This window comes from Brevibacterium luteolum, from assembly GCF_025147615.1.
GTDB classification, from domain to species: Bacteria; Actinomycetota; Actinomycetes; order Actinomycetales; family Brevibacteriaceae; genus Brevibacterium; species Brevibacterium luteolum.
Genome location: NZ_JALXPM010000021.1, coordinates 1 through 47,715 on the forward strand (window position 1 = coordinate 1; position 47,715 = coordinate 47,715).

Genomic DNA, 47,715 nt, shown 5'->3' on the forward strand with positions numbered 1-47,715 from the left:
CTGCTGTCTGGGCGCCTCAGCCGGCCACCGCCTCGGGCCCGGTGAGCACCGCCTCGGGATCGGTGAGCAGCGCCTCGGGCCCGGAACTCAGGCCGCGGGACGCTGCCGGCCGAGCCGGATGAGCATGAACGCGTAGTGGATGCCGGCGGCGAGGTGGAGGACGACGCCAGTGCTCAGCAGCACGAGCGCGATCGGCTCAATCGGGGTGTCAGCCAGCCTCGGGGCGCTGCCGAGCAGCAGCAGCGGCAGCCCGGTCATGATGAGTGCGGTGCGGATCTTGCCCAGCCAGGTGACATGGGAGTCCTGGGTGGCGTGCATGCGGGTCGCGCCGACGAGGCCGAGGCCGAAGTCCGTGAGCACGATGACGAGCAGCATCCACACCGGCAGGATCCCGAAGACCGTCATCGCCGCGCAGATGAACGCGATGCCCAGCCGGTCGGCGACCGGGTCGATGACCGCGCCGACCCGGGAGGCCATGTTCCAGCGGCGGGCGATGAACCCGTCGATCCAGTCCGTCGCCCCGAACACCGCCAGCGCGATGGTTGCAAGGATCCGGTCATCGGGTTCGCGCATGAGCCAGATGACGATCGGGACGAGCACCACCAGCCGGATGACCGAGATCATGTTGGGCAGCGTGAGCACCTCGTGGCGCGTCGGTCTCATGAGGCCAGGTCCTTTTCTGCCAGCCAATCGCGGGCGATCGGCGCGGTCTCGCGGGTTCCGTAGTGGCTGTGCCGGTTGAGCTGCTGGAGTTCGGTGACATCGAGGCGCAGCGTCGCCCGGGCCAGCGCCTCGGTGAAGTGCGGGTGCAGGCTGGGCACCACCAGCGGGGTGACGAGCTGGGCGAGGACAAGCTTGCGCGGATCGGCCAGCACCTGCAGCTCGTCGCTTTCAAGCGCGGGGTCGGCTGCCGGAATGAGCGCCGCCAGCACCTCGCCTGTGGTGAGCATGTCGCGGGCTGCCAGCGTGTCACCGGGGATCGTGTCGATGTACTCGGCTGTGACCCCGTAGGCGTCCTCCAGCCCGCGCGGTCCGTACGGGCGGTGCCGGACGTGGGCGCCGGCGGCGACCTTGACCGGCTCGTCGATGTCGCGCAGCTCGCCGATGTCGACGAGCCGATGCTCCTGACCATACTCGCGGCGGATGACGAAGCACTCATGGTCAGCCGCCTCAGCAGGAGCGAGCACACGCATGTTCGTCGGCAGTGCCGACTGCAGCGCCAGTTGGATCTGGGCGGTGTCGACCTCGCGGATGTCAGGTTTGAAGTACTGCAGCAGGTGCCCGCCGTACTCCGGGAACACCTCGAGTCCGCCGGCCATGAACTGCGGCAGATAGTCCTCCCGCTGACCCAGCTCGAACTTCCGCTCCACCTCCGCGCCGGCGTCCTCGAGCACCTGGGCGAAGATCTCCGCGATGACGATATTCGAGTAGTACGACTGCGATCCCACCCGCACCAGCGTGCCCGGCTCCGGCTTCTCCTCCTGCGGGGCCCGGATGATCGGCTCGGTGAGTCCGCACCCGGACAGCAGAGCCCCAGCTGCCGCCGAGGCGGTGAGTCCGGCTGCGGTCAGAAACCGCCGCCGAGGCAGGGGGACCATGGTCTGGGCACCTGTCCTTTCGTGCCGGGAGGGTGAGGGTGGATGGCTGCCGGGAGGGCTTCGGCATCGAGTCTAGCGAGGGGAGATGGACGCTCGCTGGCCGCATCCCGACAGGGATCGACGCTGGACTGGCGGCATGCGACGCATCGGCTTCCGTCGCCTGCCCGCACCTGCCCGCTTCGACGAACCCAGCGGACAGTGCGCCCGCCAGCTCGTCACCCGCTCCTGAACCGGCCGCGCGGCTGCAGCGGCGCAGGCACATGGCGGCACGCTGGGCCGCCGCACTGCAGCTGAGACGCACCCTTGACCAGGCTCGACGCCCGCTGAAACCATGAGCCTATGGACGCCTCCCTGCCCCTCACCGAACCCCTGACCCCACCTGCCGACGTCGATCCGGCCACGCTCACGATCACCGGCGAGGAGCCTCGGGAGCGGGGCTATGCGCGCGGGCAGGCAGCCGCGGCTGACATCGCCCGCGCTGCGGCCGGGTATTCGGCGCTCTTCACCGCAGGGCAGATCCCGCCCCGGTCTCAGCAGGATGCCGCCGAAGCCTCGCTCACCGCGCTCGAGGCGTGGGATGCCCGTCAGGTCGAGGAGCTGCGCGGGGTGGCCGCCGGTGCCGCCGCAGCCGGCGCGACGTTCGACGGTCAGCCGCTTCAGCTGTGGCATGTGGGCCTGGTCGCCGCCCGCACCGAGATCCTCACCCTGGCTGTCGAACCGACCCCGGAATGCTCGACGATCGCCTACGCCGCACCTGGCCGCACCCTCGGCGTGCAGACCTGGGACTGGCACGCCGAGTTCGCCGGATACTGGCACTACCAGCAGGTCAGCCCATGCGGGGAGACGGGCCTGTCGCACGCCGGGTTCGCCGAATACGGGATGCTCGGAAAGATCGGGCTCAACTCCGCCGGCGTCGGCGTGATGCTCAACATCCTCAAGAACCGCGACGACGCAGCCGGCGGAGTGCCCGTCCACGCGCTGCTCGCCGGGGTGCTCGACCGGGCGCGCAACGTCGAGGAAGCTCTCGACATCATCGACTCCGCCCACACCACCTCGTCCTCGGTCATCACCGTCGTCGGCTGCGATGACGCCGTCATGGTCGAGATCAGCCCGCACGGCACGTCCCGGCTGCGCCACGACAACGAGGTCGTCGCCCTCGACGGTGAGCCGATCGGCCCCGGCGCCCCTGCCCCGAACTCTGGACGGTTCCCGGACGGGCCCGGCGGCGGAGACCGGGGGATCACCGCCAGTGGAGGATTCCTCATCCACACCAACCACTTCATCGCGCCTGATCAGCAGGACGGCGCCCTGCCGCTGTCGGCGACGAGCCACTCCGAGGAGCGCATCAGCCTGCTCGACGAGAGGCTGCGCGGCTTCGCCGCCACCACCTCAGCTGCCGGCGGGCCGCACCCGGGTGCCGACGATCTGCTTACCCTCATGTGCACCGGCGACGGCGATGCTCCGGTGTGCACGAGCGCGGATGTGCACGCGCCGTTCGGACGGCGCACCGCCACTCTCGTCACCGTCGCCATCGACCCGAACGCCGGCACCATCCGGATGTCCCCGGGCAGCCCACGCGAGCTGTTCGGCACCGACGCGCCCGGCGCCTCGGGACCGGCCGAAACCGCACGACAGGAGACGTTCGAGGTCAGGTGAGCGGCAGGCGGTCGTGAGACACTGAAGCTCCGGGACGCCACAGTCCCAGCGACCGGCCGTGACCGGCCGGAGAAGGGAAGGAAGCCCGCTGTGGTCAACAGACTTCGCGACGCCAGCAGCCCGTACCTGCGCCAGCACGCCGACAATCCCGTCGACTGGTGGCCGTGGTGTGCCGAGGCCTTCGACGAGGCCCGGTCCCGCGATGTGCCGGTGCTCGTATCGATCGGCTACTCGACCTGTCACTGGTGCCACGTCATGGCCGCCGAATCCTTCGCCGATCCTGAGACCGCAGCCCAGCTCAACGCCGACTACGTCAGCATCAAGGTCGACCGGGAGGAGCTGCCGACCGTCGACGCCTATTACATGGACGCCCTGCAGGCGATGCGTGGGGCCGGCGGCTGGCCGATGACCGTCATCGCCGACCACGACGGCCGGCCCTTCTTCACCGGCACTTATTTCCCGCCGCGGCCCAGACCCGGCCAGCCGGCCTTCCGTCAGGTGCTCTCGGCGGTGAGCGAAACGTGGAAGACCGAACGCGATCGCGTCGACGGGATCGCCTCCCACCTGACCGATGCGCTGGCGAGCGTGCACGAGAAGGTCGCCGCGAGTCTGCCTGCCGGCACCGCCGCCGAGGCGCCGGGCGCCGAGGAGCTCGCCGCCGCTGTCGAGATGCTCGAGGGGACCTTCGACTCGCGCACCGGCGGATTCGGGCCCGCCCCGAAGTTCCCGCCGCTCATGACGATCATCCAGCTCGTCACCCATGCCGCGCGGGTCGGGGTCGGGGGCGCTGGCGGCGGTGGCGATTCCGGCGGTGATTCCGGAGGCGGAGCCGCGGCTGGCAGTGGGGCGCGGGCGCTGCGCATGGTGCGCACGACCATGTCCCACATCGCCGCCGGCGGCATGCGCGACCAGGTCGAAGGCGGCATCGCCCGCTACAGCGTCGACGGCCAGTGGCATGTGCCGCACTTCGAGAAGATGCTCTACGACAACGCCCTCTACATCCGTGCGACCACCGCCTGGTTCCGGCTCGAGCAGTGGCTGGCCGGCGGGGGAGGAACCGGTGCTCAGCTCGCCTCCCGGTACGCGGCGCTGGCCGCGCGCGAGGCCCGCGAGACCATCGCCTATCTGCGCACCACACTCACGCCCGAGGGCACCTTCGCGGCGGCCATCGACGCCGATTCGCTCGACGACCATGGACGGTCAGTCGAGGGCGCCTACTACACCGTCGCCGCTGCCGACATGCAGGACGCCTTCCCCACCGGCAGCCTTTTCACCGCCAACGGCAGAGTCGAGGGTCGAAGCGTCATCACAGCTCCGGCGATTCTCGATTGGCTCACCGATGACCAGACTGGTCAGACCCCACCGTGGGAGGGCGAGCAGGTTGAAGCCGACCGGCAGCTGCTGCTCGATATGCGCGCCGAGCGGGCCTTCCCGCATGTCGATGACAAGACGGTCACCGAGTGGAACGCACTCGCCGTCACCGCCCTCGCTGAAGCCGCACTCGTCTTCGCCGAACCCGATTACGCTGACACCGCGCGCGAGGTGTTCACCGCCCTGCTGGCCACCGCCGACCTACCGGCCGGCGGGCGGCCGCGCAGCTCTGCAGCCGGCAAGCCGGGGGACAATGCCGGCGGGCTGGCCGACTGGGCTGGCGTGGGCCGGGCCGCGATCGCACTCGAGCTCCTTGACACCGGCCGCCGCCACGCAGTCGGCGACAACCTCGGCATCGCCGTCGCTGCCGCCCGGCACATCCGCTCCCACTTCGTCGATACGAGCAGCGAACCGATGCGCTGCACCGACGGCACTGACCCGGTGATCGGCTTCAGCACCTCCGACCCGGTCGACAACGTCACCCCGGCAGGCCGGACCGCGGCCGCGGAGCTGTTCCTGCTGCTGGCCGAACTCATCGTCCCGGCCATCGGCTGGCGGGAGCCCGGTGCCGGAGAGGCCGGTGACGCCAATGATCGCGAGGGTGATGGGGACGACTGCGACGACCGTTGCAGTGACGGCGACCGCTCCGTCGGCGGAAGCCGGTCTGGGGGAGGCACGCGCGGCGAGCGGGCCGGGACCAGCGGGGAACCGCGGCCGCGCGGCGCCGCAGAGCTCGGCGCTGAGGCCAGCGACATCGTCTACGGGCTGCTGAGCGTCTACCGTCCGCTCATCCAGGAGGCCCCGCGCGGCTGCGGCTGGGCGCTGTACCTGTCTGAACTCCTCGAATCCCGGATGGTGCACGTCACGACCGCCAGCCGCACGCTCGCCGAACGCGCTGCCCGCTATCCGCTCGTCGCCGTCGTTGAGATCGCCGCAGAAGGTCCCGGCGGATCCGTGCCCGAATCAGGGGCCACAGTCTGCCGGGACGCCATCTGCCTGCCGCCGCTGTCCGACGAGCGAGCACTCGCCCGGCAGCTCGACCGGCTCTCCCCGCCGCGCAGCTGAGCGGACCCAGGAGGCGACCACGGCCTCGGAACGAAATCGAAGCCAAGCGGCCGGTCACGGGCCGTTGAGCACGAACTCCGCACCACACGGGTCGGTGACATGGGCGAACGTCCCGAACGGTGTGCTCCCGGTCGCCCCGGTCGTGGCGCCGAGGCGCTCGGCCGCCTCACAGGCGGTCTCGACTTCCGGGGTGTGGAAGTAGGTGAGCCAGCGGGAGGACTGCTCCGGGTCCGGCATCGCCGCCGCGTCGGCGAGTCCGCACACCACCGGGCAGGGCGTGCCGCCGTCCAAGGTGCCGGTCGGAGAGCCGTTGGTGACATAGCGGGCCCCGCCGTGGACGGCGCCGGTGCGATCGACGAGCGCCCAGTCGAAGACGTCGCGGTAGAACTCGGCGGTGGCATCGAAGGCGGTGCTGCGGCACTCGAACCAGGCCGGGGTGCCAGGGGTATGTGGCAGGTCGAAACCGGTGATGGTGCCCGGCTGCCACACGTTGACCGTCGCGCCACCGGGATCGTCGACGAAGATGAGCGCGCCGGTCTCGCCGGGGCTCGGGGCCTCGTGCGGCTGCGCGCCGGCCGCCCGGGCGCACTCGGCGGTGCGAGTGAGGTCATCGGAGCGCAGGTACACCCCGAAGCTGCTCGGCCACGGCTGCCCGGCAGGATCGGTCATCCCGCGGGTGTCGACGAAACCGCCGACAGTGTGGCCGGCAGAGGTGATGATGGAGAACTCGTCGGGCCCGGCCGGTGGTGCGAACTCCCAGCCGAAGAGACGGTGGTAGAAGTCCTGCGAGCGGTCCGGATCCGGTGAGCCGAGGTCGAGCCAGCACGGTGCTCCGGAGCGGAAATCAGCAGTCATGGGCAGTTCTTTCACACGCCCTGACCTGCGGTTTCGAGGGCGCTGATGTCGAGCTTGTGCATCTGCATCATCGCCTGGATCTGCTCATCGGTCCGCATGAGCTCGGACATGTTCGCCGGTACGATCTGCCAGCTGAGGCCGAACCTGTCCTTGCACCAGCCGCACTGTTCGGATTCGGGCACGTGCGACAGCGCGTTCCAGTAGTAGTCGATTTCGTCCTGGTCTTTGCACTGGACGGTGAAGGAGATCGCCTCGGAGAACGTGAACAGCGGCCCGCCGTCGAGGCAGATGAACGAGACCCCGTTGAGGACGAACTCCCCGGTGAGCACTTTGCCCTGCTTGCCGGCGAAGTGCTCACTGAGGGACTCATCGGGGTATTCGGTGATGGAGACGATGCGTGAGTTGGGGAAGACGCTGACGTAGTACTCCATCGCCTCCCTGGCATTCGAGTCGAACCACAGGCATGGGCTGATCGGCAGAATGGTTGACATGATGTTTCCCTATTGTGTTGGGATGGATGCGACCGAGCTGGTCACAGCTCGTTGAGCATGAAGGCGGCCCCCTGCGGGTCGGTGACCTGGCAGAAGCGGCCGAACGGCGACTGGCCGACCTCGCCGGTGGTAGCGCCAAGACGCTGAGCGGTCTCCAGCGTCGCGTCGAGATCCTTCGTGCCGAAGAAGATCGACCACGTCGACTCCTGGAACTCCGGTGGCATAGCGGCGGCGTCGACGAGTCCGCAGACGGCTTCGCACTGGGTGCCGTCGGGCAGCGTCCCGGTGACCGAGCCGTTGGTGGCATAGCGCGGGTTGCCCTCCGGCATGCCGTCCATCTCCACGACGGACCAGTCGAAGACTTCGCGGTAGAAGTCGGCTGAGGCGTCGAAGTCGGTGCTGCGGCATTCGAACCAGACCGGGGTGCCGTGCTTGAGCGGCAACTCGAAACCGGTGAGCTGGTTCGGCTGCCACGCGTTCAGGCCTGCGCCGGACGGATCGGCCATGACGGACATCGAGCCGGCATCGCCTGCCTGCTCATGGTCGATGTAGACGGTGCCGCGTTCGCGGGCCTTCGCGACTGTCGAGGCGAGGTCGTCGGTGTGGAGGTAGACGTCGAAGCGCGTGGGGATCTCGCCGCCTTCCGGGCAGGTCATGCCGGAGACATCCATCAGCCCGCCGACGGTGCTGCCATCTGCGGTGATGAGGTGGTAATGGTTCATTTCGGCGCCGAGGTCGTTGAACTCCCAGCCGAAGATCTCGCGGTAGAAGTCGAGGGAGCCGCTGAGGTGATGGGTTCCGAGGTCGAGCCAGCAGGGAGCGCCGGTGCGGTACTGAGGTGACATGATGCAATCCAATCGCAGTAGGGCCATCGGTCACGGCCTGGTGATGCCAATCTATGGCGGTTCGGTGTGGTGATGTGTGTCCGTTTTTGCGGTCTTGCCGCTCAGCTGCGGATCAGCGCGATGGAGCCAGCATTGGCAGGGCCGGCAGCATGGGGACCGACGGCTGCGGGGCCGGGCCGAAGGTCAGCGTGATGTGCTGGGCTGAGGTCACCGGTTGCCGGTGGACGGCGACGACGGGAGCCGATGGTGCCAGGTGGTCGACCACCTCGGAGGCGGCGTCGACACTGAAGCCGAGCAGCCACGGGGCGCCAGCGCACAGCGGCAGGCGAATGCGCTGCTGACCTCGGCACAGCACACCGGCCAGCGGCAGGCCGATGGGTGCCGGAGTCGGGAACCACCCGATCCACATGAGCGGCGGAAGGCGCAGCCCGGACGGCGGAGCGTCGATGTTGATGGTGACGTGTGCGGCTTTCGGATCCCCGATGGAGAACGGGGCCGGTGAACGGTCGGCGACCTGGTCGGCGAGCGTCCGGAAGGCAGCCGGGCTGGTGCCGACGGCCTCGCGGAACCGGCGGGTGAACGAGGACACGGAGGTGAAGCCGACCTGTGTGCACACGTCGACGACGGCGTTATCGCCGGTCAGCAGCAGGTTCTTGGCGGCGTGGAAGCGCAGCGCAGCGAGGAACCGGCCAGGCGGAGTGCGCGTGGCGGCGGCGAACATGCGGTTGAAGTGGAAGGGACTGTAGCCGAGGTGGTCGGCGATGTCGGCAACGCTGATGTCTTCCGCAAGGTGCTCCATGGCGAAAGCTGCAGCGCGCTTTGCCGTGTCGGTGCTCACATCTGTGACAGTACTCCGTGGGCGGGTGCTTGTCACTGGTGGATTCGGATGGTGGGTGGCCGGGCGGAGAGGTGGCGCGGTCAGCGTGAGCGGGGCCGCTGGGGTTCAGCTGACGCGGTCAGCGTGAGCGGGGCCGGCGCCGGCGGATGAGGGCGGCGCGGACATCGTGGGCGACCCGGCTCATGTCGCTGCGGCGGGTGACCCGGATGACGATCCAGCCGAGCTGCTCGAGTGTCTGCAGGCGAGCGATGTCGCGGTTGTACTGGGCCTCGTCGCCGCGGTGATGATCGCCGTCGTATTCGACCGCGACCTTCTCGTGCCGGTAGGCCATGTCGAGCAGGTAGTAGTAGCCGGTGGCGGGATTCTCGACGCTGACGGAGACCTCGGGTTCGGGCAGGCCGGCGTCGACGAGGCTGAGGCGCAGGCGGGTCTCCTGCGGCGAATCGACTCCGGGCCGGGCGCGGTGGAGCGCGGCGATGGCGAGCTTGCGGCCGGGATAGCGTCGGGTTCCGACGATGAGTTGAGACAGCTGAACGGGTGTGAGCTTGGGTGGGCCGTGCCAGCGGCCGAGCACAGCGTCGAAGCACTGGACGAGTTCGAGGAAGCCGAGCTGGCCGGCGAGGTCGAGAAGGGTCTGTCTGATGGTGGCGAGCCGGAACGTCGCAACCGAGAGGTGCTTGATCGTTCCAACCTGGCGACAGCTGACCCATGGGCGCCTAATAGCTGCGGCCGGTTGTTCAACGCTGACTTCCAGCTGGCTGGGGAGTCCTCGAAGCGGGAGTCCGTGGAGAACCGCCGCAGAGCGTCGAGAGACAACCGCGTGCGGTGCCACGACTGCCAATGCCGTTGCCATCTCGAAGGTGCGATGCCAATCGTCGCCTGCCCAATCGGGGATGTTAAGTTCTGCCGGCCCGTCGGGGTGAACGTAAATGCCCTTGCCGAAGCGCGAAACGAGCTGGCGGCGCCGATACTCGTTGAGGTTCCGTCGGACGAGGTAGCCGTAGTTTGCGTACCGAGGGAGGGTCGCTCTTTTCTTACGCTGGGAGCGGTTTCGCGTGCTCATGAGGACAGCTTCATCGGTTCCAATTGGGATTGGAATGGGCTGGTCGAATCTGTGGATGGCGGCTCTCTAGAGTCCCCGTCGTTGCCTGTCGACATTGACTGCAATATCGAGCGGGCTCAATTCTGCAGTCAACGACTATGTTTTGCCCGATTCATAGCCGTTGAGTGCTGAATCCATGAGCGAGCTTTTGGTAGTCAGCGAGTCCCGCCGAAATCTACTCCGGCCGGTGCCCGATTCCTACGAGTGTGCTCGTGTTGAGCGAGGTGAATCCATCGCGGTTCAGGCCCGCGAGGAAGCCTGACCGGACCTCCTCAACCTGCTCACCGCTCATCCCGGAGAACATGCTGCGGAACCCTGACCCGGTGATGACCAGCCAGGCAAGCTCGTCATCGAGCTCCAGGCTCCGCTCCTGCACGGTGACGCTCACATCGGTCAGGCCTAGACCTTCCATCCACGGGCCGAAGGCGTCCTGGGTGTCGATCTGGTCGAAGCTGAGTTCGGTCTTCTGACCGGCGTCGTCCGCGTGGGCGGCGGTGCCTTCACCGCCGCGCCTCTCATCCTCTCGGACAGACTTCGCGTCCGCAGGGTCGGGCAGCTTCTCGTCTCTCACCCGCTGGATCGAGCTGAAGGCCCGCATGCCGATGTCGGCCATGACCCCGTGATCCCACACAGACAGCATCAGTCGCCCACCCGGCCGCAACCGGTTCACCAGCTGGCGCGACCCAGCTGTGAAGTCCGGGAAGAACATGATTCCGAGGACGCACTGCACGAGGTCGTACTCACCCGGTTGCCCAAACGCCAGTACATCAGCCTGGTGTGTGCGCACCTGTCCCAGCCCGAGCTCGCCTGCCCGCTGGCGAAGCACATCGAGCAGACCGCCAGCGAGGTCGACGGCATCGACTTGGCCACCCGCTCCCACAGCAGCGGCTGCCGGCAGTGCTGAGGAGCCGATCCCGGAGCATGCGTCGAGAACCCGCTCACCGGGTTGGGGGTCGGCGGCCGCGACGGCGTCTGCGCCGATGCGATCCCACAGGTGCGGAGCGAGGCGGGAGTAGTCAGCGGCGGCGTCGGTGAAGTGCTGCGAGTCGACCATGGTCGCACTGTAGAACCAGGCCGCCGCCGGCGCTAATGCGCCGACTGGCATATGTGGCGCCGGAGTGCCGCCGCCTCAGCAGCCTCAGCAGCCGCCGCCTCAGGCTCCGCCCAGGTAGGCGTGCGCGACGTGGAACATGTCGTGCACGTCGGTGATAGCGCACATCTCGCGTGCCGAGTGCATGCTCCACAGCCCGATGCCGATGTCGACGGTCGTCATGCCCAGCCGGGTTGCGGTCAGCGGCCCGATCGTCGAACCGCACGGCATCGAGTTGTTCGACACGAACTCCTGGTAGGCGACGTCAGCAGCATCGCAGGCGGCGGCGAACCGGGCGGTGCCGATCGCATCGGTGGCATAGCGCTGCTGGGCGTTGATCTTCAGCAGCGGCCCGGCGCCCAGGCGCGGTCGGTTGACCGGGTCGTGGCGCTCGGGGAAGTTCGGGTGCACACCGTGCCCGGTGTCGGCGGAGAAGCAGATGGAAGACGCCATCGAGCGCAGGTACGCCTCTCGACCCACCGTCGCGCCACCGCCGCCACCGTCACCATCCCCGGCAACCGCGGCGACGATCCGCTCGGTGACGTCGGCGAGGAACGGCCCGCAGGCACCCGAGCGGGTGTTGGAGCCGACCTCCTCATGGTCGAAGGCGGCCAGCAGCGGGATCTCGCTGATCTCAGCCGGGTCGATGAGTGCCAGCGCGCTCATCCCGGCATGCACGGATGACAGGTTGTCGAGGCGGGGGCTGGCGAGGAACTCGTCGTGCAGACCGAAGGTCACCGGTTCCTGCGCAGCGATCGTGACGATATCGAATCCGGCGACATCGGCGGCCTTGACCCCGGCTGAGGCGGCGAGCACCTCGAGCACGTCGGTGCTCTGAAGTCCGTCGGCTGCCCGCAGCAGCCCGGTGAGATCCTCCAGGCCGATGACCGGCTGCAGGTGGCGCTGCTTGTCGAGGGAGAGCTTCTGGTTGACCTCACGGTCGAGGTGGATCGCCAGCTGCGGGATCCGGGCGATCGGCTTCGTGCGCGCGAGCACCGTCTGCCCATCACGGGTCACGAGCCGCCCGGCGAGGCTGAGCTCCCGGTCGAGCCACGAGTTCAGCAGCGGCCCGCCGTAGATCTCGACGCCGATCTGCAGTGCACCCTCAGTCGTGAACCCCGGGTTGGGCTTGAGCTTGAAAGCCGGGGAGTCGGTGTGCGTGCCGAACACCCGGAACACCGGAGCCGAGGCGCCGCCCGCCTTCCCAGCACCACCACCAGTAGCACCACCGGCACCACCCTCGGGCATCACCCAGGCGATCGCCGCGCCGTCGCGCACCACGACGTACTTCCCGCCTGCGCACAGCTGCCAGGCTTCGGCCTCGTTCAGCTCACTGAACCCGGCTGCGACGAGCCGCTCGCGCACATTGGCCGCCGCGTGGAACGACGACGGGGAGGCATAGACGAAGGAGGACAGGTCGGCAGCAACGGTGCTCGGCGCAGATTCAGTCGTGATGGTCATACGTAGTAGCGTAGTCAATCGTGCTCTCGGTTCTCATGCGCCTTTTCGGCTGGACCTACATCCCGATCTCCGTCATCGCCAAGCTCCCCTTCGCGATGTCGGTCGTCGCTGTGCTCACAGCCGTCGCCGCCACCCGCGAGAGCTACACCCTGGCCGGTTCGACCGCCGCGCTCGTCGGCCTCGGCACCGCGATCTCCGGCCCCCTCATCGGCGCAGCCGCCGACCGCTGGGGCCAGCGCATCGTCCTCATCGTCACCGCGCTCGCCAACGCCGCCGCTCTCTTCGGGCTTGCCGTCGCCCTCCGCCTGGAGGTCACCACCCCGGTCGTGCTCGCCGCCGGCATGGCGATCGGCCTCACCAGCCCGCAGGCCTCGTCGATGGTGCGCACCCGCTGGCTCTACGCCATCCGCGCAACGCTCACCGGCACCAATGCCCGCAAAGTCACCTCGAAGGTGCTGTCGTATGAGTCGATGACCGATGAGCTCGTCTTCGTATTCGGCCCGGTCATCGTCGGCATCGTCGCCGTCGCCTTGGGCGTCGTCGTCCCGCTCGACTTCGCCGCCGTGCTCACCGGCCTCGGCGTCCTCGCCTTCGCCGTCCACCCCTCGGTGCGCTTCACCACCGGCCACGCCCGCCAGCCCGCTTCTGCCCCCGAGGCGGTCTCCGCTTCCGAGGTGGCCGGCGCCTCCCAGCCGGACCCCGCCTCCCCGTCGTGCGCCGAAGCCGGTCCGCAGTCCGACACTGCTGCCCAGCCCGCACCCGCCGAGCCGGCACTCACTGAGCCGACACGCCCGGCCCCGGTTCGCGAGATCTACCGCCTCATCGTCCTCGTCCCGGTGTTCGGCATGACGAGCATCGGCGTGTTCTTCGGCGCCTCGCTGACCTCGCTGAGCAATTTCATGGAGCGCTTCGGCCAGGCCGATGCCGCCGGCATCTACTACGGCATCATGGGCGTCGGCTCAGCGATCCTCGCGCTCTCAGTCGTCCTGCTGCCGGAGCGCTTCACCTTCACCGCCCGCTGGCTCGTCTTCGGCTCGCTTGCCCTGGCCGGCTCGATCGTCATGCACTTCGTCTCTGCCCCGCTCGACGTGGTGCTGCCGCTGGTCATCATGGGCTGCGGCATCGGCCCGGCACTCGTGACGCTGTACTCGATCGCCTCCGACGTCGCCCCGTTCGGCCGCACCACCACCGTCATGGCGATGATGTCGACCGGCGTCGTCGTCGGCCAGTCCGGCTCCTCAGCGCTCACCGGCGTCATCATCGACCGGTTCAGCTACTACGAGGGCTTCCACATGATCACCGTCGCCACTGCGCTGCTCGTCTGTCTGGGCGGTGTGCAGCTGCTGGCAAACCAGTCCGAGCACCGCCGCCGCAGCACCCGCATCGCCTAGGATAGGACTAGCCGCCAGCCCGATCGGCTGACGGCCGCTGACCGCGCACCCCCTATGCGAGTTCGAGGAGCCCTGTGGACCAGTACAGTGCCGAGTGGCAGGCGTGGCATGACGCCCGCATCTCCGATCTCGCCACCCCGTTCGGGTGGCTGAGTGTCACTGGACTCACGTGGCTGACGTCGTCTCAACCGGTCACCTGGCCCGAGGCGCCGGGCACCTTCACCGTTGACGGCGACTGGGTGCACTTCACCTTGGCTGACGGGGTGTCCGCCGGCCCGAGCAAGGCCGCGCTCGAGGTCATGAGCCGTCCGGCCGGGGAGCGCTCCGACGGAGATGCCGCCCATGATTCGATTCCAGCGCGGGCCTCCCACCCCTCCGCCGAGGTGCGGGTCGACTCTTCGGAATCGATGTCGGCCAGGCTCGATGATGGGGAGTCGCTCAACTGGTTCGTCGTCGACCACATCACCTATGAGCTCATCCGCCGCGACGGGAACTACGGGATCCGCCGGCGGGACTCGAAGGCTCCGCTGCTGCAGCGCTTCATCGACATCCCGGCCTTCCCGCTCAAGCAGGACTGGATCGTCTCCGGTGTCTTCACCCCGTACCCCGGACCGGAGCAGCGCCGCATCGCCACCGCCTGCCCGGGCCTGGAGCTCGACGAGCAGCTCACGGGCGAGGTCCGGTTCACACTGTGCGATGTCGAGTATGTGCTCAAGACCTCCGGCAGCCCGGACAAGGGCCTGCACATCAACTTCCACGACTACACCAACGGCCGCACGACTGCGACCTGGCGGCGCCTCAACCTCGGTCTGCCCGACGCACAGGGCCACGTCATCATCGACTTCAACCGCACGATCAACTACCCGTTCGCGTTCATCCCGCACGCCACCTGCCCCGCCCCGGTGCCGGAAAACGTGTTGCCGGTCGAGCTGCAGGCCGGTGAGCGGCTGCCGACCCAGACGCTGTCGGACTCCGGGATCAACACGCCGCTGCTGTTCATCGACCTGTCACCGGAGATCGAGATCGGCGGGGTCATCGACCTGTGGACCGAGCTCGGCCTCGACGTCACTCTCGTCAACCGCGACGAGCCGCTGCCGCCGCTGCCCGGCTTCGCTGCCCTCGTTGTCTTCTGCTGGGGCTGTACGAGCGACATCCGCACTGAACTCATCGCCGAGATCGTCGAAATGGTCTCCGACGCGATGGCCACCCGGATCCCGGTCGTCGCCGTCGGCACCGCCACTGAGATGCTCACCACCGCAGCACTCGACGGCCCGCTGACCGCCGGGCGGATCACCTTCGAGAAGACCGCCGACAGCCTTGGGCCGATCCCGCTGGCTGTCACCGACACCGTCGCTGAGGATCGGCTGTTCCGCAACAACATCTCCCGCCTCGACCCTGACGGTGTCGGCTACATCGTCATCGACCGTGCTGAGGGTGAAGAGCTGCCGGCCGGGCTCAACGGCGACGCGGACCGTGAGGAGGCCCGCCGCGAGGCGCAGCGGACCTTCGGCGCTCATGAGGTCGCCTGGCGCGATCTGGCTGAGCGCTTCGCGCGTCTCCTGCACACCACCATGTGACAGCTCCTGCCAATACCTTCTGCCAGTACTGACGGGCCCCGGCATCAGCGGTTGACCAGCTGGTGGAATCGCAGTGGATCGCAGGGCTGGACTCTGAGAGACCGTCAGGGGCCTGGTTGTACTCCTGTACGGGAACGGTTCTGCTCCTGCGCGGGAACGGGTGTCTGCTGGTAGAGCGCGAGTCGCCACGCGCCGTCGCATCGGGTGTAGACACCGGACATCAGCGCGATGAAGCTGGGCTCGTCCTCCGCGCGGTAGGCGCGACCGGTGTAGATGAGGATCGCGTGATCGTCGCTGTGGGCGAGGAGACTCGCGTCGGTGATGTCGTAGGTTCGCCACGGCGGCGCATCGTTCAGGGAGTCGATGACCGCCTGCCGGTCGAGGATCTGGCCGTGGGCGAGGACCATGATGCCGTCGCTGGTCATGATCCGTCCGTAGAAGTCCGCGCCATTGCTCTCGCAGAGGGACTTCCATCCTTGGTGTTCGAGTTCGAGCAGTTCGCTGAGCATGATGGCGGGCTCCTTCGCTTCGCGCGGTTCCAGCCTGCCGCCGGATTGTGCGACAGAACGATGACATGACAGACCGATGGTGCGACAGAATCCGGCCCGCGATGCGCGGACCGGATTCGGTCGGGTTCGAGATCAGCAGCCTGCGGCCGCCTGACGCGCAGCCTTCGGGAGCCTGCCGCGCCGCCGCCGCAGACTCAGTCTCACACCCAGATGTGGACGCGCTCCTCCGGCGGCAGGTACATCGGGTCGCCCTCGCTGACGTCGAAGGCCTCGGTGAAGGCGTCGATGTTCTTGACCACCTGGTTGCAGCGGAACTCCTCGGGCGAGTGCGGGTCGATGCTGAGCCGGCGCAGCCGCTCCTCCTTGCGCATCTTGATCCGCCAGGCCTTCGCCCAGGCATAGAAGAACTGCTGCTTCTCCTCGGTGGTGACCTCGCGGCCCTCGTCTGCTGCGGCGATCGTCAGTGCTTTGTACGCGATCGACAGCCCGCCGACGTCGCCGATGTTCTCCCCGATCGTCAGTGCGCCGTTGACGGTGTGCTTGGATTCGAATCCAGCGGGCACGAGCACATCGAACTGGTCGATGAGGGAGCGGGTGCGCTCCTCGAAGCGATGCCGGTCCTCAGCGGTCCACCAGTCGACGAGGTTTCCGGTGCCGTCGTAGCGGGAGCCCTGGTCGTCGAAACCGTGACCGATCTCGTGGCCGATGACCGCACCGATCGCGCCGAAGTTCACGGCATCCGGGGCGTCGACGTCGAAGAACGGCGGCTGCAGGATCGCCGCAGGGAAGACGATCTCGTTCATCACCGGATGGTAGTAGGCGTTGACCGTCTGCGGGGTCATGAGCCATTCGGTGCGGTCGATCTCCTCACCGATCCGCCCGACGTGCCGGTCATGCTCAGCCTCGGCGGAACGGCGGATGTTGCCGAGCAGGTCATCGGCGCGGATCTCGGCCGGGTACTCCCGCCACACATCCGGGTAGCCGACCTTCGGCGTGAACTGAGAGAGCTTCCTCAGCGCCCGCGCCTTCGTCTCCACACCCATCCAGTCGAGGCTCTTGATCGAGGACTCGTAGGCGCGGATGAGTTTGTCGACCAGCTCGCTGATCGCCTCCTTCGCCTCCGGCGGGAACTCTTGTGCGACGTAGAGCTTGCCGACAGCCTCACCGAGCAGTCCCTCCACGAGGCTGACGCCGCGCTTCCAGCGCTCGCGCAGCTGCGGAGTGCCCGAGAGCGTCCGGCCGAAGAAGTCGAAGTTCTCCTCGACGATCTCATCGCCCAGCGCACTGGCCGAGGCGTTGAGCAGGGCGAACATCATCCAGGCGCGCAGCACCCCGACTGGCGTGTCGGCCCACACCCGGCCGGCGCCGGTGAGGAAGGAGGGCTGGCTGACGATGAGGTAGTCGGCGTGCTCGATGCCGGCTCCGGCCCGCCAGGCGTTGAGGTCGAAGCCGCGGACCAGGTCGGCGACCTCGGGCACGGTGAACCGGTTGTAGGTCTTTTCCGCGTCACGATTGGTGACCCGGTCCCAGTGGTGTTCGGCGATCGCGGTCTCGAAGTCGAGGATCTTTTCAGCCAGTTCCTCACCGGTCATCCCGGTGTGCTCCTGCAGCCCAGCCAGATCCGACATCTTCGCGATGTGGGCGCGGAACTTCTCGCGCAGCTCGGCGTTCTCCTCCCCGCGGTAGTACGACTCATCGGGCAGATGCAGGCCCGACTGCACGATGTACATCGCGTAGACGTCGGAGTCCATGGCATCGGCGCTGACGAATCCGCCGAGCAACCCGCCGCAGCCTTCGCGGTCGAGTTCGCCCATGAGCCGGGCGAGCTCGCTGTGATCGGCAGCAGCCTTGATCCGCTCGAAGCCCTCGGCAAGTGGGGTCACGCCGAGCTTGTTGATCTGCTCGGTGTCCATGAACGAGGTGAACAGGTCGGCGATCTTCGCCTCCTCGCTGCCCGGGGCGGGAGACGCGTCGGCGAGCCCGGTGATGAGGTCGCGGACCTTCTCCTCGGCGGCGTCGTAGAGTTCGCGCATCGCCCCGTCGCCGGCGCGGTCGTCGGGAATCTCGAACGAGTCGATCCAGGCGCCGTTGACATGGCGGAAGAGGTCGTGTGATGCAGCGACATCCGGGTCGCCGTGGGGCAGGGAGATCTCAGTCATAGTCCCAACCTATCGCCTGCGCGCCCGGTTGCGGTCGGTCGGAACCAGAATTCCCGTTCCCGAGGCGCCGGCTGGGTTATGGACGTGGGGCATCCCATCCGAGTGCGCCCCGGATGAACGCCGCCTGCCCGGCATGCTGGGCGGCATCGTCGATGATCGACACGAGCCGCACTCCGTGGGTGATCGGCTGGCCGTCGTATTCGTCGATGACATCGTCGAGGTCAGCGACATCGAGACCGCGCAGATAGGCGGCCATCTCATCCTCGACAGCAGCCAGGTAGTCGCCGAGCACCTCCGGATCGTCGATGCGGATCCCGGCGGCCTCCTCGGCGCTCTGCCCGAGCCCGAACCCCTCAGCCGGCAGCCCGAGGCGAGCATGGAAGGACTGCTCGGTCCACACCTCGGGAGCGGACGTCAGCGCTGCCAGCTGGACGTCGGCCTCGCGGCCGGTGTGCCACAGCAGCCAGGCGATCGAGTTCGTGCCGTCGGCGAGGTGGGCGTTGAGGTCGTCGGTGCTGATCCCGTCGAGAACCTGCCGGCAGACCTCGAAGGGGCGGGTGAGCATATCGTGAAGCACGGCAACGGCATCCATGGCATCCTCCTTCAACTCACCGGGCGGCGGGCACCGGTGGTCTCGAGTCTAGGCGCCGGGGCGGACAACCGGCAGGGGCCTGGGTCGCTAGAGTGGAGGCGCCACCAGAGACGGGAGGATCCATGAGCGCACAGGCAGACAGCAGGCAGGCGACGGAGACCGGTGAGGTGAGCATCGTGTTCGTGTGCACCGGAAACATCTGCCGTTCGGCGATGGCCGAGCGGATCGCAGCCGCCGAACTGTCCGACCTGCCCGTGCACATCGACTCGGCCGGGATCAGCGACGAGGAGCACGGCAACCCGATCGACCCGCGAGCCGCCCGCGTGCTCACCGAGCGCGGGTACGACACCGCAGGACACGCCGCCCGCCAGCTGACACCGGACTGGCTGGCCTCCCGCGACATCGCGATCGTCATGACCGAACGCCACCGGCAGGCCACCGAACGGCTGCTGGAATCCGTGCCCGAGGCGGAGCGCCCCGAGGTGCGGATGCTCCGGTCCTATGACCCGGCCTGTGCCGGCGCCTCGGGTGCGGATCTCGACGTCTTCGACCCGTGGTACGGCGACCAGGCCGGCTTCTACGAGACCTACGACATGATCACCGCAGCCCTGCCGGGCATCCGCGCGGCCGTCGAGGAACGCCGCTGATCGTAGCCAAGTCGTGATGGACTGCACCCCCATATGCAGGCAGCAGCCAGGTCGATGGTGGATAATGAGGGCGCGAGTCCGCCCTGATTGGAGTATCCCTTTGACTATGCGCACCTTCTCGACTTCCCTGCTGGCGATCGTCGCGGCTGTGGCCCTGGGCTTCACGCTGCTCTGGTCGGCCCCCGCCAGCGCCCACGACCGCCTTGTCAGCTCGAGCCCTGAGCACGGCGAAGAGCTCGACGAGCAGCCGGACTGGCTGGAGATGGAGTTCTCCGGTCAGCTGCAGCAGGTCGGCGCTGAGATCAAGGTCATGCACGATGGAACCGACGTCTCCGCCGGTGAGATCACCATCGAGGACCGCACCCTGAAGTCGGCGCTGCCCGATGACCTCAAGCCCGGCAAGTACACCGTCAACTGGCGCGTCGTCTCCGAAGACGGCCACCCCATCAGCGGCTCCTTCGACTTCACCCTCAAGGACGACGGCTCCGGCGGTGGCGAGGCCCAGTCCGATGACTCCACTGAGAGTGCTGCCGCCGGTGAGGAATCCGCAGGACTCGGCGGCTCCGCCGTCGACGCCCCGGACCGCGAGTCCCAGGATCGCGGCGAGCTCACCAGCGATGAGGCCGGCGGCATGTCCATGCCGATGATGATCCTGCTCGGCATCGGCGGCCTGGCCGTCCTCGCCCTCGTCGTGCTGCTGCTCATGCGCAAGCGCCAGGGCCTGCCCGGCACCGAAGGCGACGACCCGAAGGGTCCCGCCCCGCGCAGCTGATCGCCTGATCTGACATCCGATCCCCGGTCGAGGGGTGCACCAGCACCCGCCTCGGCCGGGGATCTGCCGTTGCGGTGGGCGTGGTTCAGGCTGGCGGCTGCCAGTCCTGCAGTGCGGTCAGCTGCCGGCGCAGGGCGGAGGTCGGTATGAGGTGCATGAGGGAATCGCGCAGCCGGCTGAGCCGTGGGCCGGGCCGGTGGGCGATCTGGCCGATGAGCCGTGAGCGGGCGGCGACCTGCTGGGTGCGGGGGCGGCGCAGCGCGTCGTAGCGGTCGAGGGCGACGATGAGCCGGCCGACTGAGTGCCCGTCGGCTGTTGCGAGTGGTGCGAGCAGCCGGGTGAGGGTCGCGGCGTCTTCGAGTGCCTGGTTGCCGCCCTGCCCGAGGTTGGGCGTCATCGCGTGGGCGGCATCGCCGAGGAGGACGAGCCGGCCGCGCACAAAGCTCGGCAGTCGCCCGGCGAGCTCCTCGATCGGCAGGTAGCTGATGACGGCAGGATCGGTGGCGGCGATGAGGCTGGGGATCGGGTCGTGCCAGTCGGCGAAGACCGCAGCGGCTGCCTGCCCGTCTGCGGGGAAGCGCTGGCCGGCCGGGGCGCTGATGACGCCGAACCAGTACACGCGGCCATCACCGAGCGGGGCGAGACCGAAGCGCGCGTCGACATCCCAGGTCTCACCAGCCTCACCGTGCAGATCGACCGGTTGCTGCGTGATCCCGCGCCAGGATCCGTAGCCGGCGTAGCGGATTCCGGGATCGGCAGGCCATGCGGTGCGCACGGTGCTGCGCAGACCGTCGGCGCCGATGATGACATCGAAGCGCTCACCCTCCGGGTCAGCGGTGCTCAGTGTCCCGTCGGGGGAGCAGCCGGTGACGCGAGTGCCGGAGCGCACTGTGCCCGGTGTCAGTGCGGCAGTAAGCATCGCGTGCAGGTCCGCGCGGTCGACGATGCGCAGCTGGGCGACGGCATCCATCGGGTAGACAGTGACCCAGCTGCCGTCAGGACGGCGCTGCCCGCCGGTGAGCTCTGCGGCCTGCGCAGTGCTGATCGCGCGGAAGTCCTCCCCGAGCCCAAGCGCATCAAGCGCAGTCAGCCCATTGCCGAAGATCGACAGGCCCGAACCACCCGGGCGCAGGTCAGCGGACTGCTCGAATACAGTGACCTCGGCACCGGCACGCTGTAGCCCGATCGCGGCAGCCAGTCCGCCGATCCCGGACCCGACGATCGCAATCTTCATGGCGCGACCTGCGCAGACAAAACTGTGAGCGCGTACCCGGCAGGAACGAGTTCAGGGGAGGGGGAAGCGGTGAGAAACGTTCGAGAGAAAGCGCCGTTGTCGGAGGCGCAGGCCGGCAGGAGGTGCATGCTGCCACGCTACCCGCCCAGCTGAGGTTACTGAGAGGTAATGAGGATCTGATGGACGCGGCCGTCCCATTTCCCGGATCGCAGCCACCCGGTCACCGCCTCGGGTGCAGCCATCGTCACCAGGCCAGAGGTGCGTCCCGGCGGAAATTGAAATGCCATGGCAGCCACGCACTCTTTCAGCCTGGCCACCACGGCTGATTTACTATAACTGCCCAGTAATCACTTAGGCCAATCATTGAACGTTGAATCGGAAAATGCCCGCACCTGCGTTTTCAGCTCTGAGCGGAAGCCGCATCGTCCTCGGTGATGGTGTTGATGACCGTGCGGTTCTGACGCGCTGCATGACTGCGAGTCGCCGGATCCATCTGCCGGTTGAACGCGATCGCGAGAACCGCGGCCAGGGTCGCGCAGACGGCCGGGAGGATGAGCGCATTGCGCGCGCCGAGTTCGTCAATGATGACACCCGAGACCGCCGAGCCGATCGAGACGCCGAAGCCGAGTGCCGTGCCGATCCAGGCCAGCGCCTCGGTCAGCCGGTGCGGCGGGGCGAGCTCCTGGATGACGGAGGCGGCGGCGATGAGCGAAGGGGCCAGCGCCAGGCCGACGGCGAAGATCGTGAGCCCGAAGGCCAACATCGAGCCCGCCAGCAGCATCGGCCAGGTGAGCACCGCCAGGCACGACAAGGCGACCGCCAGGCGGTGCTGGACGGGGGCCTTCCAGGTGCGCACGCCGTAGAGGATGCCCGCCAGCAGCGAGCCGAGCGCCATCGCGCTCACGAGCACGCCGGCCAGCGGCTTGTGCCCGGACTCCTCGGCGAAGGCCACGGCGATGATGTCGAGGGCACCGAAGTTCACGCCGAGCACGGCGTGGGCGACGATGACCATGAAGATGCCGAGGTTGGACAGCACCTTGCCCCGCGCTGCGCCGCGCTGGCGGGGCTGCGGGACCGGTTCGGTCGCCTTCTGGCTGTAGAAGGCCGCCGAGCCGACGATCGTCGTGAGCATCGAGGCGATGATGCCGGCGGCCGGGTAGATGATGGTCGCGAGGAAGGTGACGATCATCGGGCCGGTGACGAAGAGCATCTCGTCGGCGACCGATTCCCAGCTGAAGGCGGTGTCGAGCTGCTTGCGGCTGGTGACGATCGCGTTCCAGCGGGCGCGCACAAGTGAGCCGAGTGAGCCGACCGTCGCACCGGAGATGCCGGCGAAGATGAAGACGAGGCCCATCCACCAGCCCTGGTAGACAGCGAGGAGCAGGCCGATGAGCCCGATGATGTGGATGACGACGAGAGGCAGCATGACGCGCGCCTGGCCGTGTGCGTCGACGAGGCGGGCGATGATCGGGTTCGAGACAGCCTGGACGAGCATGAAGACCGCTGCGACCAGACCGGCGAGCGCGTACGATCCGAGCACACCCTGGATGAACAGGACGATGCCGAGTCCGAGGATGGCGATGGGGAATCGCGCGATGAGTCCCGCCAGCGAGAACTTCAATGCTCCGGGCAGGGAGAAGATCTCCTGATAGTTGCGGAACATCAGGACAGTCTATCCCGCACCCGCCTGCCGCAGACCCGATTCCGTGGTGTGATTGGTCACCGCGGGCACCGTTCCCGAGGCGGCGGGCACGGTGCTCAAACGGGTCCGGCTGCTCCCCGGGTCCGGTCCGCGAGCTGTGCGCGCCGGGCAAGCGAGGCGCTTCGGAGGGCGTCGCCGAGTTCGGCGTAGTCGGCCTCCACGTCGGCCGGCACTAGTTCGGGCGTCGTCAGTGACTGTTCGGCCGCGTTCTCCGCATCAGCATCCATCGGTTCGTCCTCTCAGCTGCCTTCGCCGATGACCCCGTCGACGACAGCCTTCGCCTCGGCCTGCACCTCGGCGAGGTGATCAGGTCCGCGGAAGGACTCGGCGTAGATCTTGTAGACGTCCTCGGTGCCGGAGGGCCGGGCGGCGAACCAGGCGCTCTCGGTTGTCACCTTGAGCCCGCCGAGGGCCTCCCCGTCACCGGGTGCCTCGGTGAGCTTGGCGGTGATCGGCTCACCGGCGAGCGTATCGGCACTGACCTGTGAGGGGCTGAGCTCCTTGAGCGCGGCCTTCTGCTCGCGGGTGGCCGGGGCGTCGATGCGCGCGTAGGCGCTCTCACCGTGTTCGGCGACCAGCCCGGCATACAGCTGTGAGGGCGTCTTGCCGGTCACAGCAGTCATCTCGGCGGCGAGCAGGCACAGCAGCATGCCGTCCTTGTCGGTCGTCCAGGCGCTGCCGTCGAAGGCGAGGAACGACGCTCCTGCCGACTCCTCACCGCCGAAGCCCACACTGCCGTCGAGCAACCCGGACACGAAGTACTTGAAGCCCACCGGCACCTCATAGAGTTCCCGGCCGCGGGCGGCGGCGATGCGGTCGATGATGCCGCTGGTCACCGCAGTCTTGCCGATCTTCGCGCGCTTCGGCCAGTCCGGCCGGTGGGTGAAGAGGTAGTCGACGGCGGCGGCGAGGTAGTGATTGGGGTTCATGAGTCCGGCATCTGGGGTCACGATGCCGTGCCGGTCGGCGTCGGCGTCATTGCCGGTGGCGATATCGAACCGGTTCCGGTTGCCGATGAGTGAGGCCATCGCGTGCGGCGAAGAGCAGTCCATCCGGATCTTGCCGTCCCAGTCCAGCGTCATGAACGACCATGTCGGGTCGACCTCGGCGTTGACGACGTCGATGTTGAGGTCGAGGCGATCGGCGATGATCGGCCAGTAGTCCGCAGCCGCTCCGCCCATCGGGTCGGCGCCGATGTGCAGCCCGGAGTCGCGGATCGCAGTGACGTCGATGACCTTCTCCAGGTCGTCGACATAGCTGGAGGTGAAGTCGAAGTTCAGTGTCTCATCGAGGTGGAAGGCCCGCTGGAACGCCTGCCGGGGAATCCTCTCCCAGCCGGCCTCGAGCAGTTCGTTCGCCCGGTTCTCGATCCAGGCGGTCACCGATGAGCCGGCTGGCCCGCCGTGTGGGGGATTGTACTTGAAGCCGCCGTCCGACGGCGGGTTGTGCGAGGGCGTGATGACGATGCCGTCGGCCAGGCCCTGCGTGCTGCCGCGCGAGGCGTTGTGCTTGAGGATCGCGTGCGAGAGCACCGGGGTGGGGGTATAGCCGTCGCGCTCATCGATCATGGTCGGCACTTCGGCGGCCGCGAGCACCTCCAGGGTCGTCAGCAGCGCCGGCTCGGACAGCGCATGGGTGTCCCGGGCCAGGTAGAGCGGGCCGGTGTATCCCTGCTCCCTGCGATACTCCACGATCGCGGCCGTGATCGCGGTGATGTGCGCTTCGTTGAACGACCCGGCACTCGAACTGCCTCGGTGCCCCGACGTCCCGAAGCTCACCCGCTGGGCGGGATCACTCGAATCGGGGACGATGTCGTGGTAGTCATCGAGCAGATCGGGGATTGAGACCAGATCCGACTCAGCTGCGGGTTCTCCTGCACGAACATTCATAGACACACTTTCTCAGAGCGCCGCGCTGAAGCGTAGCCGAAAGCTGAATCATCTCGCCATGCGGCCGGCAGGCCGAGACCACCTCGGGTGCGGCGTCCCAGTTCGTGAGAACACCGCGCTCGAGGCAGTGGTTGGGCGGCGAGTCGGCATGCCGCTGCGGGGTCACTTGACGTGCGGTTCTTCGTCGGTATCACTGACGATCGGACGGTCGTTGTCGAGGTGCCAGGCACCCATGCCGCCGTTGACGCTGATGGCATCGAAGCCGTTCTTGTTCAGCCATTCGGTCGCCGTGCGCGAGCGCCCGCCGGAGCGGCAGATGACGTAGACGTCCTCGTCCATCGGCACCTCGCCGTAGCGCACCGGCAGGTCGGAGAGCCGGATGTGCTGAGCGCCGTCGATATGACCGGCGGCGAACTCATCGTCTTCGCGGACATCGAGGATGTTGGCACCCTCGGGGATCTCAGTGATGCTGCAGCTTGGAATACTCATGCCGGTCATTCTAATCGCCGCACCCACAAGCCGACAGGGGGCGAATCGCGCAGCGGCCGGGACGAGCACAGTGCCCGTCCCGGCCGCTCACGCGATCCGGTGGCTGCGGCGAGGACTCACCGCAGCCGGGTGATCAGCCGTTGTACACCGCCGGCGAGGATGCCGCTGCGGCGATGACGATGATGATCCAGACGATCGACGACAGCACACCGAGCACGATGAGGATGATCGAGATGATCATCGTGATCTTCCGGTGCTCCTCGTAGCCTTCGAGCGGACGGCCTTCGGAGTCGGTGCGCTTGCCGAAGATCGTGAGGAAGACGTCGATGATCGACCAGATGCCCAGGCCGCCGGCGGTCAGGAGTTTGGCCACACCGGTGCCGATCTTGCCGAGGTAGAAGTGGTCGATGCCCCAGCTGCCGAGGAACTGGGCGAAGACCCACGTGAGGATGTAGGACTTCTGCGGGGTGCCGCCGTAGCCGGCGCCGGGCTGCGGGCTGCCATAGGTCTGGGCGCCGTAACCGGAGCTGGGGCCCTGGCCGGGCTGCTGAGCGACCGGGCCGCCGGGCTGGCTACCGGCAGGCTGGCCGTACGGCTGCGGTGAGCCGCCGGGCTGGGATGGGGTATCGGTCATGGATGGTCCTCCTGTTGGTGCGCTGGGGACACGGCCCCCATGGTGCGGTGGGGTTGCCGCGCTGAAACCAGGATGCGGCGGAGTGCTGACCCCGCTGGAGGGCACCTGCACGCCGACGATCGGCGGCGGCGGGCGATGCCCGTCGCGCATCGGCTGATCGTGCTGACTCATGGTCCCTCCCTGCGAAATCGGCGGGGTTGAGCCGGGCGGCTCATTGTCGCTTCGATCGTAACCGAGCCGTGAGCCGATTCCACGCCGCTGCCCGGCTGTGTGTCGAGACTGGCACAACCGCTCCCGAGGCGCCGGTCACCGCTCCCGAGGCACCGGTCGCCTCACATGCGGCCGGTGTCGCGCAGACTTCGGTGCCAGCTCAGCGCCTCATCGAGCAGGTGCGGGGTGTGGCGGGCCCCCTCGGAGGCGGCCCAGGCGCGGTCGAGGTAGTCGTGCAGGCGCTCGCGGTAGTCCGGGTGGGCGCAGTTGTCGATGATCCTCTTCGCACGCCGGCGCGGGGCGGCCCCGCGCAGATCGGCGATGCCGTTCTCGGTGATGACGACGTGGACGTCGTGCTCGGTGTGATCGACATGCGAGGCCATCGGCACAATCGACGAGATCGCCCCGTCCTTGGCGGTCGAGGGTGAGACGAAGAAGTTGAGGAAGGCGTTGCGGGCGAAGTCGCCGGAGCCGCCGATGCCGTTGATCATCTTCGCGCCGAGCACATGGGTGGAGTTGACGTTGCCGTAGATGTCGGCTTCGACCATCCCGTTGATCGCGATGACCCCAAGCCGGCGGATGATCTCCGGATGGTTCGACATCTCCTGGGTGCGCAGCAGGATCTTGCCCTTGTACGACTCAGCGTTGGCGTTGAACTTCTCAGCTACCTCGCGCGAGAGGCTGAATGCGGTCGCCGAAACCGAATCCATCTTCCCGGTGTCGATGAGTTTGAGCAGGTTGTCCTGCATCACCTCGGTGTAGGAGTGGAGATGCTCGAACTCGGAGTCGGCCAGGCCTTCGAGCACGGCGTTGGCGACGTTGCCGACACCGGACTGGAGCGGCAGCAGATTCTTCGGCATCCGCCCAGCCTTGACCTCGTGGCGCAGGAAGTCGATGAGGTACCCGGCCATTGCCTCGGACTTCGCATCGACCGGGGCGAAGGTGTTGTCGCGGTCCGGAGCATTGGTCTCGACGACGGCGACGACCTTGTCCGGGTCGACGCGCAGGTACGGATCGCCGATGCGCTGGGTGGGCTCCAGGATCTGGATCGGGTTGCGGTGCGGGGGCAGCTTGGTGCCGTAGTAGACGTCGTGGAAGCCTTCGAAGGCCCGCGGGTGCCAGGAGTTGACTTCGATGATGACCTTGTCGGCCAGGTCGAGCCAGGTCTTGTCATTTCCGACCGAAGAGGACGGCACGAGCAGCCCGTTGGGCAGCGCCGCCGCGACCTCGACAACGGCAACATCGAGGTTGCCGTAGAAGCCGAACCACACCTGCTGGGCCAGGTGGCTCAGGTGGGTGTCGACGTATTCGACCTCTCCGGAATTGATGCCTGCGCGCATGTCCGGATCCGTGTTGAACGGCGCCCGCAGATGCACGCCCTTGGACTCGGCGAGCACTCCGTCGAGCTCATGTGCGGTCGAGGCGCCGGTGAGCAACCCGATGCTGAACTCGTCGCCGGCGGCGTGCGCTTTCGCGATCTGCTCGGCGAGTGCACCGGGGACGGCTTTGGGATAGCCGGAGCCGGTGAAGCCGCTCATGGCGACGTTGTCGCCGTTGCTGATGTGGGTCGCGGCCTCGTCAGCGCTCGTCACCCGCTGGGCCAGAATGGGGCATGTGATACGGGACATGTACCCATTATCTACCCGCCAGCAGATACGTTTCACTCAGGTCAGCCTGAATGTCCTAACGCAGGGAAAGCGGCCCGGGCGTCCGTCTGGGCCGACGCTCCGCAGGCCCGCGGGCGGCCGGTTCAGTCGGCGGGCTGGGCGATGAAATCGAGCTCCTCGGCAACCGCCAGCGGCTGGTCCATGAGCCGGTCGAGCTCGGTGTCATCGGGGGAGTGGCCGAGCAGCCGCAGGCAGTACTGCAGATACGTCCGCTCCAGTTCGGCCACGCTGATCGGCCCGTCCGCGCGGTACCACAGTGCGATCGAATTGCAGATCGAGAGCACCGCCCGGCCGGCCAGCTCAGCGTCATCGACGTCGAATACCCCGGCCGTCACGCCGGCGGCGATCCGGTCGTTGAGCACTGCACGGGAGGCGCGCTGCTGTTCGTGGATGACCTCGAACTTCTCCGCATCCAGGCGTTCGGCATCGCGGACGACGACCCGGGAGATGAGCTGGTTGTGCGCCCGGTAGCGCACGAGCAGCCGGACGATAGCTGCGGTCTGGTCGATCGGGTGGTCCCCGGCGTCGGCGATGACACGGGTGGCGGTTTCGATGTAGCCGGCAAACGCCGAGCGGATGAGCTCGAAGAGGGCATCCTGCTTCGAGGGGAAGTAGTAGTACAGTGCCGACAGGCTCAGGTCCGCCTCTTGGGCGATGTCGCGGATCGAGGCGCCGTCGAAGCCCTTCTTGGCAAAGGTGTTGCGGGCGGCGGTGAGGATGACGGACCTGCCGTTGGACGATCGCATGCTGGCTCCTGACGTGTCTCGATTCGCGGGGGCCAGGCGGCGCAGGCGGCAGCCGGGGCGGCGCACCTCGTCGTGGCCCGCTTTCAGTCTAGCGGGCATTCTATCGAGCAATCGCTCAATTTCTTCATCCGTGCCCGAGGCGGTGGCCGGCCGCCGTGCCCGAGGTGCCGGTCGCCGGCGGGTGCCTGCGTGCGGGTGGTCCTCTTGACAGCGGCCGCCCGGCCTCCATATTTTGAATGTAGACGAACGTTTGTTCACAAGGAGGTTTAGGGTGGTCGACAAGGAGCAGCAGCCGGAGCACAGCTCAGTCCCGGCAGGCATCGACGCCGAGCGGGTCGGTGCATGGATCGCCGAACACCACGGTGCCGACCCCGGCAGGCTCAGCTATGAGGTCATGTCGGTCGGCCGGTCGAACCTCACCTACACGGTCCGGCATGACGGTGAGCCCCGCTGGGTGCTGCGCCGCCCGCCGCTGGGCCACACCGGCGGCAGCGCCCACAACGTCGCCCGCGAAGGCCGCATCATGGCGGCGCTGAAGGACACCGACGTGCCGGTCGTCAACGTCTTGAACATCGTCGACGATGAGAACGTCCTCGACGTCCCCTTCGTCTTCATGGACCACTGCGCCGGCTTCCCCCTCAACACCCCCGACGACCTCGGTCGCATCCCTGCTGACCAGCGCCGGCAGACCGCCTTCAACCTCGTCGACTCACTCGCCGCCATCCACCGCGTCGACATCGATGACGTCGGCTTGGGCGACTTGCGCCGGCCCGGCGGCTTCGTCGAACGCCAGCTGCGCCGCTGGCTGGGCCAGTACGAGGCGATCACCACTCGCGACCTGCCGGCCATCCGCGAGGTCCACGCTGAGCTCGTCGCCCGCATGCCCGATGACTCCCAGGCCGCCGTCGGCCTCGTCCACGGCGACTTCAAACCCAACAACGCGATCTTCACCCCTGCCGGCGAGATCGCCGCGATAGTCGACTGGGAGCTCTCAGCCATCGGCGAGGTCGTCACCGACCTCGGCTATCTCGTCGCGATGCTGTACTCGGACCCGAAGCTCACCCACATCTGGGTGCCGAGTGTCGCCGAGGGCTTCCCGGAGAAGTCCGAGCTCATCGCCCGCTACGAGGAATCCGCCGCCCGGGAGGCCGCCCACGTCGACTACTATGCCGGCTTCGCACTGTGGAAGCTCGCCTGCATCTCCGAAGGCGTCTACACCCGCATCCTCAAAGGCCAGATGGGCGACACCGGCTTCGACCCCGAACAGGCCGGCCACGGTGTCGAAGAGCTCGCCCTCGCCGGACTCGACCTCATCACCGGCAGACGATGAGCAGCTTCCTCGGCCGCACCCTCGGCGCCGCCCTGCTGACCCGCGGCACCGACTGCCTCGATGTATTCATCATCCGCCACGGCCAGCAGACCCGGCCCGGCCCCGACGCCCCGGAGGCCGCCTCCTACGACCCGCCGCTGTCAGATACCGGCCGCGCCCAGGCCGAGGCCGCCGCCGACGCCCTGGCCGCCCACCCGATCACGGCGGTCTACGCCTCTCAGCTCGCCCGCGCCCATGACACGGCCGCCGCGATCGCCGCCCGCCACCGCCTCGGCGTCGGGGTCGATGAGCGGCTGGCCGAGGTGGGGATCTTCCAGCAGGTGCCCGCCCACCTCAGCTTCGAACAGGCCGTCGGAGCCCAGGCCGCGGCCGAGGCGGCGGAGACGATGGTGCGCACCCGCAAGTGGGATGCCCTGCCGCTGGGCGAGGGCTCGCAGGCCTTCCGCACCCGCGTGCACACCGCGATCTGGGAGCTGGCCAGCCGGCACCTGCCCGAGCCGGGCACTGCGGCACAGGCCCGCGCGGCGGCTGAGCAGAATGGTGAACCGGTCCCGCACCCGCAGGCAATCGCCATCGCCTGCCACGGCGGGGTCATCAACGCCTTTCTCGCTGAGGAGTACGGGCTGGAGGCCGACTTCCTCTTCCGGCCCGCCCATGCCGGGATCACCCGGGTGCGCTTCGCTGCCGACCGGGCGGTCATGCTCACCGGAAACGAACTCGGCCACCTCGAAGACCGCGACCTGCTGACCTTCTGATCACCACCGCCTCGGGCGCGGTAAGGATCATCGCTGGGACTGGGCCGGGACCGGTTCGGGGCCTGGCCGGGACCGCCGGAGGGAACGCAGGCAGGTGGTCGGTATAGTGCTCAGCGTGCCCCGTGAGTGAAAGGAATCACACCGCAATGGAACTCAACAACGCCGTCGCCCTCGTCACCGGAGGTGTCTCCGGTCTCGGCCGTGCGACCGCCGAACGCCTGCTGAATGCTGGTGCCACCGTCGTCCTGCTCGACCTCAACGCCGAAGCCGGTGAAGCCGCCGCCGCCGAGCTCGGCGACAAGGCCCACTTCGTCGCAGCCGACGTCACCAGCGAAGACGACGTCCAGAAGGCCGTCGACCTGGCCACCTCGCTGGGCAACCTGCGGGTCGTCGTCAACTGCGCCGGCGTCGCCACCCCCGGCAAGCTCGTGAGCAAGCGCGGCCCGCTGGGCCTCGACGACTTCGCCAAGGTCATCAACATCAACCTCGTCGGCACCGTCAACGTCTGCCGGCTCGCCGCTGCCGCCATGCAGCAGCAGGAGGCCGACGGTGAGGAGCGCGGTGTCATCATCAACACCGCCTCGGTCGCGGCCTTCGACGGCCAGATCGGCCAGATCGCCTACTCCGCCTCCAAGGGCGGCGTGCACGCCGTGACCCTGCCGATGGCCCGTGAGCTGGCCAGCTCGCTCATCCGCGTCGTCACGATCGCCCCGGGCATCTTCATGACCCCGATGATGGCCGGCCTGCCGCAGGCCGCCCAGGACTCGCTGGCCGCCTCGATCCCGCACCCAGCCCGCCTCGGCCAGCCGGCCGAGTACGCCCAGCTCGTCGAGTCGATCGTGGCCAATCCGATGCTCAACGGCGAGACCATCCGCCTCGACGGCGCCATCCGCATGGCACCGAAATGATCCGCACCACCTGACGCGGAGACGTCCCCGCGGGGACGTGACAGCCCGCAGCACAGGCGCCGGTCGACCACACGGTCGGCCGGCGCCTGACGCGTACGCGGGCAGTCCGCACGGGTTCACCTGGCCCTACGCGATCGTCGTCACCCTCGGAGGCATCGCCGTATTCGTCCTGGCCTTCATCCTCGGCTGGACGAAGAACGGCGATGAGGACGACGAGGGTGAGGAGGCCGAGGCCGAGGAATCGGCAGGCGGCTCGCACGCCAGCGGGCTGCCGGACAAACCCACCGGCTGACTTTCCGGCAGGCCATAAGTCATAAAGCTGGAAAAGCTATTCATGGTCAGATGCCCACTGACCATGAATAGCTTTTCTAACTTTCGAGTCGGACGGACTGGAGGCATGCCGGACCGCCGAGTCGCGCCGAGGCGATCATGACTGGCGCTGCAGGTCGGCGCGCTCCTGGCGGCGCAGCACGACACCGCGGATGCTGCCCATCGCGATGAGGGTCACCGTCAGCAGCACGGCACCGAGGGCGAAGAGCGGGGAGGCATCGGCCTGGGCGAGGGCCAGCTGGAAGACGATGATCGACAGCAGTGAGGCGCAGAAGGCCGGGATCGTCCAGTTCGCTGATAAGCGCGCGGCGATCGAGATGAGCACCACCGCACCGGCCGGGGCGGCGAGCACCGAGACCATCCACACACACAGGATCACCAGCCCGGCCACAAGTGCTGAGGGCGGGCCGACATAGGAGTCCTCACGCTCCATCGGGTCGTGCTGGATGGCCGCCGGCAGCATCGCAAGAGCGAGCGTGCCGAGGGTGACGTCGACGATGAGGTGCACGCTCGGGATGCCCGGCTGGATCGCCCGGCCGAGTGCGGCACCGGAATTCAGCTGCAGCCAGTGGTAGGCCGCGCACATGATGACCCCGGAGACCGCCGCCAGCCAGAACAGCACCATTGTCCGGGCAGGCGAGCGCAGCGGCTGGGGCGCCTCGACGGCAGGACGGGAGCCTGTGGCTGCAGGGTGGCGGGGCGAGTCCACAGAACGTCTACTATTCATACGAGGAACTCTACGAGCCCGACCCGAGAACTCGCCGTGCCACGCCTCGGTGCCGGCTGTCCGTGTCTGTGTCAAGTGACCATCTGCCAGAAGGGAGAGGCGACGGGCCGCATGCGCAAGATCCATCAGCCTCCCTACTACGATCCTGCCAAAGCGCCGGTGTTCCGCTACTTCCGGATGGCCGAGACCTATCCGCACATCCGCTGGTGGCGTCCGCTGCTCGTCGGGGTGCTGACGATCGTGTACTTCCTGCTCTTCTCCAGCCTCATCATCACCCCGGTGATGCTGCTCTCAGACCACTTCGCCCCGAACCTCTTCGACCCGATCCGCCGGGAGGGCGTCCCGCTCATCGCCAGCCCGGTCACGCTGTTCTTCACCGTGCTCGTCACCATCGCCCTCATTCCCGCCTGCCTGCTGGCGATGAACGTCTCCGGCCGGCCGCTGGGCACCCTGTACTCAGTCGAGGGCCGGTTCCGGTGGCGGCTGTTCGGGCGCAGCACCATGCTCGCCGTGCTCATCACGGTGCCGATCACCTCCCTGCTCATGATCTTCGACCCGGTCGCCCACGATCACTTCCGGTGGCCGGATCACAACGGCTTCATCCTCATCGTCATCACCCTGCTGCTCGTGCCGATGCAGGCCGCCGGCGAGGAGTTCGTCTTCCGCGGCATCCTCGGGCAGATGATCGGCTCGTGGCTGGCACATCCGGTATGGCCGATCCTGCTGCCGCTGCCGCTGCTCATCCTCGGGCAGAACTATGGGCTCGTCAGCCAGGTCGACATCGCGATCTTCGCCCTCGGGGCCGGGTTCGTCACCTGGGCGACCGGCGGGCTGGAGGCCGCGATCGCCCTGCACGTCGTCGGCAACGTCGTCTTCTACGGCCTGGCCGCCTTCAACCTGCTGCTGCCCAACAGCCTCGACGGCGGGTCGATGGTCCAGCTGCTCGTCTCCACCCTCATCGTCGTCATCTACTCCACCCTCGTCGTCACCCACCACGACGCCGTCAAATACCCCAACCACGCCCGCGCCCAGCCCGGCGCGCTCGTCGGCCGGGTCATCAGTCCCGGCGGCATGTGACATGACCGGCCGGCCGTTCCCGAGGTGGGGGAGACCGAGTAGGGAAAACCCGACTCACGTGGATGGTCGGCTCCATGTCCGGCATGCTCGCGGCGAAAATACAGTGAAGCTATGAACACCACACCCAGCCCAGACGGGGCCCGCGAGGACGTCACGCGTCCGACCATCCCCCTGCCGCAGGGCACACCGAGCACACCCCCGGAACCCGCCACCCCCGCCCCGACCGCCGTCATCCCGACCGGCGACGAGAACGACCAGAACCACCAGGCCGACGCAGCCGCCCAGGCCGACGCAGCCGCCCAGGCCGACCGCGCTGATGAGACCGAGGCGGCCACCGCCTCGGGCACGGACACCGCAGCAGGCGCAGGAAGCGCCCCGCCGGCACCCCCGGCACCCGCCCCGGACGGGGCAGAGGCCCCGGCCCCGCCGCCGACAGCTGCCGAGCTGACCGAGCGGAAGTGGCGCAAAGGCCATCCCGGCTTCTTCGGCATCGCCAACGTCATCGTCTCCGGCGTGCTGGCCATCGTGTGGCTGTGGCTGCCGATCGCCGTGTTCTTCGTCGGTCTCAGCGGTCTGTTCGCACTCGGGCTCGGACTCATCGCTCTGTTCCTGTGGTTCCTGCTGCAGCGCGGGATCAACCGCGTCGAACGCTTCCGCGCCGAGGCGATCTACGGCGACGGCATCGCCTCAGCCCCGACACCCGAGTCGGCCTATGCGCCTGGCTTCAGCCGCTTCATGCACAACCAGTGGCTGGTGTTCAAGTCCCCCAGCTTCTGGCGCTCGACCGCCCACCACTACATCAAAATCATCTACGGCGGTTTCGTCTGCCTGCTCGCAGGCGTCGGCCTGACCTTCGCCGGACTGCTCGCGGCCGCCGCGCTCAACCCCGAGTTCCTCCCCGGACAGCTGGGCGACTTCTCCCGCCTCGGCAGCGGCCTCATCGCCCTGGCCGCCTTCGTCTCCACCGTCCTCATCCTGCTGCTGAGCCCGTACCCGGACCGCGCCCTCGACCGCGCCCTGCTGCCTGCGACCCGCACCGAGGCGCTGCGCGCTGAGGTCAAGACCCTCGACCGCGCCCGTGCCGGTGCCGTCGACGCTGCGACGAGTGAGCGGCTGCGCATCGAACGCGACCTCCACGACGGCGTGCAGCCGATGCTCGTGGCGACCTCGATGAAACTCGGGATGGCCAAGGCCAAGATGGACACCGACCCCGAGGCGGCCAAGGCGCTGCTGACCGAAGCCCACGCCGAGTCGAAGGCGGCGATCACCGAGCTGCGCCAGCTCGCCCGCGGCATCCACCCGGCTGTGCTCAGCGACCGCGGCCTCGACGCCGCCGTCTCGGCCCTGGCCGCCCGCTGTGCCGTTCCAGTCCGCGTCACCGTCGATCTCCTCGACCACTCCGCCGCTCAGCTCGCCGGTGTCACCGGCTCGGTGCCGCTAACGAAGGTGAGCAGCGAAGCCGAGGCCGAGGCCCACGTCAGGATCTATGTGCGCGACGGCCGGCTGCACATCAGCGTCAGCGACAACGGCCGCGGCGGCGCACGCGTCGACCCAGTGGTCGGCTCGGGGCTGGCCGGGTTGGCTGACCGTGTGACCGCAGCCCGCGGCACATGGGCCCTGACCAGCCCGGTCGGCGGCCCGACAACCCTGGTAGTGGAGGTGCCATGCGCATAATCATCGCCGAAGACGCCGTGCTGCTGCGGGAGGGCCTCGTCAGGCTGCTGACCGACGCCGGACACGAGATCGTGGCAGCCGTCGGAGACGCCAACGAGTTCCTCGCTGCGATCAACACCGCCGCCCAGTCGCCTGACGGGCCACCGGATCTGGCGATCGTCGACGTGCGGATGCCGCCGACCTTCACCGACGAGGGCATCCGGGCCGCGGTGCTCGTGCGCTCGCAGAACCCCGAGGTCGGCGTCATCGTCCTCTCCCAGTACGTCGAGGAGCGCTACGCCCGCGACCTCATCGCCGACAACTCCGGCGGCTTCGGTTACCTGCTCAAGGACCGCGTGGCCGATGTCGAGGACTTCCTCGCAGCCGTCACCGAAGTCGCCGGCGGAGGCACCGTGCTCGACCCCGAGGTCGTCAGCCAGATCCTCGTGCGCACCCGCAAGCAGGACGGCCTGTCCGATCTGACCGCCCGGGAGCGCGAGGTCCTCCAGCTCATGGCCGAGGGCAAGTCGAACTCCGCGATCGCCGGCAGTCTCTACCTCAGCGCTGGTGCTGTCGAGAAGCACATCAGCTCGATCTTCACGAAATTCGGTCTCATGGCCGACACATCAGAGAACCGCCGCGTCCTTGCCGTGCTGCGGTTCCTCGGGGCCTAGGAGGTACCCGCCATGTCATTCCCGCAGAACCGACACCAGAACCCCAGCCAGCCGAACCCCCAGCCGTCCTACCAGTCGGCAGGCTCCCAGCAGCCAGGCCAGCGCGGCAGCCAGCAGGTGCGCTCGAACCCGGAGACCGCCTTCCGGCCTGAGCGCGTGACCTCCGGTACCCGCACCGGGATCCGCGCCGTCATCGCGATCGTCGCAGCTCTGGCCGTGCTGCTGCCGCTGTCATTCGGCGGAACGATGTTCGCCCAGGCCCTGCAGACCCGTCACTACGAGACAAGCGAATCGTTCACCCCAGGTGCCGACGGCCTGCTCGTCGACGTGCCCACCGGCGTCGTCGACATCAGCACCACCACAGCCACCGCGGCACAGGTGAACCTGGAGTACAACGGCACCAAGCACCAGCCCGACCTCACAATCGAAGAAGACGCCGACGGCCGCACCGTCATCTCCGTTTCCCGAGTGGCCGGACGCACCTTCGGACCTGCCGGCGACCTGCGTGTCGACGTGCAGGTGCCTGAGGAGATGGCGGAGAAGATACAGCTTGAAGCCCGTTCACAGGTCTCGGCGGTCTACATCGCCGGGCAGTTCGACCAGGTGCGCGCTTTCAGCGATCTCGGTGCGATCGACACGGAGGGGCTCACCACCCGCGAGCTGACGATCGAGACGAAGACCGGAGCCGTCGAGCTCAGCGGCCGCCACGAGATCGTCAACGTCACCGCCGATCTCGGCACCATCAACGGCGAAGCCCTCACCGTCACCGACCAGCTCACCGCCCTCACCGATGCCGGCGCCATCGACATCGGGCTCAGCACGGAGGCGGTGCCGGCCAGCGGCATCGATCTGGCTACCAGCTTCGGGTCAGTCGATCTGCGAGTGCCGCGCCTGTCCGACGTCCCTGGTGCTGATGCCGACGGCTACCTGGTCAACACCGCAGGCAACGGCACGGCCGATGTCAACATCGACACCATCCGCGACGGCCACGGCAAGACCGTCGTGCCGATCAGCATCCGCAGCACCAGCGGTGCCATCGCAGTCGACTACGTCAGTGGGAACACCTCCGGTGAGCTCAGCGACCAGGACGCCGACGACCAGGATCCAGACGACACAGACGGTGACGATCCGGACGCCACCGGCAACGGTTCCTGACCGGCAGCACCCCTGTCCGTCACCGCTTGAGACGCGGCCGTGCAGACAACAGCGGCGGCGCCTGCAGAAGCCAGTAAAATGACTTCAGACAGGCGCCGCCGTGGCGTTGGGAGGAGGACAGGATGCAGGTCAACACTGAGACGCTCAAGCCGGCGATCAACCGGCTCAAGCGGGCCAACGGTCAGCTCGCGGCCGTCATCCGGATGGTCGAAGAGGGCAGCGAATGCCAGGACGTTACCAACCAGCTGGCCGCTGTCTCCTCAGCCGTCGACCGCGCCGGATTCGCGATCATCGCCGACACGCTCCACCACTGCATCGCTGAAGGCGGAGCCGATGTCGACGTGCGCGAACTGGAGAAGATGTTCCTCTCCCTGGCCTGAGCCCGGTCGCGCTCAGCTCCTGCGGCTACTGAAGAGGCGGGCGAAGAATCCGCCGCCGCTCTTGGCGCTCGCGGCCTCCTTCTCAGCCTGGGTGTGCTTGCCGTTGCACCACTGCCCGGACGGCACCTCGGCCTTGACCTGGGAGATGTGCTGGCCGCAGCCGGCCCAGGTCGTCTTCTCGCACACTTTGCAGCGCACTGGTCGGCACATGGTGTGCCTCCTTCCTGTGCTGCCGCTGAGGCAGCCTCGGGGTCTCGTACATGGAAAAAATACCCTAGAGGGCATAAAACATGTCGAGCGGCGCATACCCTTTTTGACACTCCGAACCTCCGCTCTTTTTGAGCCCTTAGCACTAGTGGGTGCTTCGCATATACCGTCTGGGGTATATTGGCCGCGTGGGTATCGCATTACGGCGCGGCCGCGCACAATCACGCAACCACATGATGCATTGGGCACAACCCCAAGAAGGCACGCTGACCTATGTGGCACTTGGCGACTCGGCAGGCGTTGGCGTCGGAGTGGATGACCCCGCCCGAGGCTATGTCGGCGTGATCGCCAAACGACTTGCGGAGGTCACCGGTGAGACAGTCCGGGTCGTGAATCTATCGACCTATGGGGCAAGAGCCAAGAATGTACTGGACGCGCAGCTACCAAAGCTTGCTGAGGTCACGGCACCGGATTTCGTGACCTGCGTGATCGGTAGCAACGATGTGGCCTGGGCACCAGCTTTCAAGACTGACGACTTCGCATGCGATATGACAGCGGTCGCTTCGAAACTGCCCCAGGGAGCGGTGATGGGTCTGGTGCCGAATTTCCTGCACTGGCCATACGACCGCCGCGCAATTAGAGCGAACCACGCGATACGACAAGCAGCCAGCCTGCACGGTCACGCCATTGCTGACATTGATACTGCAACCAAAGCACTGTCGCTTCGCGAGTATCTGGCGACGTTCTCGGGCGACTACTTTCACCCCAACGCGACGGGCCACGCCCTGTGGGCTGATGCAATCTGGGAACAGCTTGCCGATCAGCTCACTGCTTCTGCCTCATAATGGGCAGCTCGCATGACATCCGGGTCTGCTGGAATCGCGTTCGCTCACCGGATGTCATGCGAGCTGCAGGTCGGTGATGCAGGTGGCACCGTCGTCAGTGGTGGTGAAGTCCGAGGTGCCCGTCCGGCCGTCGTGGCTGATCTCGATGGTGCCGGTGATGTCGCTGGGCACCCAGAAGCCGACGAATCCGTTGTCGAAGGTGGTGATCTGTTCATCGACCACGGTTTCACCGGTGGTGCTGTCGGTGATTTGGACGTCGATGGTTTCGTTGCTGAGCTCGCCCTGGCAGGTGGTCAGGCTGTGGTAGAAGCAGTCGTGTGTCTGGTCGACGTAGGGGGCGATCGACAGGTAGGACAGGTTCTGCGGCAGGTCCAGGGTCACTTCCTGCGTGTTGTCGGTCAGCACCAGCTCATCGGGATAGACCGATGCGATCAGATCTGCTGGCCTCTCGGCGATTTCGAGCTGGTCCAGATGATCGATGATCTCGACGGCATCCATGCTTTCGAGATCGAAAGTGGCAAGGAGCTCCGCCTGCGAGCCGGCGCCGGGTGCTGGTTGGGAGTCTGCTGCCGGGGCGCATCCTGCCAGCACCAGCGAGAGAGCGGCTGTCATGATTGCTGTTCGTTTCACTTTCATCTCCTTGTCGTTCGGGCGGGTGCCCGAGGGTCAGCATGCACAGCAGTGACGGCTGCGCGGGGGTGGTCTCGCTGAGTGGTCAGGGGGTGTCAGATGATGGTCTCGAAGCCGCCGATCATGCCTTGCAGGCTGTTGACCCACTGGGTCCAGACGCCGCTGACGAGCAGCACGCCGATGATGATGAGCATCGCCCCGCCGATCCTGCTGATCAGGAGGTGGTGGTCTCTGGCCCACTGCAGCCTGCCGGTGCCCTTGACGATGAGCACGGCCACGACGATGAACGGCACTCCCAGTCCGAGGCAGTACATCAATGTCAGCAGGGCACCCCGCCAGATGCCGTCGGCGCCGGTCGCCCCGAAGCTGGTCGACAGCGCCAGCACCGCCGCGAGTGTGGGACCCATGCACGGTGCCCAGCTGAGGGCGAAGGTGGCGCCCAGGGCGGGGGCGCCCCAGAGGCCGGCGGGTGGACGCTTGCTGATCCGGGCGGTGCGTTGGAACATGCCGATCCCGCCCATGAACACGATGCCGGCGATGATGACGACGACGCCCATCACGCGGTTGAGGACATCGGCCCACTGGCTGAGCAAGACACCGGCGAGGCTGAACGCCAGGCCCATCGACACGAAGACGGCGGCGAAGCCGACAATGAACAGGGAGACCCCGATGACGACCCGGCTGATCTTCCGGTCGGTCAATGCGGCGGCACCCAACCCGGTGACGTAGCCGACGTAGCCGGGGACCAGCGGCAGGACGCACGGGGAGAAGAACGACACCGCCCCGGCGAGGATCGCCACCGGGATCGCCAGCAGCATCGGACCGGACAAGGCGGTCTGTGAGAAGGTCTCCCCGATGGAGGCCAGCAGCATCACGCCGGTTCCTCCAACACGTCACCGATCAACGCTTTGAGGGTGGACTCGTCCACGGCTCCCATCACCCGGGCTGCCGCCCGGCCCTGGGAGTCCAGGACAACGGTGGACGGGACCGCCTGCGGAGGCAGCACCGAACCGAGCGCGGCGACGCCGAGGCCGTCCTTATCCAGCATGGAGGGAAACGTCAGATCGAAGGTCCTGGCGAACGCGTCGGCGGCCGGCGCCTCGTCGCGGACATTGATGCCCAAGAACTTCACGCCGTTTTCTTGGTACCGCTCGTAGTTGGCCTGCAGCGCCGGGGCTTCCTTGCGGCACGGGGGGCAGGCGGCGTACCACAGGTTGAGCACCGCCGGGGCCCCACGCCAGTCGACAAGGTCGAAGGCAGTGCCGTCGGTGTACTCACTGGCCAACTCGATCGGCTCACCCCGCTCACCGATGGGCAGCTGGGTGATGACACCGGCCCCGGAGATGTAGCCCTGCTCATTGACCTCCGGCACCTGGTCGGCCAACTCCTCGGCATCGCTGCCGCACCCGGCCAGACCGAGCGCAAGGAGGACGGTCAAGGAGCCGGACCGGCGGATCATCGAACGACGCGACAGAGGTGAGAGCATCCTTCTTCTTCAACTCGCAGGGACAACGCCTCCCTCCATTCTGGTCGAGCTGCCGAGGGTAAAAGGGCCAGGATCCTTGAAGATTTGACGAAGATTGCCCTGGTGACAGCCCCGCGCAGGTGAGGCATGTTACGTTCGAATCAGCGCGTGGCCCCGACGATGCCGTGCGCTGTCTCCCGGAAGTTCAATACCCCCGACAGGTCAACGCGGAGGCCACGATGAGCGAACACAGCGGACATCTGCCAGTCGACGGAGACCGCACAGCCCTCCGGATCTCCGGGTGGCTGACGGGAGTGTATTTCGTCATCGAGCTGGTCATCGGGCTGTGGTCCGGGTCGGTTGCGGTGATCTCGGATGCCTTCCACACGTTCTCGGCTGTCGGCGGGGTGCTGATCGCGTTGCTCGCTCAGCGTCTGAGTCAGCGCCCCGCCACGGCGCAGGAGACCTTCGGGTGGGCCCGCGCCGAGATCATCGGGGCGCTGTTCAACGGGCTCTTCCTCGCCCTGATGGCCGTCTACGTGTTCTACATGGGAGCCATGCGGCTGGCCGATCCGATCGAGTTGCCCACCACGGTGATGCTCTGGGTGGCCGCCGGCGGCATTGTCACCGAGCTCATCGCGTTCTGGCTGCTCTACCAGCGTCAGAAGACGAACCTGAACATCAAGGGCGCTTTCTGGCACATCCTGCAGACCTTCGTCGGCAGCCTCATCATCATCATCTCCGCGGTGGTCATCCGGCTGACCGGATTCCTCGCGATCGACCCGCTGCTGGGCATGGTCTTCGGCGTGGTGTTGCTGTGGGCGTCGTGGACCATCATCCGGTCGGCCTTAAGAATCCTGCTGCAAGGCACGCCCGAACACCTCGACCTGCCCGCAGCGATCACAGCCCTGGAGGAGATCGACGGAGTTGAGGACGTCCACCACGTGCACGCCTGGACCATCACCTCCGGGCGCACCGTCTTCTCCGCGCACCTGCACGTGGCCAACCCGTCTCGGCATGAGGGCGTGCTGGAACAGGCAACCGGGCTGCTCACCGACCGGTTCGACATCTACTTCTCCACACTGCAGATCGAGCGCACCTGCCCGGCCGAGGCCGCCACGAGCATCGACATCACCAGACAGTCCGAGCGCGGGACAGACCCGGGCATTTGAAGGTTTGACGAAGATTCGGCCGCAGCGGGCGCTGAGGGCTGTGTGCCGCCAGCACTGGGGGCAGACTGGGTACATGCGGGCTGAACGAACCGACCACCACTCTGGCGGACGCATCGTCGTTGCCGAGGATGAAAAGCCTCTGGCGCAGATGGTGGCGACCTATCTGAGTCGAGACGGCTTCCACGTTGAGCAGGCACACACCGGAGTCCAGGCGCTGGACAGCGTCAGGGCCGAGGAGCCTGACGTGCTCATCCTCGACCTCGGACTGCCCGGGCTGGACGGCATCGAGGTCTGCCGTCGCGTGCGGGCGATGTCGGAGTGCTACGTGCTGATCCTGACCGCCCGAGGTGGTGAGAACGACAAGCTCATGGGGCTTGCCGCCGGTGCGGATGACTACATCACCAAACCCTTCAGCGTCCGGGAACTGGTCGCCCGAGTCCACGCCGTGCTCAGGCGTCCCCGCACCGGAAACCCACCCCAGGACTCCGTCCGCGTCGTCGGCGACCTCACCATCGACCTCGCCGGCCACGAGGTCCGCCGCGACGATGCGGTGCTTCCCCTGACGCGCACCGAGTTCGACCTGCTGGTCGCCTTGTCTGCAGCACCCCACCGCGCGCTCTCCCGCCGGCAGCTCATCGACGCCGTCTGGGACACATCCTGGGTCGGCGATGAACGGATCGTCGACGTCCACATCGGCCACCTGCGGCGCAAGCTCGGTGAAGAGCCCGACGGTGGCGGCCTCATCGAGACCGTCCGCGGCGTCGGCTATCGCATGGTGCTCCGATGAGGCTGCGCAACTCCGGCCTGGCCACCCGCCTGTTCGCCACGCAGCTGATCGTGGTGGCGGCAAGCCTGCTCGGAGCGGTGGCAGTCGCCACCCTGGCCGGGCCCCCGCTGTTCCACGAACACCTGGAAATGGCCGGCATCCCGGGGGGATCCTCGGAACTGTTCCATGTCGAGCAGGCCTACCGCGACGCGAACCTGATCACCCTGGCGGTGGCATTGGGCACCGGTCTGGCCTGCGCGCTCCTGGCCAGCTTCCTGCTCTCCCGCACGATCCGCACCCCGCTGAAACAGCTCACCGCTGGGGCAGCCGAAGTCGCCCGCGGCAACTACAATGTGCGCGTCCCGGTGGTCGGCGCCGGCGTCGAACTCGACTCCCTGGCCCGAGCGTTCAACACGATGGCCGACCAGCTGACCCGCACCGAGGAGACGCGGCAACGCATCCTGTCCGACCTCGCCCACGAGATGAGCACACCGGTCTCGGTCATCTCCGTCTACCTCGAGGGGCTGCAGGACCAGGTCGTCGAGTGGAACCCCACCACCCACGCCGTGATGGCCGAACAGCTGGCACGCCTGACACGCCTTGTCGAAGACATCGACGATGTCTCCCGCGCTGAGGAAGGCCGCATCGACCTCGAGCCCGCCCCCGTACCCATCGCCGACCTGCTCGACAGCACTGCTGCCGCAGTCCAGGAGAGCTACACAGCCAAGGGCGTGACCCTCACCACCACAGCCGACCTCGATGCCAACATTGTGATCGCCGACCGGCAACGGCTGGCACAAGTCCTCGACAACCTCCTGTCGAACGCCCTGCGCCACACCCCACCCGGGGGAACCGTCTCCCTCACCGCCACCAACACCCGCGACACCGTGCTCATCAGCGTCACCGACACCGGCGACGGCATGACCGCCGACCAGCTCATCCACATCTTCGAACGCTTCTACCGCGGTGACACCGCCCGCGATCGCGACCACGGCGGCTCCGGCATCGGCCTGACGATCTCCCACGCCCTCATCGCAGCCCACAGCGGTACCCTCACCGCCTCCTCCGCCGGCCCCGGACACGGCTCCGAGTTCACCATCGAACTGCCCCGCACCCCCGGAAAGGCCCGCCCCGCGTGAGCATGAACACCTTTACTCATATACCCCTACAGGGTATAGTCGGAGGCGCGCGAAACCCGCGCGGCCTCACCGAGCCCGCAAGTCAGGAGCACACATGACCGCATCCTCCCGCCAGTTACCACTCGCATCGCCAGGCTGCGCCTGCTGCGCACCAGCCGACACCGCCACTACAAACGCAACTGGCAGCAGTGCCGGGCCGGCCTCCACGCTCACACTCGCTGTAGAAGGGCTGACCTGCCAGGGCTGCGCCTCGCGCGTGACCAAGGCCATACACGCGGTGGACCGCAACGCCCAGGTGGACGTCACGCTGGTAGCCCACGGCCGGTCCACCGTCACGGTGACCAGCAGCGCACCGGTGGACACGGCGGCGCTGCAATCAGCGCTTGCCGCGGCCGGATACCCCGGAACAGAAGCCTGATCGGCTACCCATCCCCTGACTGTGAAGGACAACGATGAGCAATCCGGAGCACCACCACCAGCCCGAACCGGCAGATCACACCCACGCCCATCACCACCACGACCACCTCGACGCAGACAGCCACGGACAGGCGATACCGCAGGGCCACGGCCACTCCGCCCTTGACGAAGCCCCGGCACCCGCCCACGACAGTCACGCCGGACACGACCATGACGCGCACGCAGGCCACGGGGAGCACGCCGGGCACAGTGTCGCGATGTTCCGCAACCGCTTCTGGGTCAGCCTGATCCTGTCGGTGCCGGTCGTCATCTTCAGCCACATGGTCGCCGACCTGCTCGGCTACCAAGTGCCCGAGTTCTTCGGCTCGGCCTGGATCGCCCCGGTGCTGGGCACCGTCATCTACGTCTACGGCGGCATGCCCTTCCTCAAGGGCGGGCTCAATGAGCTGAAATCACGGCAGCCGGGGATGATGCTGCTGATCGCGATGGCCATCACCGTGGCCTTCGTCGCCTCCTGGGCCACCAGCCTGGGCATCGGCGACTTCATGCTCGACTTCTGGTGGGAGCTGGCGCTGCTGGTCACCATCATGCTGCTGGGGCACTGGCTGGAGATGCGCGCCCTCGGTGCGGCATCCGGTGCCCTCGACGCGCTGGCCGAGCTGTTGCCCGACGAGGCGGAGAAGGTCACCGAGTCCGGGACCATCACCGTCCCGATCGCCGAACTGCAGACGGGTGACACGGTGCTGGTTCGGTCCGGGGCCCGGGTCCCGGCTGACGGCCGCATCATCGACGGGCACGCCGAGTTCGACGAGTCCATGATCACCGGTGAGTCCAAACCCGTCCTGCGTGAACTCGGTGACAAGATCGTGGCCGGCACCGTCGCCACGGACAACGCGGTGCGTCTAACCGTGGAAGCCACCGGCGGCGAGACTGCCCTGGCCGGCATTCAGCGGATGGTCGCCGACGCGCAGGCATCGTCGTCGCGGGCGCAGGCGCTGGCTGATCGTGCCGCAGCGCTGCTGTTCTGGTTCGCGCTGGGGGCCGGCATCATCACTGCGCTCATCTGGACGCTGCTGGGCGCGCCCGACCAGGCAGTCATCCGCACCGTCACCGTGCTGATCATCGCCTGCCCGCACGCACTCGGACTGGCGATCCCGCTGGTGATCTCTATCTCGACTGAGAAGGCCGCCCGGTCGGGCCTGCTCATCAAGGACCGGCTCGCGCTGGAGCGGATGCGCTCGATCGATATCGTGCTCTTCGACAAGACGGGCACTCTCACGCAGGGCGCGCACGCCGTCACCGGGACCGCGCATGTGTCAGGAATCAGTGAAAGCCGCGTGTTGGCGCTGGCCGCCGCCACCGAAGCCAACAGCGAACACCCGGTGGCACGGGCGATCACCGCAGCGGCAGCCGAACACCCGGAAGCGGCCTCGACTCGTCTGCAGGCCAGTGAGTTCACCGCAGCCGCCGGGCGCGGGGTCCGCGCCATCGTCGACGGTTCCGAGATCACCGTGGGCGGGCCCAACATGCTGCGCGACTACGGGCTGGAATCCCCGACCGAGATCGCCGCCGACGTCGCGGAATGGACCCAGCGCGGCGCCAGCGTCCTGCACATCGTGCAGGACCGGACCATTATCGGCGCGCTCGCCCTGGAGGACCAGGTGCGGTCGGAATCCCGGGCCGCAGTCCACGCCCTGCAGGAACGCGGTGTGAAGGTCGCGCTCATCACCGGCGACGCCCAGCAGGTCGCCGACGCCGTCGGGCGCGACCTCGGCATCGACGAGGTCTTCGCCGAAGTCCTCCCGCAGGACAAGGACTCCGCCGTCACCGACCTGCAGAACAGGGGACTGTCGGTAGCAATGGTCGGCGACGGCGTCAACGACGCCCCCGCCCTTGCCCGGGCAGACGTCGGCATCGCGATCGGGGCCGGCACCGACGTGGCGATGGAATCGGCCGGCGTCGTACTGGCCAGCGACGATCCGCGAGCAGTGCTGTCGATGATCGACCTATCCCGGGCCAGCTACCGCAAGATGATCCAGAACCTGGCATGGGCGACCGGCTACAACGTCCTCGCCGTCCCGCTGGCCGCCGGAGTCCTGGCCCCCATCGGGTTCGTGCTCTCCCCGGCCGTCGGCGCGATCCTGATGTCCCTGTCGACCATTATCGTCGCGCTCAACGCCCAGCTGCTGCGCCGCACCGAACTCGACCCGGCCCGGCTGGCACCGACCCCCACCGAGACGTCCCGACCGGAAACCGTCCACCCCCAAGGAAAGGTCACATCATGAAGCGCACCCCACTGGCAGTTGCGGCAGCCGTTGCCGGGACGCTGTTCCTCTCGGCATGCGCCGGGAACGCCGACCCCGGCAGCACCGGGGAAGATCCTGCCCCTGCGACCTCGGTCGCCACCGACACCGCGGGCTCCGGTGAGGCGATCTCCGCGGAGCACAACGACGCTGACGTGATGTTCGCGCAGATGATGATCCCGCACCATCAGCAGGCCGTCGAGATGAGCGAGACACTGCTGGCCAAGGATGACATCCCGCAGAACGTCGCCGACTTCGCCCAAGGCGTGATCGACGCGCAGGGGCCCGAGATCGACCGGATGAACGCCATGCTCGAAGCCTGGGGCCAGCAACCCATGAACATGGACGACATGGACGGCACGGGTGGCATGGGCGGTCACGGCGGCATGAGCGGGATGATGAGCGAAGACGACATGCAACAGCTCGAAGACGCCACCGGCACCGACGCCGCGAAGCTGTACCTGGAACAGATGACCAGACACCACGAGGGTGCCGTCGACATGGCCGAGCAGCAGGTCGCCGACGGGCAGAACCCGCAGGCCGTCGCCCTGGCCGAGCAGGTCATCGAAGACCAGGAAGCAGAGATCCAGGAGATGAAGACGATGCTCGAAAACCTCTGAACTTTTTTTCTCCGGAAGGGGAACCGGGCAATCGGACCGGACTGCGGTTCATGAAGATTCTGCGAAGATCGGCTTCTGGCGGCTTCGCTTTGGTCGGCGGGTCACCTAGGGTCGATGGTAGCCGGGTGCTTCCTAGCACCGCCTCGGAGAAGAAGGAGCGCAGCGATGACTCACATCACTTCAATGATCGAGACCCACCCCAACGACACCACCGGTCTGGACGTGCAGAAACTCGCCGATTGCATCGCCGCCTGTTTCGAGTGCGCCCAGACCTGCACGGCCTGCGCCGATGCCTGCCTGGCCGAAGACATGGTCGCCGATCTGCGCAACTGCATCCGTCTCAACCTTGACTGCGCGGACCTCTGCGCGGCCACCGGCAGCATTCTCAGCCGCCGCACCGGGCAGAACCTGGCCACGGTCAAAGCCGCACTCGAGGCATGCCGGGCAGCGTGCGCAGAATGCGCCGCCGAATGCGAGAAGCACGCGGACATGCACGAGCACTGCCGCGTCTGCGCCGAGGCCTGCCGCCGATGCGAACAGGCCTGCGCCGACCTCCTGGCCGCGATCGGCTG

48 protein-coding genes are annotated in these 47,715 nt (G+C 67.6%); 23 read left to right on the forward strand and 25 right to left on the reverse strand.

The genetic code is table 11. The features are described 5' to 3' along the window. Positions 1–87: 87 nt before the first annotated feature. Together M3C25_RS06810 and M3C25_RS06815 are read right to left on the reverse strand one after the other, a co-directional pair. Positions 88–663: a CDP-alcohol phosphatidyltransferase family protein gene (locus tag M3C25_RS06810; RefSeq protein WP_259855437.1), complete on the reverse strand. Its 576-nt coding sequence runs from the start codon at positions 661–663 to the stop codon at positions 88–90. Then, on the reverse strand, positions 660–1,598 hold the full coding sequence (locus M3C25_RS06815; RefSeq protein WP_259855438.1) for an ABC transporter substrate-binding protein: 939 nt from the start codon (positions 1,596–1,598) through the stop codon (positions 660–662). Before M3C25_RS06815 ends, M3C25_RS06810 begins: the two co-directional genes overlap by 4 nt. A gap of 339 nt (positions 1,599–1,937) precedes the next feature. Between M3C25_RS06815 and M3C25_RS06820 the strand changes: the two genes are divergently transcribed. Continuing rightward, positions 1,938–3,254, forward strand: a complete 1,317-nt coding sequence (locus M3C25_RS06820) for a C45 family autoproteolytic acyltransferase/hydrolase (RefSeq protein WP_259855439.1) — start codon at positions 1,938–1,940, stop codon at positions 3,252–3,254. 90 nt (positions 3,255–3,344) lie between these two features. Then, positions 3,345–5,690: a thioredoxin domain-containing protein gene (locus M3C25_RS06825; RefSeq protein WP_259855440.1), complete on the forward strand. Its 2,346-nt coding sequence runs from the start codon at positions 3,345–3,347 to the stop codon at positions 5,688–5,690. Between the two features lie 54 nt (positions 5,691–5,744). Here M3C25_RS06825 and M3C25_RS06830 read toward each other — a convergent pair whose 3' ends face one another. From M3C25_RS06830 to M3C25_RS06860, 7 genes are all read right to left on the reverse strand, one after another. Further along, positions 5,745–6,545, reverse strand: a complete 801-nt coding sequence (locus M3C25_RS06830; protein ID WP_259855441.1) for a VOC family protein — start codon at positions 6,543–6,545, stop codon at positions 5,745–5,747. Between the two features lie 11 nt (positions 6,546–6,556). Next, entirely contained in the window at positions 6,557–7,036 is a 480-nt protein-coding gene (locus tag M3C25_RS06835) for a VOC family protein (RefSeq protein WP_259855442.1), read from the reverse strand. Between the two features lie 41 nt (positions 7,037–7,077). Continuing rightward, entirely contained in the window at positions 7,078–7,881 is an 804-nt protein-coding gene (locus M3C25_RS06840; RefSeq protein ID WP_259855443.1) for a VOC family protein, read from the reverse strand. 112 nt (positions 7,882–7,993) lie between these two features. Then, positions 7,994–8,719 carry a helix-turn-helix transcriptional regulator gene (locus M3C25_RS06845; RefSeq protein ID WP_259855444.1) on the reverse strand — a complete coding sequence of 242 codons (726 nt, stop codon included), beginning with the start codon at positions 8,717–8,719 and terminating at the stop codon, positions 7,994–7,996. Between the two features lie 118 nt (positions 8,720–8,837). Then, on the reverse strand, positions 8,838–9,782 hold the full coding sequence (locus M3C25_RS06850; protein ID WP_259855446.1) for a DUF559 domain-containing protein: 945 nt from the start codon (positions 9,780–9,782) through the stop codon (positions 8,838–8,840). Between the two features lie 214 nt (positions 9,783–9,996). Then, positions 9,997–10,875, reverse strand: coding sequence for a class I SAM-dependent methyltransferase (locus tag M3C25_RS06855; RefSeq protein ID WP_259855447.1), 879 nt, complete (start codon positions 10,873–10,875; stop codon positions 9,997–9,999). 99 nt (positions 10,876–10,974) lie between these two features. Beyond that, positions 10,975–12,372 carry a M18 family aminopeptidase gene (locus M3C25_RS06860; RefSeq protein ID WP_259855450.1) on the reverse strand — a complete coding sequence of 466 codons (1,398 nt, stop codon included), beginning with the start codon at positions 12,370–12,372 and terminating at the stop codon, positions 10,975–10,977. A 20-nt stretch (positions 12,373–12,392) separates the two neighbouring features. On the opposite strand from M3C25_RS06860, the gene M3C25_RS06865 reads away from it, so the two are divergent. Then, the gene (locus tag M3C25_RS06865) at positions 12,393–13,763 is read left to right on the forward strand and encodes an MFS transporter (RefSeq protein ID WP_259855451.1); all 1,371 of its coding nucleotides are present in this window, start codon (positions 12,393–12,395) and stop codon (positions 13,761–13,763) included. Between the two features lie 74 nt (positions 13,764–13,837). After that, positions 13,838–15,340, forward strand: a complete 1,503-nt coding sequence (locus M3C25_RS06870; protein ID WP_259855452.1) for a DUF1684 domain-containing protein — start codon at positions 13,838–13,840, stop codon at positions 15,338–15,340. A 104-nt stretch (positions 15,341–15,444) separates the two neighbouring features. On the opposite strand, the gene M3C25_RS06875 is transcribed toward M3C25_RS06870, so the two are convergent. The 3 genes from M3C25_RS06875 to M3C25_RS06885 all read right to left on the reverse strand — a co-directional run bounded on the left by M3C25_RS06875 (position 15,445) and on the right by M3C25_RS06885 (position 18,600). Continuing rightward, positions 15,445–15,849 carry a nuclear transport factor 2 family protein gene (locus M3C25_RS06875; RefSeq protein WP_259855453.1) on the reverse strand — a complete coding sequence of 135 codons (405 nt, stop codon included), beginning with the start codon at positions 15,847–15,849 and terminating at the stop codon, positions 15,445–15,447. 200 nt (positions 15,850–16,049) lie between these two features. Then, on the reverse strand, positions 16,050–18,008 hold the full coding sequence (locus tag M3C25_RS06880; protein WP_259855454.1) for a M13 family metallopeptidase: 1,959 nt from the start codon (positions 18,006–18,008) through the stop codon (positions 16,050–16,052). A gap of 76 nt (positions 18,009–18,084) precedes the next feature. After that, complete coding sequence (locus tag M3C25_RS06885; protein WP_259845368.1) at positions 18,085–18,600, reverse strand: mycothiol transferase; 516 nt, start codon at positions 18,598–18,600, stop codon at positions 18,085–18,087. Positions 18,601–18,722: 122 nt separating this feature from the next. Here M3C25_RS06885 and M3C25_RS06890 point away from each other — a divergent pair, with 122 nt between their 5' ends. After that, positions 18,723–19,247 (forward strand): low molecular weight protein-tyrosine-phosphatase, encoded by a 525-nt coding sequence (locus M3C25_RS06890; RefSeq protein ID WP_259794085.1) that lies wholly within the window; start codon positions 18,723–18,725, stop codon positions 19,245–19,247. A gap of 106 nt (positions 19,248–19,353) precedes the next feature. Continuing rightward, a complete protein-coding gene (locus M3C25_RS06895) occupies positions 19,354–20,019 on the forward strand; it encodes a copper resistance CopC family protein (protein WP_165884926.1) in 666 nt (221 codons plus the stop codon). Between the two features lie 85 nt (positions 20,020–20,104). Here the strand turns inward: M3C25_RS06895 and M3C25_RS06900 are convergent, their stop codons facing one another. The 8 genes from M3C25_RS06900 to M3C25_RS06935 form a co-directional block, all read right to left on the reverse strand. After that, on the reverse strand, positions 20,105–21,253 hold the full coding sequence (locus M3C25_RS06900; protein WP_259794083.1) for an FAD-dependent monooxygenase: 1,149 nt from the start codon (positions 21,251–21,253) through the stop codon (positions 20,105–20,107). Between the two features lie 400 nt (positions 21,254–21,653). Further along, positions 21,654–22,916 (reverse strand): MFS transporter, encoded by a 1,263-nt coding sequence (locus tag M3C25_RS06905; protein ID WP_259855455.1) that lies wholly within the window; start codon positions 22,914–22,916, stop codon positions 21,654–21,656. 95 nt (positions 22,917–23,011) lie between these two features. Next, complete coding sequence (locus M3C25_RS06910) at positions 23,012–23,182, reverse strand: hypothetical protein (RefSeq protein WP_180964693.1); 171 nt, start codon at positions 23,180–23,182, stop codon at positions 23,012–23,014. A gap of 12 nt (positions 23,183–23,194) precedes the next feature. Continuing rightward, a complete protein-coding gene (gene pgm / locus M3C25_RS06915; RefSeq protein ID WP_259794071.1) occupies positions 23,195–24,844 on the reverse strand; it encodes a phosphoglucomutase (alpha-D-glucose-1,6-bisphosphate-dependent) in 1,650 nt (549 codons plus the stop codon). A gap of 162 nt (positions 24,845–25,006) precedes the next feature. Beyond that, the gene (locus tag M3C25_RS06920; RefSeq protein WP_243743442.1) at positions 25,007–25,333 is read right to left on the reverse strand and encodes a rhodanese-like domain-containing protein; all 327 of its coding nucleotides are present in this window, start codon (positions 25,331–25,333) and stop codon (positions 25,007–25,009) included. 133 nt (positions 25,334–25,466) lie between these two features. Beyond that, complete coding sequence (locus M3C25_RS06925; RefSeq protein WP_259855456.1) at positions 25,467–25,967, reverse strand: TM2 domain-containing protein; 501 nt, start codon at positions 25,965–25,967, stop codon at positions 25,467–25,469. Positions 25,968–26,299: 332 nt separating this feature from the next. Then, on the reverse strand, positions 26,300–27,805 hold the full coding sequence (gene scpC / locus M3C25_RS06930; RefSeq protein WP_259794068.1) for a succinyl-CoA:acetate CoA-transferase ScpC: 1,506 nt from the start codon (positions 27,803–27,805) through the stop codon (positions 26,300–26,302). A gap of 122 nt (positions 27,806–27,927) precedes the next feature. Continuing rightward, the gene (locus M3C25_RS06935; RefSeq protein ID WP_259855458.1) at positions 27,928–28,590 is read right to left on the reverse strand and encodes a TetR-type transcription factor C-terminal domain-containing protein; all 663 of its coding nucleotides are present in this window, start codon (positions 28,588–28,590) and stop codon (positions 27,928–27,930) included. A gap of 271 nt (positions 28,591–28,861) precedes the next feature. Here M3C25_RS06935 and M3C25_RS06940 point away from each other — a divergent pair, with 271 nt between their 5' ends. The 4 genes from M3C25_RS06940 to M3C25_RS06955 all read left to right on the forward strand — a co-directional run bounded on the left by M3C25_RS06940 (position 28,862) and on the right by M3C25_RS06955 (position 31,875). After that, positions 28,862–29,920, forward strand: a complete 1,059-nt coding sequence (locus M3C25_RS06940; RefSeq protein WP_259855460.1) for a phosphotransferase family protein — start codon at positions 28,862–28,864, stop codon at positions 29,918–29,920. Then, positions 29,917–30,675, forward strand: a complete 759-nt coding sequence (locus M3C25_RS06945; protein ID WP_259855462.1) for a histidine phosphatase family protein — start codon at positions 29,917–29,919, stop codon at positions 30,673–30,675. Before M3C25_RS06940 ends, M3C25_RS06945 begins: the two co-directional genes overlap by 4 nt. Positions 30,676–30,821: 146 nt before the next feature. Continuing rightward, positions 30,822–31,583, forward strand: coding sequence for an SDR family NAD(P)-dependent oxidoreductase (locus tag M3C25_RS06950; RefSeq protein ID WP_102160812.1), 762 nt, complete (start codon positions 30,822–30,824; stop codon positions 31,581–31,583). A 37-nt stretch (positions 31,584–31,620) separates the two neighbouring features. Continuing rightward, on the forward strand, positions 31,621–31,875 hold the full coding sequence (locus M3C25_RS06955; RefSeq protein WP_259794049.1) for a hypothetical protein: 255 nt from the start codon (positions 31,621–31,623) through the stop codon (positions 31,873–31,875). 135 nt (positions 31,876–32,010) lie between these two features. Here the strand turns inward: M3C25_RS06955 and M3C25_RS06960 are convergent, their stop codons facing one another. Beyond that, complete coding sequence (locus tag M3C25_RS06960; RefSeq protein WP_259855464.1) at positions 32,011–32,640, reverse strand: hypothetical protein; 630 nt, start codon at positions 32,638–32,640, stop codon at positions 32,011–32,013. A 111-nt stretch (positions 32,641–32,751) separates the two neighbouring features. Between M3C25_RS06960 and M3C25_RS06965 the strand changes: the two genes are divergently transcribed. The 5 genes from M3C25_RS06965 to M3C25_RS06985 all read left to right on the forward strand — a co-directional run bounded on the left by M3C25_RS06965 (position 32,752) and on the right by M3C25_RS06985 (position 37,579). Next, complete coding sequence (locus M3C25_RS06965) at positions 32,752–33,717, forward strand: CPBP family glutamic-type intramembrane protease (RefSeq protein WP_259855465.1); 966 nt, start codon at positions 32,752–32,754, stop codon at positions 33,715–33,717. Between the two features lie 111 nt (positions 33,718–33,828). Beyond that, on the forward strand, positions 33,829–35,391 hold the full coding sequence (locus M3C25_RS06970; protein ID WP_259855466.1) for a sensor histidine kinase: 1,563 nt from the start codon (positions 33,829–33,831) through the stop codon (positions 35,389–35,391). Further along, complete coding sequence (locus M3C25_RS06975) at positions 35,382–36,044, forward strand: response regulator transcription factor (RefSeq protein WP_170274845.1); 663 nt, start codon at positions 35,382–35,384, stop codon at positions 36,042–36,044. The genes M3C25_RS06970 and M3C25_RS06975 overlap by 10 nt, the downstream gene beginning before the upstream one ends. 12 nt (positions 36,045–36,056) lie before the next feature. Beyond that, on the forward strand, positions 36,057–37,199 hold the full coding sequence (locus M3C25_RS06980) for a DUF4097 family beta strand repeat-containing protein (RefSeq protein WP_170274844.1): 1,143 nt from the start codon (positions 36,057–36,059) through the stop codon (positions 37,197–37,199). A 122-nt stretch (positions 37,200–37,321) separates the two neighbouring features. Next, the gene (locus M3C25_RS06985; RefSeq protein ID WP_102160826.1) at positions 37,322–37,579 is read left to right on the forward strand and encodes a metal-sensitive transcriptional regulator; all 258 of its coding nucleotides are present in this window, start codon (positions 37,322–37,324) and stop codon (positions 37,577–37,579) included. A 12-nt stretch (positions 37,580–37,591) separates the two neighbouring features. Here the strand turns inward: M3C25_RS06985 and M3C25_RS06990 are convergent, their stop codons facing one another. Beyond that, positions 37,592–37,789 (reverse strand): DUF8730 family Cys-rich protein, encoded by a 198-nt coding sequence (locus M3C25_RS06990; RefSeq protein ID WP_102160827.1) that lies wholly within the window; start codon positions 37,787–37,789, stop codon positions 37,592–37,594. Between the two features lie 185 nt (positions 37,790–37,974). On the opposite strand from M3C25_RS06990, the gene M3C25_RS06995 reads away from it, so the two are divergent. After that, positions 37,975–38,631 (forward strand): SGNH/GDSL hydrolase family protein, encoded by a 657-nt coding sequence (locus M3C25_RS06995; RefSeq protein ID WP_146004294.1) that lies wholly within the window; start codon positions 37,975–37,977, stop codon positions 38,629–38,631. A 54-nt stretch (positions 38,632–38,685) separates the two neighbouring features. Here the strand turns inward: M3C25_RS06995 and M3C25_RS07000 are convergent, their stop codons facing one another. The 3 genes from M3C25_RS07000 to M3C25_RS07010 form a co-directional block, all read right to left on the reverse strand. Further along, the gene (locus M3C25_RS07000; RefSeq protein WP_102160831.1) at positions 38,686–39,267 is read right to left on the reverse strand and encodes a CueP family metal-binding protein; all 582 of its coding nucleotides are present in this window, start codon (positions 39,265–39,267) and stop codon (positions 38,686–38,688) included. A gap of 89 nt (positions 39,268–39,356) precedes the next feature. Then, positions 39,357–40,133 (reverse strand): cytochrome c biogenesis CcdA family protein, encoded by a 777-nt coding sequence (locus M3C25_RS07005; RefSeq protein ID WP_212754340.1) that lies wholly within the window; start codon positions 40,131–40,133, stop codon positions 39,357–39,359. Then, positions 40,133–40,747 carry a TlpA family protein disulfide reductase gene (locus tag M3C25_RS07010; RefSeq protein ID WP_257995021.1) on the reverse strand — a complete coding sequence of 205 codons (615 nt, stop codon included), beginning with the start codon at positions 40,745–40,747 and terminating at the stop codon, positions 40,133–40,135. The genes M3C25_RS07005 and M3C25_RS07010 overlap by 1 nt, the downstream gene beginning before the upstream one ends. Positions 40,748–40,965: 218 nt before the next feature. On the opposite strand from M3C25_RS07010, the gene M3C25_RS07015 reads away from it, so the two are divergent. From M3C25_RS07015 to M3C25_RS07045, 7 genes are all read left to right on the forward strand, one after another. After that, the gene (locus M3C25_RS07015; RefSeq protein ID WP_259855467.1) at positions 40,966–41,898 is read left to right on the forward strand and encodes a cation diffusion facilitator family transporter; all 933 of its coding nucleotides are present in this window, start codon (positions 40,966–40,968) and stop codon (positions 41,896–41,898) included. 73 nt (positions 41,899–41,971) lie between these two features. Continuing rightward, positions 41,972–42,685, forward strand: coding sequence for a response regulator (locus M3C25_RS07020; protein WP_026077281.1), 714 nt, complete (start codon positions 41,972–41,974; stop codon positions 42,683–42,685). Beyond that, positions 42,682–43,803, forward strand: coding sequence for a sensor histidine kinase (locus M3C25_RS07025; RefSeq protein WP_102160840.1), 1,122 nt, complete (start codon positions 42,682–42,684; stop codon positions 43,801–43,803). Before M3C25_RS07020 ends, M3C25_RS07025 begins: the two co-directional genes overlap by 4 nt. A gap of 94 nt (positions 43,804–43,897) precedes the next feature. Beyond that, positions 43,898–44,221 (forward strand): heavy-metal-associated domain-containing protein, encoded by a 324-nt coding sequence (locus tag M3C25_RS07030; RefSeq protein WP_102160843.1) that lies wholly within the window; start codon positions 43,898–43,900, stop codon positions 44,219–44,221. A 34-nt stretch (positions 44,222–44,255) separates the two neighbouring features. Next, on the forward strand, positions 44,256–46,505 hold the full coding sequence (locus M3C25_RS07035; protein ID WP_102160846.1) for a copper-translocating P-type ATPase: 2,250 nt from the start codon (positions 44,256–44,258) through the stop codon (positions 46,503–46,505). Beyond that, positions 46,502–47,143 carry a DUF305 domain-containing protein gene (locus M3C25_RS07040; protein WP_102160849.1) on the forward strand — a complete coding sequence of 214 codons (642 nt, stop codon included), beginning with the start codon at positions 46,502–46,504 and terminating at the stop codon, positions 47,141–47,143. Before M3C25_RS07035 ends, M3C25_RS07040 begins: the two co-directional genes overlap by 4 nt. A gap of 165 nt (positions 47,144–47,308) precedes the next feature. After that, a partial coding sequence (locus M3C25_RS07045; RefSeq protein ID WP_102160850.1) for a four-helix bundle copper-binding protein occupies positions 47,309–47,715 on the forward strand: 407 nt, incomplete at its 3' end.

What these genes read in the sequence shown, in the direction of transcription:
- M3C25_RS07030 (WP_102160843.1), top strand. Translation starts at nt 43,898, where the DNA reads ATGACCGCATCCTCCCGCCAGTTACCACTCGCATCGCCAGGCTGCGCC.
- M3C25_RS06885 (WP_259845368.1), bottom strand. Translation starts at nt 18,600, where the DNA reads ATGGATGCCGTTGCCGTGCTTCACGATATGCTCACCCGCCCCTTCGAG.
- M3C25_RS06970 (WP_259855466.1), top strand. Translation starts at nt 33,829, where the DNA reads ATGAACACCACACCCAGCCCAGACGGGGCCCGCGAGGACGTCACGCGT.
- M3C25_RS06830 (WP_259855441.1), bottom strand. Translation starts at nt 6,545, where the DNA reads ATGACTGCTGATTTCCGCTCCGGAGCACCGTGCTGGCTCGACCTCGGC.
- M3C25_RS06815 (WP_259855438.1), bottom strand. Translation starts at nt 1,598, where the DNA reads ATGGTCCCCCTGCCTCGGCGGCGGTTTCTGACCGCAGCCGGACTCACC.
- M3C25_RS07010 (WP_257995021.1), bottom strand. Translation starts at nt 40,747, where the DNA reads ATGCTCTCACCTCTGTCGCGTCGTTCGATGATCCGCCGGTCCGGCTCC.
- M3C25_RS06890 (WP_259794085.1), top strand. Translation starts at nt 18,723, where the DNA reads ATGAGCGCACAGGCAGACAGCAGGCAGGCGACGGAGACCGGTGAGGTG.
- M3C25_RS06990 (WP_102160827.1), bottom strand. Translation starts at nt 37,789, where the DNA reads ATGTGCCGACCAGTGCGCTGCAAAGTGTGCGAGAAGACGACCTGGGCC.
- M3C25_RS06985 (WP_102160826.1), top strand. Translation starts at nt 37,322, where the DNA reads ATGCAGGTCAACACTGAGACGCTCAAGCCGGCGATCAACCGGCTCAAG.
- M3C25_RS06880 (WP_259855454.1), bottom strand. Translation starts at nt 18,008, where the DNA reads ATGACTGAGATCTCCCTGCCCCACGGCGACCCGGATGTCGCTGCATCA.
- M3C25_RS06960 (WP_259855464.1), bottom strand. Translation starts at nt 32,640, where the DNA reads ATGAATAGTAGACGTTCTGTGGACTCGCCCCGCCACCCTGCAGCCACA.
- M3C25_RS06860 (WP_259855450.1), bottom strand. Translation starts at nt 12,372, where the DNA reads ATGACCATCACGACTGAATCTGCGCCGAGCACCGTTGCTGCCGACCTG.
- M3C25_RS06935 (WP_259855458.1), bottom strand. Translation starts at nt 28,590, where the DNA reads ATGCGATCGTCCAACGGCAGGTCCGTCATCCTCACCGCCGCCCGCAAC.
- M3C25_RS07020 (WP_026077281.1), top strand. Translation starts at nt 41,972, where the DNA reads ATGCGGGCTGAACGAACCGACCACCACTCTGGCGGACGCATCGTCGTT.
- M3C25_RS07000 (WP_102160831.1), bottom strand. Translation starts at nt 39,267, where the DNA reads ATGAAAGTGAAACGAACAGCAATCATGACAGCCGCTCTCTCGCTGGTG.
- M3C25_RS07040 (WP_102160849.1), top strand. Translation starts at nt 46,502, where the DNA reads ATGAAGCGCACCCCACTGGCAGTTGCGGCAGCCGTTGCCGGGACGCTG.
- M3C25_RS06910 (WP_180964693.1), bottom strand. Translation starts at nt 23,182, where the DNA reads ATGGATGCTGATGCGGAGAACGCGGCCGAACAGTCACTGACGACGCCC.
- M3C25_RS06905 (WP_259855455.1), bottom strand. Translation starts at nt 22,916, where the DNA reads ATGTTCCGCAACTATCAGGAGATCTTCTCCCTGCCCGGAGCATTGAAG.
- M3C25_RS06945 (WP_259855462.1), top strand. Translation starts at nt 29,917, where the DNA reads ATGAGCAGCTTCCTCGGCCGCACCCTCGGCGCCGCCCTGCTGACCCGC.
- M3C25_RS06900 (WP_259794083.1), bottom strand. Translation starts at nt 21,253, where the DNA reads ATGAAGATTGCGATCGTCGGGTCCGGGATCGGCGGACTGGCTGCCGCG.
- M3C25_RS06875 (WP_259855453.1), bottom strand. Translation starts at nt 15,849, where the DNA reads ATGCTCAGCGAACTGCTCGAACTCGAACACCAAGGATGGAAGTCCCTC.
- M3C25_RS06840 (WP_259855443.1), bottom strand. Translation starts at nt 7,881, where the DNA reads ATGTCACCTCAGTACCGCACCGGCGCTCCCTGCTGGCTCGACCTCGGA.
- M3C25_RS06965 (WP_259855465.1), top strand. Translation starts at nt 32,752, where the DNA reads ATGCGCAAGATCCATCAGCCTCCCTACTACGATCCTGCCAAAGCGCCG.
- M3C25_RS06855 (WP_259855447.1), bottom strand. Translation starts at nt 10,875, where the DNA reads ATGGTCGACTCGCAGCACTTCACCGACGCCGCCGCTGACTACTCCCGC.
- M3C25_RS07015 (WP_259855467.1), top strand. Translation starts at nt 40,966, where the DNA reads ATGAGCGAACACAGCGGACATCTGCCAGTCGACGGAGACCGCACAGCC.
- M3C25_RS06835 (WP_259855442.1), bottom strand. Translation starts at nt 7,036, where the DNA reads ATGTCAACCATTCTGCCGATCAGCCCATGCCTGTGGTTCGACTCGAAT.
- M3C25_RS06820 (WP_259855439.1), top strand. Translation starts at nt 1,938, where the DNA reads ATGGACGCCTCCCTGCCCCTCACCGAACCCCTGACCCCACCTGCCGAC.
- M3C25_RS07035 (WP_102160846.1), top strand. Translation starts at nt 44,256, where the DNA reads ATGAGCAATCCGGAGCACCACCACCAGCCCGAACCGGCAGATCACACC.
- M3C25_RS06925 (WP_259855456.1), bottom strand. Translation starts at nt 25,967, where the DNA reads ATGACCGATACCCCATCCCAGCCCGGCGGCTCACCGCAGCCGTACGGC.
- M3C25_RS06810 (WP_259855437.1), bottom strand. Translation starts at nt 663, where the DNA reads ATGAGACCGACGCGCCACGAGGTGCTCACGCTGCCCAACATGATCTCG.
- pgm (WP_259794071.1), bottom strand. Translation starts at nt 24,844, where the DNA reads ATGAATGTTCGTGCAGGAGAACCCGCAGCTGAGTCGGATCTGGTCTCA.
- M3C25_RS06850 (WP_259855446.1), bottom strand. Translation starts at nt 9,782, where the DNA reads ATGAGCACGCGAAACCGCTCCCAGCGTAAGAAAAGAGCGACCCTCCCT.
- M3C25_RS06980 (WP_170274844.1), top strand. Translation starts at nt 36,057, where the DNA reads ATGTCATTCCCGCAGAACCGACACCAGAACCCCAGCCAGCCGAACCCC.
- M3C25_RS07005 (WP_212754340.1), bottom strand. Translation starts at nt 40,133, where the DNA reads ATGCTGCTGGCCTCCATCGGGGAGACCTTCTCACAGACCGCCTTGTCC.
- M3C25_RS06895 (WP_165884926.1), top strand. Translation starts at nt 19,354, where the DNA reads ATGCGCACCTTCTCGACTTCCCTGCTGGCGATCGTCGCGGCTGTGGCC.
- M3C25_RS06950 (WP_102160812.1), top strand. Translation starts at nt 30,822, where the DNA reads ATGGAACTCAACAACGCCGTCGCCCTCGTCACCGGAGGTGTCTCCGGT.
- M3C25_RS06920 (WP_243743442.1), bottom strand. Translation starts at nt 25,333, where the DNA reads ATGAGTATTCCAAGCTGCAGCATCACTGAGATCCCCGAGGGTGCCAAC.
- M3C25_RS07025 (WP_102160840.1), top strand. Translation starts at nt 42,682, where the DNA reads ATGAGGCTGCGCAACTCCGGCCTGGCCACCCGCCTGTTCGCCACGCAG.
- scpC (WP_259794068.1), bottom strand. Translation starts at nt 27,805, where the DNA reads ATGTCCCGTATCACATGCCCCATTCTGGCCCAGCGGGTGACGAGCGCT.
- M3C25_RS06975 (WP_170274845.1), top strand. Translation starts at nt 35,382, where the DNA reads ATGCGCATAATCATCGCCGAAGACGCCGTGCTGCTGCGGGAGGGCCTC.